Source organism: Variovorax paradoxus (genome assembly GCF_009498455.1).
Lineage (GTDB): Bacteria > Pseudomonadota > Gammaproteobacteria > Burkholderiales > Burkholderiaceae_C > Variovorax > Variovorax paradoxus_H.
Genome location: NZ_CP045644.1, coordinates 1,078,187 through 1,134,717 on the forward strand (window position 1 = coordinate 1,078,187; position 56,531 = coordinate 1,134,717).

The following is a 56,531-nucleotide window of genomic DNA, read 5'->3' on the forward strand; positions in this document are numbered from 1 at the left end:
ACAGCGCTTCAACTCCGCCAAGCTCCTCCTCGACCCTTACGCCCGAGAAATCCTCGGCCACTACAACGGCAGCGACCTCTTCCTCGGCCACGACGCAACACAGCCAACCCAACGCGACACCCGAGACAACGCCCCCATCGCACTCAAGGCCCGCGTAACAGCAACAAGCAACACACCCCCAACAACAGGCCGCCCCACATCCCCCACCGACCGCGTCCTGTACGAGCTGCACATCCGCAGCCTCACCCACCAACACCCGGGCGTGCCCGAACCCCTGCGCGGTACCTACGCAGGCCTCGCAGAACCCGCCGTCCTCGACCACCTGCAACGCCTGGGCGTCACCACCCTCAGCCTCATGCCCGTGCAGCACCGCGCCGACGAACCGCGCCTGCTCGCCCAAGGCCTGACCAACCACTGGGGCTACAACACCATCGGCTGGTTCGCCCCCGAGGCGCGCTTCTGGAGCGGCCGCCCCGGCACCACGCCCGCCAGCGAGTTCCGCGCGATGGCCGATGCGGTGCATGCGCGCGGCATGGAACTGGTGATCGACGTGGTCTACAACCACAGCGCCGAGAGCGACGAGCTCGGCCCGACGCTCTCGCTGCGCGGCATCGACAACGCCCTGTACTACCACCTGCGCGCCGACGACCGCGCGCTGTACGAGAACTGGGCCGGCACCGGCAACTGCCTCAACCTCGGCGAACCGCGCGTGCTGCAGCTCGTGATGGACAGCCTGCGCTTCTGGGCCTGCGAGATGGGCGTCGACGGCTTCCGCTTCGACCTCGCGCCCGTGCTGGGCCGCGACGCACAACGCGGCTTCGATGCGCGCGCGCCCTTCTTCGCGGCCATCGCGCAAGACCCGGTGCTGTCGCGCACGCTGCGCATCGCCGAGCCCTGGGACATCGGCCCCGGCGGCTACCGGCTCGGCGAGTTTCCGCCCGGCTGGCTCGAATGGAACGACCGCTTCCGCGACACGCAACGCGGATTCTGGCTGCGCCAGGAGCGCGAAGGTGCCACCGGGCTGGGCGACTTCGCGCACCGCTTCACGGCCTCCAGCGCGAGCTTTGCGCACGATGGCCGCGCACCGACCGCGAGCGTCAACTTCATCACCGCGCACGATGGCTTCACGCTGCGCGATCTCGTGAGCTACGAGGCGCGCCACAACCTCGCCAACGGCGAAGACAACCGCGACGGCCACGCGCACAACCTGAGCACCAACTGCGGCGTCGAAGGCCCGAGCGACGACCCAGCCGTGCGCGCGATGCGTGCCCGCCTGCAACGCACGCTGCTCGCCTCGCTGCTGCTGTCGCAGGGCACGCCGATGCTGCTGGCCGGCGACGAACTCGGCCACAGCCAGAACGGCAACAACAACGCCTACTGCCAGGACAACGAGACCACCTGGCTCGGCTGGATCGGCCTGTCGGACCCGGCCAGCGAACGCGCGCGCCTCACGGCTTTCGTCGCGCGGCTCACCGCCCTGCGGCGCGAGGCGCCGGTGCTGCGCAGCGCGCGCTGGTGGCCGGCCGAGCCACCGGCCGGCGCCCCACCGGGCCTGCGCTGGCTGCGTCCCGACGGCCAGCCGATGGCACCGGCCGACTGGCACGCGGGCACGGCCCTTGCGATCCTGTTCGGGCATGCCGAGGAGGCCTGGCTGGTGCTGGTGAATGCGGGCCCGAACCCCGTCACCTTCACGCTGCCGGACGGCGACTGGCGCTGCTGCCTTGCGACCGACGCCGAAGACGCCGACGATCTGCGCACCGCCCCCCGCCCGCTGGAACGCGTGGTGGAGGTTCCGGTTTCGAGCCTCTGGCTTGCAAGAACGTAGGAGCCAAGCTCACAGCACAGTGCCAGACTCGCTGCGGACACTCTGGCGACGAACGAACAACGAACGACTGAACGAACGGAGACACAGATGGACAAGCTCAACACCCAGGGCACCCCGGCCACGCAGCCGCCCCTGCAGGCCCATCAACTGGTCCGCCGCACCATCGCGCTGGTGCTGGCCGGCGGCCGGGGCTCCCGCCTCAAGCAGCTTACCGACCGCCGCGCCAAGCCGGCCGTGTACTTCGGCGGCAAGTTCCGCATCATCGACTTCGCACTGTCCAACTGCCTGAACTCCGGCATCCGGCGCATGGCGGTGGTCACGCAGTACAAGTCGCACTCGCTCATGCGCCACCTGCAGCGCGGCTGGAGTTTCTTGCGTGCCGAACTCAACGAGATGGTCGACGTGCTGCCCGCGCAGCAGCGCATGGGCGACGAGCACTGGTACCGCGGCACGGCCGATGCAGTGTTCCAGAACCTGGACATCATCAGCACCCGCTCCACGCCGCACGACTACGTGGTGGTGCTGGCCGGCGACCACATCTACAAGATGGACTACTCCGTCATGCTCAAGGACCACGCCGAGCGCGGCCTGGGCTGCACGGTCGGCTGCATCGAGGTGCCGCGCATGGAGGCCACGGCCTTCGGCGTGATGGCGGTGGACGACGGCCGGCAGATCACCAGCTTCCTCGAGAAGCCCGCCGACCCGCCCGCCATGCCCGGCCACCCCGACATGGCGCTGGCCAGCATGGGTATCTACATCTTCGACTCGGCCTACCTGTACCGGCTGCTCGAGGAAGACAACGCCAACCCCGACTCGAGCCACGACTTCGGCAAGGACATCATTCCTCGCGCCGTGGCCGAGGGCCGCGCGCTGGCGCATCCGTTCAGCATGTCGTGCGTCACGCGCGCCTCGCGCGGACCCGACGCCAAGGCCTACTGGCGCGACGTGGGCACGATTGATGCATTCTGGGCAGCCAACCTCGACCTGGCCTCGATCACCCCGGAGCTCGACATCTATGACACGGACTGGCCCATCTGGACCTACCAGCGGCAGCTGCCGCCGGCCAAGTTCGTGCTCGACCGCGAGGGCAAGCACGGCATGACGGTCAACACGATCGTCTCGGGCGGCTGCATCGTCTCGGGCTCGAAGATCAGCAGCGCGGTGCTGTTCTCGGGCGTGCGCATCCACTCCTTCTGCGAGATCAACGAAGCCGTGCTGCTGCCCGACGTGGAAGTGGGCCGTGGCTGCCGGCTCAACCGCGTGGTGATCGACCGCGGCTGCGTGATCCCCGACGAAACGGTGATCGGCGAAGACGCCGAAGCCGATGCCGCGCGCTTCGAGCGCACGGAAACAGGCGTGGTGCTGGTCACGCGCGAAATGCTGCACCGGCTGGCGCCCGACCCCGTGCCCGCCGCCGTTCAATAAGCGAAGCACGATGCGCATCCTGCAGGTCAGCGCCGAGCTGTTTCCCCTCCTCAAGACCGGCGGCCTGGCGGACATCGCCGGCGCCCTGCCCCTGGCACTCATGGCCGCGGGGCAGGACGCGCGCGCGCTGCTGCCGGGCTTTCCCGCCATCGTGGCTGGCGTGCGCGACCTGGCGCCTGTGGCCGAATTCACCGCGCCCTGGGGCGAACGCTTCGGCCTGCGCGCCGGTCATGTCGCCATTGCCGGCGCACCGCCGCTTCCCACCTACGTGATCGACGCGCCCGCGCTCTACGACCGGCCCGGCAATCCGTACGAAGACACCACGCGCCAGCCCTACAGCGACAACCACCGGCGCTTCGCGCTGCTGGGCTGGGCGGCGGCGCAACTCGCGCAGGGGCTCGACCCCGCCTGGCGGCCCGACGTCGTGCATGCGCACGACTGGCACGCAGCGCTCGCGCCCGCCTACCTGGCCTTCGCGCGGCGCGCGGGCGGCGCGCGCACGGGCACCGTGTTCACCGTGCACAACCTTGCCTACCAAGGCCTGTTCGCGCCGAAGCACTTCGCCGAACTCGGCCTGCCTCCGTCGGCCTTCCACATGAACGGGCTGGAGTACCACGGCCAGGTCTCCTTCATGAAGGGCGGCCTCTGCTTTGCTGACCAGCTCACCACCGTGAGCCCGACGTACGCGCTCGAGATCCAGACGCCCGAACAGGGCTGCGGCCTCGATGGCCTGCTGCGCCAGCGCAGCAACGTGCTCAGCGGCATCCTCAACGCGGTGGACGATCAGGTCTGGAACCCGTCCACCGACGCCGCGCTCGTGCAGGGCTACCAGACGCCCGAAGGCCGCCACATGGCGGGCAAGGCGCGTTGCAAGTCGCTGCTGCAGCGCCAGCTGGGACTGGCCGAACGCGCCGACGCGCCGCTGTTCATCGTGGTGAGCCGGCTCACCGAGCAGAAAGGCCTGCATCTCGTGCTCGGCGGCCTCGACAGGCTGCTCGCGCAAGGCGGCCAGCTCGCGCTGCTGGGCAGCGGGGAAGGCTGGCTCGAAGATGCCTTCCGCCAGCGCGCGGCGGCAGCGCCCGAATCGGTGAGCGTCACCATCGGCTACGACGAGGCGCTCGCGCACCAGCTTTTCGGCGCGGGCGACGTGACGCTCGTGCCTTCGCTGTTCGAGCCCTGCGGCCTCACGCAGATGTACGGCCTGAAGTACGGCAGCCTGCCGCTGGTGCGCCGCGTCGGCGGGCTGGCCGACACGGTGGTCGATTGCACGCTGGAAGACATGGCCAGCGGCGCGGCCACCGGCTTCGTGTTCGACCGCTTCGAAGACGCCGACTACGACCGCGCCCTGCGCCGCGCCTTCGCGCTCTACGGGCGCGCCGCCGACTGGCGCCGCGTGCGCGCCAACGCCATGCGACGTCCCGCCGACTGGGGCGCCGCAGCGGCGCAATACATCGATGTCTATCAACGGGCGTTGGCCTGAACGGTCGCGCCACACCCCACAACCCACCCGAGAACGCCCCCCATGACGATCAAGGACTTCGCCTACGACCACCCCGACCGCGACGTTGCCGCCTTCAAGCGCGCAGTGGCCAACAAGCTGATCTACGCCGTCGGCAAGGATCCCGTGGCCGCCAGCCCCGACGACTGGCTGCATGCCACCGCACTCGCGGTGCGCGACCAGCTCGTCGAACGCTGGATGACGACCACGCGCGCCAACTACGCGCAGGACCTCAAGCGCGTGTACTACCTGTCGATGGAGTTCCTCATCGGGCGCACCTTCACCAACGCGCTGCTCGCCGTCGACCTGTACGGCATCGTGCGCGAGGCGCTGGCCGACTTCGGCGTCGACATGGCCGCGCTGGCCGAGCGCGAGCCCGATGCGGCGCTCGGCAACGGCGGCCTGGGGCGGCTCGCGGCCTGCTTTCTCGATTCGATGGCCACGCTCGGCGTGCCCGGCATGGGCTACGGCATCCGCTACGAATACGGCATGTTCCGCCAGCAGATCGTCGACGGCCAGCAGGTCGAAACGCCCGACTACTGGCTCACGCGCGGCAACCCGTGGGAGTTCCAGCGGCCCGAAGTGAACTACCGCGTGCGCTTCGGCGGGCGCGTGCAAAAGCGCGAAGGCACGAACGCGCCCTACGGCGCGGCCGACTGGGTCGACACGCACGACGTGCGCGCCGTCGCCTACGACACGATCATTCCCGGCTACGGCACGCAGGCCACCAACACCTTGCGGCTGTGGTCGGCGCGCGCCACCGAAGAGATCGACCTGTCGGCCTTCAACCGCGGCAACTACATGCAGGCGGTGGAGAGCAAGAACCACTCCGAGAACGTGTCGCGCGTGCTCTACCCCGACGACTCCACGCCCTCGGGCCGCGAGCTGCGGTTGCACCAGGAATACTTTTTCTGCAGCGCCAGCGTGCAAGACTTGTTGCGCCGCTACCTGCGCAACCACACGAGCTTCGACCAGCTGTCGGACAAGGTCAGCATCCACCTGAATGACACGCACCCGGTGCTCGCCGTGCCCGAGCTCATGCGCCTGCTGCTCGACGAACACGGCCTCGCGTGGGACGTGGCCTGGGCCCACACGCAGAAGGTGTTCAGCTACACCAACCACACGCTGATGCACGAGGCATTGGAGACCTGGCCGGTCGAGATGCTGGGCCGCATCCTGCCGCGACATCTGCAGATCATCTACGACATCAACGCGAAGTTTCTCGCCACGGTGACGCAGAAGGTGGGCAACGACGTCGAGCTGATGCGCCGGCTGTCGCTGGTCGACGAAGCGGGCGAGCGGCGCGTGCGCATGGCGTATGTGGCCGTGCTGGCGAGCCACTCGATCAACGGCGTGTCGGGGCTGCACTCGGAGCTGATGAAGCAGTCGATCTTTTCCGACTTCGCCAGGATTTTTCCGGAGCGCTTCAACAACAAGACCAACGGCGTCACGCCGCGCCGCTGGCTCGCGCAGGCCAACCCGCCGCTGGCCGGCCTGCTCGACCAGCGCATCGGCAAGGGCTGGCGGCGCGACCTGTCGCAGCTCGAAGCGTTGCGGCCGATGGTCGCGCAGCCCGCCTTCGTGCGCGCCTTTCGCCATGCCAAGCGCGAGAACAAGCTGCGGCTGGCCAACTGGGTCGAGCAGCACCTGAAGCTCGACCTGGACACCGACGCGATGTTCGACGTGCAGGTCAAGCGCATCCACGAGTACAAGCGGCAGCTACTCAACGTGCTGCACGTGATCGCGCGGTATCACCGCATCCTCGATGCGCAGGCCAGCGGTGCGCCGGTCGACATCGTGCCGCGCGTGGTCGTGTTCGCGGGCAAGGCCGCCTCGGCCTATGCGATGGCCAAGCAGGTGATCCGCCTCATCAACGACGTGGCGGCCACGGTGAATGCCGACGCGCGCGTGGGCAAGCTGCTGAAGGTGGTGTTCCTGCCGAACTACAGCGTGAGCCTGGCCGAGATCATCATGCCGGCAGCCGACCTGTCGGAGCAGATTTCCACTGCGGGCACGGAAGCTTCAGGCACGGGCAACATGAAGTTCGCGCTCAACGGCGCGCTCACCATCGGCACGCTCGACGGCGCCAACGTCGAGATGCGCGAGAACGTCGGCCCCGAGAACATCTTCATCTTCGGCCACACCACGCCCGAGGTGGCCGACATCCGCGCCCGCGGCTACCAGCCGCGCGAGATCTACGAAGAAAACGCCGAACTCAAGCGCGTGCTCGACGCCATCCGCGACGGCGCGTTCTCACCGGGCGAGCCCGCGCGCTACCAGGGCATCTACGACGCGCTCGTGAACTGGGGCGACCACTACCTGCTGCTGGCCGACTACGCGAGCTACGTGGCCAAGCAGGCCGAGGTCGATGCGCTGTACCGTGACGCGGAGGCGTGGACGCGCATGGCGATCCTCAATGTGGCGGGGATGGGGGCGTTCTCATCGGACCGGACGATTGCGCAGTACGCGCATGAGATCTGGCATACGAAGCCGGTTGTGCTGAGCTGAACTGACTCGAGCCTTCGGTATTTCTCCCTCCCCCGCTGGGGGAGGGTTGGGGTGGGGGCACGACGGCAGTCAATGAAGCACTGCGCCGAATCGGATGCCGCTGTGCCCCCATCCCAACCTTCCCCCAAAGGGGGAAGGAGCAAAACCGGACTCAGCGCGGTTTTGCTGGCTCAGCCTCGGTCACGAACCCGATCCGGCTCAACCCCGCCTTGTTCGCAATCCCCATCAGCGCCACCACCTTGCCATATGGCACGGTCTGGTCGGCGCGCAATTGCACTTCGGTGTCCTTGCTGTCGGCGGCAGCTTTTTCGAGTTGGGCCGTCAGCTCTTCGTCGGTCACGGGCTTGTCGTTGAAGAAAGTCTTGCCCGACGCATCGACCGACAGGCTCACGAACTTGGGCGTGTCGTTGGGCTGGCCCGCGTCGGTCTGCGGCAGGTCGAGCTTGATCGAGCTGGCCATCAGCGGCGCGGTGATGATGAAGATCACCAGCAGCACCAGCATCACGTCGACCAGCGGCGTGACGTTGATGTCGGACAGCGGCCGCTGCCCGCCCGCGCCCACGGCCCGCCCGCCGCCTGCGGCGCTGCTGCCTAGCGATGTGCGTCCGAAGGCCATGGTGTGTGTGCAGCTCTCTAAACCGGCATCGGCCGCGCAGGCGGCGGTGCGGCGGGCTTCGGCGCTTCGCCGAAGCTGCCGAGCAGGTCGTGCGCAAAGCCTTCGAGCTCGGCCTCGACGCGGCCCACGACGCGGCCGAACACGTTGTAGGCCAGCACGGCCGGAATGGCGACGGCGAGGCCGAAGGCCGTCATCACGAGCGCCTCGCCGACCGGGCCGGCCACCTTGTCGATGGTGAAGCCGCCGGTCTGGCCCGCGATGCCCGCGAGCGCGCCGTAGATGCCCCAGACGGTGCCGAGCAGGCCGACGAAGGGCGCGGTGGCGCCCACGGTGGCCAGCAGGATCTGCCCGGCCTGCAGGCGCCGCAGCGCGCCGTGCAGCGCGCCACGCAGCACGCGCGTGAGGCGCTGGTTGCGATCGACCGTGGCGCCCAGCGTGCCGCCGGGGGCTTCGGCGGCGGCCTGGCGCAGCGCGGCCACGGCGGGCCGCACGAGTTCGGCGCGGTCGAAGGCCTGGAGCTTCTGCTCGGCCTCGGCCAGGGTGGCCGATTGCCAGAACGCCGCGATGCTGCGCAGCACGTCGCGCGTGCCGCCGCGCAGCAACCAGGCTTTCCAGAGGATCACAACCCAGCTGGCGATCGACATCGCGAGCAGCAGCGCGGCCACCGAACGGCTGACGCCGTCACCGTGGGTCAGCAGTTCGAGCACGCTCATTCGCGTCGTCCTTTGTGGTTCGCGACGTTTAGCGCAGGCCGAGTACGTCGAACATGTCGAACAGGCCGTTGCGCTGGCCGCCCAGGAAGCGCACCGCACGCAGCGCGCCCTGCGCGTAGGTCACGCGGCTGGACGACTTGTGGGAAATTTCGATGCGCTCGCCGATGCCGGCGAACAGCACGGTGTGGTCGCCCACGATGTCGCCGCCGCGGATGGTGGCAAAGCCGATGGTCGACGGGTCGCGTTCGCCCGTGATGCCTTCGCGGCCGTACACGGCGCAGTCCTTGAGGTCGCGGCCCAGCGCGTCGGCGATCACTTCGCCCATCTTGAGCGCGGTGCCCGAGGGGGCGTCGACCTTGAAGCGGTGGTGGGCCTCGACGATCTCGATGTCGTAGCCGGTGGCCATCGCGCGGGCGGCCATGTCGAGCAGCTTGAGCGTGACGTTGACGCCCACGCTCATGTTGGGCGCCAACATGATGGCGATGTCTTTCGCGATCTCGGCGATCTCGGCCTTCTGCGCGTCGCTGAAGCCGGTGGTGCCGATCACGGCCTGCACGCCCAGCTCGCGGCACACGGCCAGGTGCGCCATGGTGCCTTCGGGGCGGGTGAAGTCGATGAGCACCTGCGCATCTTGCAGCCCGGTGCGCAGGTCGGCCACGATGGGCACGCCGCTGGTGAAGCCCAGGAAGGCCGCGGCATCGGCGCCGAGGGCGGCGCTGCCTGCGATGTCGAGCGCGCCGGCCAGGCGGCAGTCGGGCGCGTTGCGCACGGCTTCGATCAGCATGTGGCCCATGCGGCCCGAGGCGCCGGCAATCGCGACCCGGCGCAGCGCGGGAGCGGAGGAAGAAGAAACGGAAGTGGGGGTGGTGGTCGGTTCAGTCACGGCGATTCAGTCTTTGAAAAGTCCCTACGGGAGCCATGGACACCGACGCAAGCCAACCACCGGTCCGGCGGGCACCGCCCGCAGGAGGGGTGGCCGCCGCCGGAGCCCTGCCGCGCACGCTCAGCGCGCGGCTTCGAGCGGGGGGTAGGCGGCCGGCAGCGCAGGCACGGGGGCCGCCGGGGTGCCGGTGGTGTCGGCTTTCTTTTCGCCCTTGGGCGCGTATTTCTTGAGCTCGTCTTCGGTGGCCTCGAGCTGCGGCACCTTGCCGGTCTTGCGGCGGGTGTCGAGCGTGGCAACGAACTCTTCTTCGCTGGGCATCTCGTCGCCCTGGAAGCGGTCCATGAGTTCACCGTTGAAGAACACGGTCAGGCGGCGCTCCTGCGGATCGACGCCCTGGCGGCGGATCGTGAAGACGTAGTCCCAGCGGTTGGCGTGGAAGACGTCGTTCAGCAGCGAGGTGCCGAGGATCTCGCGCACCTGTTGGCGCGACATGCCGGGCTTGAGCGCCGCGACCTGTTCCTTCGACACGAAATTGCCCTGCACCACTTCGACTTTGTAGGGAGTGACGGCAGACAGCGCGCCACGCGTGCGTTCGCTGAAACCGCTGCAGGCACCGAGGGCGAGCGTCGCCGCAATGGCAGCAACCAGCAACCAGGGCCGGCGTTGGAGGATGGCAGGCATGGGAGAAGAGGGGGTAGCGATATGATCGAACATTGTAGCGGCCGAGCCTGAAGGCCCGGCCTCAGCCCAGGGCGCAGGAACCATCATGGCCAACATCGACGAACTCAAGAACACCGGCCTCAAGGCCACCTTGCCGCGGTTGAAGATCCTCGAGATCTTCCAGACGGGCAGCCAGCGGCACATGACAGCGGAAGACGTCTTTCGCGTGCTGCTCAACGAACACTCCGACATCGGACTGGCCACCGTGTACCGCGTCCTCACGCAGTTCGAGCAGGCCGGCATCCTGGAGCGCAGCCACTTCGAAAGCGGCAAGGCGGTCTACGAGCTGAACGAAGGCACCCACCACGACCACCTGATCTGCACCTCGTGCGGCAAGGTCGAGGAGTTCTATGACGCCGAGATCGAGCGCCGCCAGCAGATGATCGCCAAGGACAAGGGCTGGATCCTGCAGGACCACGCCATGTCGCTGTACGGCCTGTGCGGCGATTGCGTCAAGAAGCGCTGACGCTGAAGACCTGCTGAAGCAGACAGCGGCCCTTCCAGCCCTTCAGCTGGAAGGGCTTTTTTCTTTGCTCAGTCCGGATCGCGCCCGCTCTCCATCGCCTTGTGGTGGCGCGCCACGAAATCGGCATACGTGTCGATGCCGCGCAGCTGCAGGATCGAATTGCGCACCGCGGCTTCCACCAGCACGGCGATGTTGCGCCCCGCCACCACCTGGATGATGACCTTGCGCACCGGAATGCCCAGCACGTCCTGCGTGAGCGGCGCCGAGGGCATGCGCTCGTAGTCGCGCTCGAAGCTGTCGCGCCGCACGAGGTGCACGATGAGCTTCAGGCGCATCTTCCGGCGCACGGCCGTCTCGCCGAAGATCGCGCGGATGTCCAGCAGGCCGATGCCGCGCACCTCCAGCAGGTTCAGCAGCAGGTCGGGGCAGCGGCCCTCGATGGTGTTCTGGTTGATGCGGTACAGGTCGACCGCGTCGTCGGCCACGAGGCCGTTGCCGCGCGAGATCAGCTCCAGGCCGAGCTCGCTTTTGCCCAGGCCCGACTCGCCCGTGATCATCACGCCCATGCCCAGGATGTCCATGAACACGCCGTGCATCGAGGTGCGCTCGGCGAAGTGCTTGGACAGGTACGCGCGCAGCAGGTCGATCACGAAGGCCGACGATTCGCGCGTGGCAAAGAGCGGCAGCTGCGCGCGCTCGCAGATCGACAGCAGCTCGTCGGGCGCGGCCTGGCCGTCGGCCAGCACCAGCATCGGCGGCTCCAGCGTGACGATGCGCCCGATGCGGCGCACGCAGTCTTCCTTGCTGCCGCGCGTGAGGTAGGCCACCTCGCGCGCGCCCAGAATCTGCACGCGGTACGGGTGGATGTAGTTCAGGTAGCCGACCAGGTCGGCGGCCGACTGCGCGCGGCTGATGACGTCGGGGTCGAACTGGCGCTCCGAGGCGCCGAGCCCCGCGAGCCATTCCCAGCGGAGCGATCCGCGGAACTCCTCGAACATGGCATCGGCGCTGATGACGGTCGGCTTCATGCGTGCGGCGGCCGGCGCGGGACGCCGGCATTCTGGTCAGGATGGAGGGAGAGAAAGCGTCGCCGCAGCTTATCAGCAGCGGCCCGCCCGGCGCGTGCGCTCAGGCGACCTGGGTCGATTGCCAGCCGGCAATGAGGCCGTGCAGCGCGGCAGCGTCGGTGCTGGACTTGATCTGCTCGCGCAGGCCGGCGTCGCTCAGCAGCTCGGCAATTTCAGACAGGATTTCGAGGTGCTTCTGCGTGGCCGCTTCGGGCACCAGCAGGAAGATCAGCAGCGCGACGGGCTGCTCGTCGGGGGCGTCGAAGCCGATGGGGTTCGCCAGCTGGAACACCGCGGCCATCGGCGCCTTGAGGCCCTTGATGCGGCCATGCGGAATGGCAACGCCATGGCCCAGACCGGTGGAGCCGAGACGCTCGCGCGCAAACAGGCTGTCGGTGATCAGGGCGCGTCCCAGGCCATGAAGGCTTTCGAACAGAAGGCCAGCTTCTTCGAAAGCACGTTTCTTGCTGGTGGCGTCAACGCTCACGAGCACTTGAGCGGGCGGCAGGATGGACGCGAGGCGATTCATGGTGGGGTCAGAGCGGGGGCGATTATGCACCTCCTTGGTAAAAACCCCCAGTCCCCCTAATTACTTTCGTCTACATGTGTTGCCGTGAGGCGTCGCTTCCCCTGTAAGCCTTTGCAAAGCCCCACCAATATGCTCGGACAAACAAAAGGCCGCCCGAAGGCGGCCTGCGATGCGGGGCGCGGGGCCCGGACTTACATCACGCGCTTGGGCGCCACGTGATGGTGGTCTTGCAGGCGATCCTTGTGGCGGACCACCTGGCGGTCGAGCTTGTCGACCAGTTCATCGACCGCGGCGTACAGATCAGCGTGGCTCGATTCCGCGAACATGTCATTGCCCTTGACGTGAATGTTGCACTCCGCCCTTTGGCGGCGTTCCTTTTCCTTCTGCTTTTCCACCGTGAGGATCACCTTGACATCGACCACCTGGTCGAAATGTCGCGTGATCCGGTCCAGCTTGCTCGTGACGTAGGTGCGCAAGGCAGGTGTGACGTCGAGGTGATGACCGCTGATCGTCAAATTCATGAATGACCTCCTGAGAATTGACGGTTGGGGAAATGACCGCGCTCCAGGATGAAGCGTGGCCGGCGAAACAGGTGAGGTTGGGAGAGAGGGAGAAGAAGAGAGAGAGGAAGAGAGAGATCGAGAAAGGGGGCGGTCGGATTCACTATGCCCAAGCTGTCACGGTATTGCAATACCGGGGCTTGCCCGAGTGACGCGCCGGTGTATTGCATGCGCTGATCCGCTATTGATTCCATAGCTACCCACGCGCAGGGGCATGCAGTTGCGGCACATTGGAAGCAAGTGTTTCCACGCACCACATGCAGTGACCCTCCCGGCCAAAGGGCCGGCCCGTTCAGCGCCAGGCGGCGCGCATGCGGTTGCGCAGGTCGATCACCGCGGCCGGCGGCGGCACGGCGGGCGGCAGCACCGGCGGCGGCGGCCAGGTCTGCAGATCGAAGCCCGCGAGGTCGGACTCGCTGATGAAGCGGGTGCGGTTGGCGTACAGGTGCCGGTCGCCACGCGCCGCCTGCTGCGTGATGTGGAAACGCTGCGGCATCACCAGGTGCAGGTGGTCGCGGGCCCGCGTCATCGCCACGTAGAGCAGGCGCCGCTCTTCTTCCAGTTCGTGCGCGCCCTGCGCCACGTCGGCCGGCATGCAGCCGTCGACCACGTTGATCACATGCACCGAGTTCCACTCCTGGCCCTTGGCCGAATGGATGGTCGACAGGATCAGGTAGTCCTCGTCGAGCAGCGGCGGGCCGGGCCGGTCGCTCGTGGCTTCGGGCGGATCGAGCGTGAGTTCGGTGAGGAAGCGTTCGCGCGAGCCATAGCCGCCCGCCAGCCGCGCCAGCTGCTCGACGTCGGCGCGCCGCACGCCCGAGGTGTCTTCGTACAACCGCTCCAGGTGCGGCTGGTACCACTGCATCGCGACTTCCACGTCGGCCGGCCACTTCAGCGACGGTTCGCGCAAGGCGGCATAGGCCTGGGCGAAGTCGGCCCACTGTTCACGCGCCGCCGACGGTGGCACGAAGTCGCGCACGGCCGCGGCCGGGTCGGCCGCCTGGTCCATCGCGTCGAGCAGGCGCGTGCCGGTGGCCGGGCCCACGCCGGGAATGAGCTGCGTGACGCGAAAGCCCGCCATGCGCCCCCGCGGGTTCTGCGCAAAACGCAGCACCGCGAGCAGGTCCTTCACGTGCGAGGCCTCGAGAAACTTGAGCCCGCCGAACTTCACGAACGGGATGTTGCGCCGCGCCAGCTCCAGTTCGAGGGCCGCGCTGTGCGACGAGGTGCGAAACAGCACCGCCTGCGACTTCAGCGCCAGCCCGCCCTCGCGGTGCGCCAGGATCTTGTCGGCCACCCAGCGTGCCTGCCCGGCCTCGTCGGGCACGAGCACCAGCACCGGCTTGCCGGCCGAGGGCTTGTCGGTCCACAGCGTCTTGGCGTGCCGCTCGGCGGCCTGCGCGATGACGCGGTTCGACGCGTCGAGGATCGGCTGCGTCGAGCGGTAGTTGCGCTCCAGCGTGACGATGCGCGCCTGCTGCGAGAACTGCGACGGAAAGTCGAGGATGTTGCGCACCGTGGCGCCGCGGAACGAGTAGATCGACTGCGCGTCGTCGCCCACCACTGTCACGCCGCGCCCGTCGGGCTTCATGGCCCGCAGGATCGCGGCCTGCAGCAGGTTGGTGTCCTGGTACTCGTCGACCAGCACATGGTCGAAGCGCGCGCCGACATGCGAGGCCAGCGCGGGCTCGGCGACCATCTCCGCCCAGTAGAGCAGCAGGTCGTCGTAGTCGAGCACGTTCTGCTGCTGCTTGGCTTCGACGTAGGCGCCGAACAGCGTCTTGAGCTGGGCCTCCCACTCGGCGCACCAGGGGAAGCTCTCTTTCAGCACCTCGGCCAGCGGTGCGCGCGTGTTCACGCAGCGCGAGTAGATCGACAGGCAGGTGCCCTTGCGCGGGAAGCGGTTGACCGTGGACGACAGCCCCAGCTCGTGCCGCACCAGCCCCATGAGGTCTTCGGCGTCGCCGCGGTCGTGGATGGTGAAGTTCTCGTCGAGCCCGATCTGCGCGGCGTATTCGCGCAGAAGCCGCGCGCCGATGCCGTGGAAGGTGCCGGCCCAGGGCAGCGCGGGCGGGCGTTCCGACTTCAGGCCCAGCACACGCGCCAGCACCTGGCCCGCGCGGCGCTCCATTTCCTGCGCGGCGCGGCGCGAGAAGGTGAGCAGCAGCAGCCGCTGCGGATCGACCCCGCCCGCGATCAGGTGCGCCACCCGGTGCGCCAGCGTGCTGGTCTTGCCCGAGCCCGCGCCAGCGATCACGAGCAGCGGCCGGTGGTCTTCGCCGACAGCAGCACCCACGCCGTGCTCGACCGCCGCGCGCTGGTCGTCGTTGAGCGCGGCGAGCGCCGCGGCCAAGCGCTCGGCTTGCGTCTTGGGTGCGGTGGAAATAACGGGGGGCGCAGCGGTCTGCATGGGCACGACTTTACTGTATGTCCGTCCAGTCCGAGTGCCTTGCCGCCCAATGGCCAGTGACATAATCGCGCCTCGCTGCAACCGGAGACTCCCCATGGAAACCGCCCCGTCTCGGCAGCTTTCAACTCCCTTGCGACGCCGCGCATGATGTACTGACGCCGGGTCCGCGGGAATTGAAAGCGCCCCTCCCTCGCCCATCGTTCAGTCATTCCCGGGAGTGAGCCCATGCTCAATATCTTTACGCTCGCCAACGGCCGCCTCGTCCAGGAAGAGATCGAGTCGCTCGAAGAGCTCTCCAAGTTCCAGCCGATCTGGGTCGACCTCGAGTCGCCCACGCTCGAAGAAAAGCGCTGGATCAAGCAGTACTACGGCCTCTCGATTCCCGAAGACGCGATGGACGAGGACATCGAGGAGTCGGCCCGCTTCTACGAAGAAGACAACGGCGAGCTGCACATCCGCTCCGACTTCCTGATCGACGACGACGAAGACCCGCGCACCGTGCGCGTCGCCTTCATCCTCAACCAGCACAACACCGACCTGCGCAGCCGCGGCGTGCTGTTCTCGATTCACGACGAAGACGTGCCCGTGTTCCGCCTGCTGCGCATGCGCGCACGTCGCGCGCCGGGGCTGATCGAAGACGCGAAGGAAGTCATGCTCAAGCTCTTCGACGCCGACGCCGAATACTCGGCCGACACGCTGGAGAACATCTACGACGAGCTCGAAGTGGCCGGCAAGAAGGTGCTGTCGGGCAACGTCAGCGACGAGCTGGCCGGCGAGGTGCTCGGCGCCATCGCGCGCCAGGAAGACCTGAACGGCCGCATCCGCCGCAACGTGATGGACACGCGCCGCGCCGTGAGCTTCATGATGCGCAGCAAGATGCTCAACGCCGAGCAGTTCGAAGAGGCGCGCCAGATCCTGCGCGACATCGAATCGCTGGACAACCACACGGCCTTCCTCTTCGACAAGATCAACTTCCTGATGGATGCGACCGTCGGTTTCATCAACATCAACCAGAACAAGACCATCAAGATCTTCTCGGTGGCCAGTGTCGCGCTGCTGCCGCCCACGCTGATCGCGAGCATCTACGGCATGAACTTCAAGTACATGCCCGAGCTCGACTGGCAGGTCGGCTACCCGTATGCGCTGGCGCTGATGGCGGCAAGCGCGCTGGTGCCGATGTGGTACTTCCGCCGGCGCGGCTGGCTCAAGTAACGCCGCGCATCGGGTGCTAGAGTGACTGCCGACAGGCAGTTGACCTGGAGGGCCCCGTGCGCAGACTTCGTTTCCTCACCAACCGGCACCGCGCGCCGTCGACCAACACCGCGCTCGGCCTGCTGCTGGCCTTCAATGCCGGCGCCGTCAATGCGGGCGGCTTCCTCGTGCTGCACATGTACACCTCGCACATGACCGGCTTCGCCTCGCAGCTGGCGGACGGCATGGTGCTGGGCAACCTCACGCTGCTGCTGAACGCGTTGGGTGCGATCCTGGCATTCGTGAGTGGCGCCGCGGTTTGCGCGGTGCTGGTGAACTGGGCGCGCCAGCACCGGCTGCATGGGGTGTATGCGCTGCCGCTGCTGCTGGAGGCCGCGCTGATGTTCCCGTTCGGGCTCGCCGGCGCCATCACGCTGACCTGGGCCACGCCGTTCGCCGTGCCGCTCACGGTGCTGCTGCTGTCGTTCATCATGGGGCTGCAGAACGCCGTGGCGTCGAAGACCTCGGGCGGCAGCACGCGCACCACCCACATGACCGGCAACATCACCGACGTGGGGATCGAGCTGGGCAAGATGCTCTACTGGAACCGCCGCGCGCCGTCCACGCCGCTGCCGGTGCGCCACGACCGCAGCCGGCTGCGCCGCTGCGGCGGGCTGGTCGGCATGTTCGTGCTCGGGGGCGCGGTGGGTGCGCTGGGCTTCAAGCACGTGGGCTTCATCTGCGTCGTGCCGCTGGCCGCGCTGCTGCTCGCGCTGTCGATCCCGCCGCTGCTGCGCGACCTGCCATCGCTGCGTCGGCTCGCACCGTAGGTGTTTTTTTTCAGGCCGCGTCGCGCGGCAAGGAGGCGAGCCAGGCGTCGACGAGCGCGAGGCTGTAGCGGCTCGCCACCTCGGCCACGAAACGCGTGAAGTCGCCGTGCGCGGCATCGTCGGCGCGGTCCGAAATGGTCCGCAGCGCCGCAAAGGGCACGCCGTAGTCGTGGCAGGCCTGCGCCATCGCCGCGCCTTCCATCTCGACCGCGAGCGCGTCGGGCAACGAGCGCTGCAGGGCCCCGCTCTCCGCGGTGGTCGACACGAAGCGGTCACCGCTGATCAGCAGGCCGCGATGCACCGTCGGCGACTGCAGATGGAATTCATCGACAGCCTTCTGCCCCACCAGGCGCACCGGATCACGCAGCGCACCTTCAGCCACCGCCGCCAGTGCATCGCCGATGGCCGCATCGGCCGCGAAGCGTGAGCGCCCCATCAGCGGCACCTCGTATTTCGGAAAGATCGGCGAGGCGTCCATGTCGTGCTGCAACAGCTCGGTCGCCACGACCACGTCGCCGACGTTCACGCCCGGCGCGAGTCCGCCCGCCACGCCCGTGAACACGATCGCCCGCACGCCGAAGCGCTCGAGCAGCACCGTGGCCGTGACCGCCGCCGCGACCTTGCCGATGCGCGACAGCACCGCGACCACGGGCTGGCCCTGCAGGTGGCCGACCCAGAAGTCACGACCGGCGACGCGCACGCGCTGCTCGTCGGGCATGCGCGCGAGGAGCGCGCTCAGCTCCTCGTGCATGGCCGCCACGATGGCGATGGGCGCAACCACGACGGCTTACTTGATATCCACGCCGTAGAAGGTGTGGCGGCCAAACGGGCTCAATTTGAAGTCAACCACTTCCTTGCGCACCGGCTTCAGCTGCACCGCGTGGGCGATGGTGAACCACGGCGCCTGCTCCTTGAAGATGACCTGGGCCTTCTTGTAGAGCGCGTCGCGGTCGGCCTGCTTGACCGTGCTCTTGGCCTTCACCACGAGGTCTTCGTACGGCTGGTGGCAGAACTTCGAGATGTTGCTGCCGCTGGCCGACTTGGCCGAGGCGCAGCCCAGCAGCGTGTACAGGAAGTTGTCCGGGTCGCCGTTGTCGCCGGTCCAGCCCAGCATGCCCATCTGGTGCTCGCCGGCCTGCAGGCGCTTGCGGTACTCGCCCCACTCGAAGCTCTTGATCTCGGCCTTGACGTTGATCTTGGCGAGGTCGGCCTGCATCAGCTCGGCGATGCGCTTGGCGTTCGGGTTGTACGGGCGCTGCACCGGCATCGCCCAGAGGTCGGTGCTGAAGCCATCGGGGAAGCCGGCCGTCGCCAGCAGTTTCTTCGCCGCTTCGGGGTCGTACGGATCGTCCTTGGTCGCGTCGTTGTAGGACCACATGGTCGGCGGAATCGGGTTCTTCGCGGCCACGCCGGTCGTGAGGTACACGCCGTCGATGATGGCCTTCTTGTTGATCGCCATGTTGATGGCCTTGCGCACACGCACGTCGTCGAAGGGCTTCTTCGTCGTGTTGTACGAAAGGTAGCCGACATTCAGGCCGGGCTGCTCCAGCACCTGCACATTCGGGTCCTTGCGGATCGCGTCGAGGTCGGCGGGGTTCGGGTACGGCATGACATGGCACTCGCCCTTCTGCAGCTTGGCCCAGCGCACCGACGCATCGGGCGTGATCGCGAACACGAGGTCGTCGATCTTCGCCTTGCCGCCCCAGTACTGCGGGAAGGCCTTGAAGCGGATGACCGCATCCTTCTGGTACTGCACCAGGTAGAACGGGCCGGTGCCGATCGGGTCTTGGTCGACCTTCTCGGGCGTGCCGGCCTTGAGCATCGCGATGGCGTATTCCTTGGACTGGATGCCCGCGTACTGCATCGCCAGGTTGGCGAGGAACGGCGCCTCGGCCTGGTTGAGCGTGATCTTCACCGTGTGGTCGTCGATGCGGTCCACCGACTTCAGCAGCTTGGGCATGCCCATGTCGTTGAAGTACGAGTGGTTCTGGCTCGTGACCTTGAAGAAGGGGTCGCTCTCCTTCCACTGGCGCTCGAGCATGAAGATGAAGTCGTCGGCGTTGAAGTCGCGCGTGGGCTTGAAGCTCTTGCTCGTGGTGTGCCACTTCACGCCCTTGCGCAGGTGGAAGGTGTACACGGTGCCGTCGGCCGAGATGTCCCATTTTTCAGCGAGGCCCGGCATGACCTTCGTGCCACCGCGCTCGAATTCGACGATGGTGTTGTAGACCTGCGTGGTCACGTCGAACGATGTGCCGGTGGTGTTCATGCCCGGGTAGAAATTTTCCGGGCTTCCTTCGGAGCAGTACACCAACGTCTTGGCTGACACGGCGCCGCAGGCCAGGGTAAGGGCCGTGAGCGCTGCCGGTGCCAGGAGCGCCAGCTTTGGTGAGCGGCGCGAAACGGAGGACTGGGTCGTCATGGGGACTCCTCGAGACAGGGTTGAAAAAATCGCCACGTCACTCTTCAGGAAGCGGCGAGCACGGGACCATCGGCGCGCACAGCAGGCGCACCTTCGAGAAACTGTTCGGCGTAGTGGCAAGCCACCAGCCGTTCGTCGAGCGTGCGCAGCGCGGGGCGCTCCTCGCGGCAGCGCGGCTGCACGTGCGGGCAGCGCGTGCTGAAGACGCAGCCCGTGGGCGGGTTCAGCGGCGACGGCAGCTCGCCCTTGAGCACGATGCGCTGGCTGCTCAGGCCCGGCGTCGAGGCCAGCAGCGCCTGCGTGTACGGATGCAGCGGCCGCGCAAAGATGCGCGACTTGGGCCCGTGCTCCACCGCATAACCCAGGTACATCACGAGCACGTCGTGCGCAATGTGGCGCACCACACCCAGGTCGTGCGAAATGAAAAGGTACGCCAGCCCCAGCTCGGCCTGCAGGTCGGCCAGCAGGTTCAGCACCTGCGCCTGGATCGACACGTCGAGCGCCGACACCGGCTCGTCGGCCACCAGCAGGCGCGGCGACAGCATGAGCGCGCGCGCAATCGCAATGCGCTGGCGCTGGCCGCCCGAGAACATGTGCGGGTAGCGGTTGGCGTACTCGGGGCGCAGGCCGACGCGGGCGAGCATCTCTCGCGCCTTGTCGGCGCGCTCGGGCTTGCTCAGCGTGGTGTTGATGGCCAGCGGGTCTTCGAGCACCGCCGAAATTTTCTTGCGCGGGTTGAGCGAGCCGTACGGGTTCTGGAACACCAGCTGCACGGCCTGGCGCAGCTCGCGCTTGCGTTCATGCGGCGGGCTCACTGCATCGGCGCCGATGAGCGTCAGCTGCCCGGCTGTGGGCTTCTCGATCAGCGCGACCATGCGCGCGAGCGTCGACTTGCCGCAGCCCGATTCGCCCACCACCGCGAGCGTGCGCCCGCGTTCGAGGCGGAACGAGATGTCGCCCACAGCGCGCAGCTGCGCCGGCGCACGGAACAGCCCGCGCCTGACGTCGTAGGTGCGCTGCAGGTTGCGCGCCTCGACCACGATCTCCGGCGGAGCGTCGCTCATGGCAGCACCTCCGCGATGGCAGCGCGCGGCGGGTCTTGCGCGATGGCGTCAGCGCGCCCCGGCTCGCCGAGCGGAAAGTGGCAGCGCACCTCGGCACCTTGCCATTCACGCAGCGCCGGGCGCACCTGACAGGCGCGCTCGGTGACGTAGCCGCAGCGCGGCGCGAACAGGCAGCCCGCGGGCCGGTCGTGCACGCCGGGCACCACACCGCTGATGGTCGCGAGCCGCCCCTCGGGTGCGGCACGTTCCGGCAGCGCCGCGAGCAAGGCCTCGGTGTAGGGATGCTGTGGCGACGCGAACAACCGATCGACGCGCTGGTGCTCCATCACCTGCCCCGCGTACATCACGGCGATGCGCTGCGCCATCTCGCTGACCACGCCCATGTTGTGCGTGATGAGCACGAGCGCCATGCCGCGCTCCTTCTGCAGGTCGCGCAGCAGGTCGAGGATCTGCGCCTGGATGGTCACGTCGAGCGCGGTGGTCGGCTCGTCGGCGATCAGGAGGCGCGGGTTGCAGGCGATGGCCATCGCGATCATCACGCGCTGGTTCATGCCGCCCGAGAGCTGGTGCGGAAAGCTGCCCAGGCGCGACGATGCGGCCGGAATGCCCACCTGCTCGAGCAGTTCGGTGGCGCGCTTTTTTGCTTCGCGTTTGTCGAGCTTCAGGTGCAGCCGCAGCGTTTCCATGAGCTGGAAGCCGATGGTGAAGCAGGGGTTGAGGCTGGTGGTTGGCTCCTGGAAGATCATCGCGACCTCCTTGCCGACCAGCGTGCGGCGCACCTTGTCGGAGATGCCGAGCAGCTCCTTGCCCGCGAAGCGCATGTGCTCGGCGCGCACGCGGCCCGGGTAGCCGACGAGGCCCATGAGCGCCATCATCGTGACGCTCTTGCCCGAGCCGGATTCGCCGACGATGCCGAGCACCTCGCCCTCTTCGAGCGTGAGGCTCACGCCGTCGACGGCGTGCATCACGCCACCTTGCGTGGGGAACTCGACGTGCAGGTCCTTGATGTCCAGCAAAGGCATCGTTGCTTTCCTTTGCTTTCAGCGCTTGAGCTTGGGGTCGAGCGCATCGCGCAAGCCGTCGCCCAGCAGATTGAACGCCAGCACCGCCGCAAGAATCGCAAGGCCCGGGAAGGTGACGACCCACCACGCGCGCAATACGAACTCGCGCGCGTCGGCCAGCATCGTTCCCCACTCGGGCGACGGCGGCTGCGCACCGAGTCCGATGAAACCGAGCGCTGCCGCGTCGAGGATGGCGGTCGAGACGCCGAGCGAGGCCTGCACGATCAGCGGCGCCGAGCAGTTGGGCAGCACCTCGCGGAACATCAGGCGCAGCGTGCCGGCACCGCTCACGCGCGCCGCGGTCACGTAGTCGCGCGAGACCTCGGCGATGACGGTGGCGCGCGTGATGCGCACGTAGTGCGGCGGCACGACGATGGCCACGGCGAGCATCGCGTTGACGAGCCCCGGCCCGAGGATCGCCACGATCACGATGGCCATCAGCAGGCTGGGCATCGTGAGAATGATGTCCATCATCCGCATGATCGTGATCTCGAGCACGCCGCGGAAGAAGCCGGCGACGAGCCCGAGCACCACGCCCACCACCACCGACAGCGCCACCACCGCGACACCGATCGACAGCGACAGCCGCGCGCCATGCATCAGCCGCGACAGGATGTCGCGCCCGATGGCGTCGGTGCCGAGCAGGTAACTCCATGACCCGCCCTCCTGCCAGGCCGGCGGCTTGAGAAAGGCGGCGGCGTTGGTTTCGTTCGGCGCATGCGGCGCGATCCATGGAGCGAACAGCGCGACGAGCAGCAGCACCACGATGGTGACGAGGCCGATGACCGCGCCGCGGTTCGCCGAGAAGGCGGTCCAGAACTCGCGCCACGGGCCGGGAGGCACCGCGGCCTGCGGGCCGGGGGTGACGGCGTGGGTGTTGCTCGTCATCGATTCAGTGCCTGATCCGCGGGTTGATGACGCCGTACGCGATGTCCACCAGCAGGTTGAGCAGCATCACGATGCCGCCCAGCAGCAGCATGCCGCCTTGCAGCACGGGGTAGTCGCGCCGGCCGATGGCCTCGATGAGCCACTTGCCGACACCGGGCCAGGAGAAGATGGTCTCGGTGAGGATCGCGCCGGTGAAGAGCACGCCGATCTGCAGGCCGATCACGGTCACGACGGGGATCAGCGCGTTGCGCAGCGCATGCAGCCCCACCACGCGAAAGCGCGACAGGCCCTTGGCGCGCGCGGTGCGGATGTAGTCCTCGCCCAGCACCTCGAGCATGGCCGAGCGCGTCATGCGCGCAATCACGGCCAGCGGCACGGTGCCCAGCACGATGGCCGGAAGAATGAGGTGGTGCAGCGCCGACCAGAAGGCCTCGGTCTCGCCGGCGCGCAGCGCGTCGATCAGCAGGAAGCCGGTCTGCGGCTCGACGAAATACTGCACCGAGATGCGGCCCGACACCGGCGTCCAGCCGAGTTGCACCGAGAAGAACAGGATGAGCAGCAGGCCCCACCAGAAGATCGGCATCGAGTAGCCGGTGAGCGACGTGGCCATCACACCGTGGTCGAAGATGGAGTTGCGCCGCACCGCCGCAACGATGCCGGCCGGCAGCCCGAGCAGCAGCGCGAACAGAATCGCGCAGACGCCGAGTTCGACCGTGGCCGGAAAGAGCGCGAGAAACTCGCTCATCACGGTGTCCTGCGTGATGAGCGACTTGCCCAGGTCGCCCTGCAGCACGCGGCCGATGTAGATGCCGTATTGCACGAGCAAGGGCTTGTCCAGGCCCATGGCGGTGCGCAGCTCGGCGTGGCGCGCGGGGTCGATCCCGCGCTCGCCGGCCATGGTCTCGATGGGGTCACCCGGCACCAGCCGGATGAGAAAGAAGGCCAGCAGCGTCATGCCGATGAAGGTCGGCACGAGCAAGCCTAGGCGGACATAGATGAATCTGAGCATCGACCCGCGAATATGCAAGATCGATGCCCCGGCCCCACCCGGGCGGAACCCTTACTACTTCTTGCTATCCCGCAGCTCGCGCCGCAGGATCTTGCCCACTGGCGTCTTGGGCATGTCGGTGCGGAATTCGATCACGCGCGGCTGCTTGTAGCCCGTGAGGTTGGCGCGGCAGTACTCGCGCACCTGCGCTTCGGTGAGTGCCGGGTCCTTCTTGACGATGACGAGCTTCACGGCCTCGCCGGTCTTGTCGTCGGGCACGCCGACCGCCGCACATTCGAGCACGCCGGGCAGCATCGCCACGACGTCTTCGATCTCGTTCGGGTACACGTTGAAGCCCGACACCAGGATCATGTCCTTCTTGCGATCGACCACCTTGAAGTAGCCGCGCTCGTCGACCACGCCGATGTCGCCGCTCTTGAAGTAGCCGTCGGGCGTCATGACCTTGGCGGTCTCGTCGGGGCGCTGCCAGTAGCCGGCCATGACCTGCGGACCCTTGATGGCGATTTCGCCGCGCTCGCCGGTCGGCACTTCATTGCCGTCGTCGTCGAGCAGCTTGAGCCAGGTGCTCGGCAGCGGCAGGCCGATGGTGCCGGTGTAGGCGGTGCTGTTGGTCGGGTTGCAGGTGGTCGAGGGCGAGGTTTCCGAGAGGCCGTAGCCTTCGCAGATCGGGCAGCCGGTTTTCTCGAGCCAGAGCTTGGCCACCGCGGCCTGCACGGCCATGCCGCCGCCGACCGAAACCTTCAGGTTCTTCCAGTTGACGGTGTTGAAGTCGGGATGGTTCGCCAGGCCGTTGAACAGCGTGTTGACGGCCGGGAAGCTGTGGATGGTGTGCTTCGACAGTTCCTTCAGCACGCCGGGAATGTCGCGCGGGTTCGGGATGAGGATCAGCTTGCCGCCCGTGCGCATGTTCAGCATCATGCCGACCGTGAACGCGAAGATGTGATACAGCGGCAGCGCGCACACGCTGGTGGGCTGCTCGTTGGCCGGCACCTTGGCCATGACGGGCTCGTTCCAGGCTTCGGACTGCAACACGTTGGCGATCACGTTGCGATGCAGCAGCACCGCACCCTTGGACACGCCGGTGGTGCCGCCGGTGTACTGCAGCACGGCCACGTCGTCGGGGCCGATGGCCACGGGCTTGAGCTTGCCGCTCGCGCCCTTGTCGAGCGCGTCGTTGAAGCGCACCGCGCCCGGCAGGCTGAAGTGCGGCACCAGCTTCTTGACGTTGCGCACCACGTAGTTGACGAGCGCGCCCTTCAGGAAGCCGAGCCGGTCGCCCATGGAGGCCAGCACGATGTGCTTGATCGGCGTGGCCGCGATGCATTGCTGCAGCGTGGTGCCGAAGTTCTCCATGATGACGATCGCCTTGGCGCCCGAGTCCTTCAACTGGTGCTCGAGTTCGCGCGGCGTGTACAGCGGGTTCACGTTCACCAGGATCAGGCCCGCGCGCAGGATGCCGGCCACCGCAATCGGGTACTGCGGGCAGTTGGGCATCATCGCAGCGACGCGGTCGCCCTTCACGAGGCCCAGGCCCTGCAGGTACGCGGCAAAGGACTTGCTCTGCTTGTCGGTCTCCGCGTAGCTGACGTCCTTGCCCATGAAGCTGTAGGCCGTGCGGTCGGCGTACTTGGTGAAGCTCTCCTCCATGAGCGCCACCAGCGACGGGTACTGCGAAGCGTCGATGTCGGCGGGTACGCCTTGCGGGTAGCTGCTGAGCCAGGGGCGTTCGGTCATGGATGTGTCTCCTCGGAGTCGGATGAGTTTTTTAAAACGAAAACGGCGCACGTGAGGCGCCGCGACGATCTGGCCCGTATCGCGGGCGCGGACCTTCGGCCTATTCGATGGCCTTGCCCATATCTTCCACTACTTTTTTCGCATCGCCAAAGACCATCATGGTCTTGTCCATGTAGAAGAGTTCGTTGTCCAGGCCGGCATAACCCGCCGCCATGGAGCGCTTGTTCACGATGACGGTCTTGGCCTTGTAGGCCTCCAGAATGGGCATGCCGTAGATCGGGCTGCCCTTGGTGTGCGCCGCGGGGTTCACCACGTCGTTGGCACCCAGGATGATCGCCACGTCGGCCTGGCCGAACTCGCCGTTGATGTCTTCCATCTCGAACACCTGGTCGTAGGGCACCTCGGCCTCGGCCAGCAGCACGTTCATGTGGCCGGGCATGCGCCCTGCCACCGGGTGGATCGCGTACTTGACGGTGATGCCCTTCTCGGTGAGCTTGGCCGCCAGTTCCTTCACGGCGTGCTGGGCGCGCGCCACGGCCAGGCCGTAGCCCGGCACGATGACCACGGTCTCGGCGTTGCCGAGCACGAAGGCCGCGTCGTCGGCGCTGCCGGTCTTCACGGGGCGCTGCTCCTTCGCGCCGCCGGTGGCCGCGGCCGCCTCGCCGCCGAAGCCGCCCAGGATCACGTTGAAGAACGAGCGGTTCATGGCCTTGCACATGATGTAGCTCAGGATCGCGCCCGACGAGCCCACCAGCGAACCGGCCACGATCAGCATCGCGTTGTTCAGGCTGAAGCCGATGCCGGCTGCCGCCCAGCCCGAGTAGCTGTTGAGCATCGACACCACCACCGGCATGTCGGCGCCGCCGATCGGGATGATGATGAGCACGCCCATCACGAAGGCCAGCGCCAGCATCGCAAAGAACGCCGGCCAGCTTTCGGTGGCCACGAACACCAGGCCCAGTGCGACGGTCGCCAGGCCCAGCACCAGGTTCAGCATGTGCTGGCCCTTGAACTGCACCGGCGCGCCCTGGAACAGGCGGAACTTGTACTTGCCCGACAGCTTGCCGAAGGCGATGACCGAGCCGCTGAAGGTGATGGCGCCGATGGCCGCCCCCAGGAACAGCTCGAGCCGGTTGCCGTAAGGAATGCCGTGGCGCACGAAGCCCTCGAAGAGGACCGCGCCGTCGGGCGTGCGCGAACCGATGACGGCCGCCACGGGCGCGGCGGTGATGCCGAAGGCCCAGGGCTCGGCCACCGCGGCCACGCCGATGAACACCGCGGCCAGGCCGATCATGCTGTGCATGAAGGCGACCAGCTCGGGCATCTTGGTCATCTCGACCTTGTTCGCCATGAAGGCGCCCAGGCCGCCACCGACCACGACGGCGGCCAGCACCCAGGCGATGCCGGTGGTGAAGTCGACGTTGAGCGCGCGTGCCTGTGCATGCACCAGCGCGATGGTGGTCAGCACGGCGATCGCCATGCCGGTCATGCCGAAGACGTTGCCGCGGATCGAGGTGGTGGGATGCGACAGGCCCTTCAGGGCCTGGATGAAGCAGACGCTGGCAACGAGGTACAGCAGCGTGACGAGGTTCATGCTCACTTGGAAGCTCCCTCTGCAGCCTTCGGTGCGACGGCCTTTTTCTCTTTCTTCTTGAACATCTCGAGCATCCGGCGCGTGACCAGGAAGCCGCCGAAGACGTTCACCGCGGCCAGCGCCACGGCGAGCACGCCCATGGTCTTGCCCAGCGGCGTGGTGGTGAGCGCGGCGGCCAGCATGGCGCCCACGATCACGATGGCCGAGATGGCGTTGGTCACGGCCATGAGCGGCGTGTGCAGCGCGGGCGTGACGGTCCAGACCACGTGGTAGCCGACATAGATGGCCAGCACGAAGATGGTCAGGTTGATGACGGTGTGCGAAACGATTTCCATGGTGTTTTCTTCTCCTCGTTCGGTCTCTGTCTCTGGGTCCAGGGCTCTGTCAGAGCTTCTTGACTTCGTTGATGCGGTTGGCATCGCCAAGCAGCACCACCTTGGGCTTGTAGTCCGCGGCTTCGGCCTCGGTCATGGGGGCGTAGGTGCAGATGATGAGCAGGTCGCCCACATGCGCCTTGCGCGCCGCCGCGCCGTTGAGCGAGATGGCGCCCGATCCGCGCGCGGCCTTGATGATGTAGGTCGAGAAGCGCTCGCCGTTGTTGACGTTGTACAGCTCGATCTTTTCGTACTCGCGCATGTCGGCCGCGTCGAGCAGGTCTTCGTCGATGCCGCACGAGCCTTCGTAGTGCAGGTCGGCTTCGGTGACGGTGGCGCGATGCAGCTTCGCGCGGAGCATGGTGCGATTCATGAAAGGCAGCCTGCTCTTCTTACTTGCGCGTGACCTGGCCGTCTTGCGTGACGCGGCAGGCGGCGACGATGTCGTCCTCGAGGTCGATCTGGAGCGCGCCTTCCTTCGTGACGACGAGCTTCAAAAAGTCGAGCACGTTGCGCGCATAGAGCGCCGACGCGTCGGCCGCCACCAGCGCCGCCAGGTTGGTTTCGCCGACGATGGTCACGCCATGCTTGACCACGGTCTTGTCGGCCTCCGACAGCGGGCAGTTGCCGCCAACGCCGTCCGCGCCCTTGCCGGCCGCGATGTCGACGATGACCGAGCCCGGCTTCATCGACTTGACCATCTCTTCGGTGATGAGGGTGGGTGCGGCACGGCCGGGAATGAGCGCGGTGCTGATGACCACGTCGGCCAGCGCGACGCGCTTGGCGACCTCGATCTGCTGGCGCGCGAGCCAGCTCGGGGGCATCGGCTTGGCGTAGCCGCCGACACCGACCGCGGCCTCTTTCTCTTCGTCGGTGTCGTAGGACACCTCGATGAACTTGCCGCCCAGCGACTCGATCTGTTCCTTGACGCTCGGACGCACGTCCGACGCCTCGATCACGGCGCCCAGGCGCTTGGCCGTGGCGATCGCCTGCAGGCCGGCCACGCCGACGCCCAGGATGACGACGCGCGCGGCCTTCACGGTGCCGGCGGCGGTCATGAGCATGGGGAAGAAGCGCTGGTACTTGTCGGCCGCGATCATCACGGCCTTGTAGCCCGCGATGTTGGCCTGTGAGCTGAGCACGTCCATGCTCTGGGCGCGCGTGGTGCGCGGCGCGGCTTCGAGGGCGAAGGCCGTGACGCCCGCGGCAGCTAGGCGTTGCAGGCCGGCCGCGTCGAAGGGATTGAGCATGCCGATGACGACCGCGCCGGCCTTCAGCTGCGCCGCTTCGGCGTCGCTGGGCGTGCGCACCTTGAGCACCATGTCGGCGGAGAACGCGCCCGCCTGATCTGTGATTTCCGCGCCGGCGGTCTGGTAAGCCGCATCGGTGACGCTGGCTGCAACGCCGGCTCCCGACTGAACACGAACGATGTGCCCGGAAGCGACCAGTTTCTTCACCGTTTCGGGTGTCACGGCCACTCGGGTTTCGCCAGCCGCTGTCTCGGCAGGCACGCCTATCAACATAGAGTTCTCCTCAGGGGAAGGGGGCAGCACGGAATGCGGGCAGAGCTTACAGCAAGATTACAAGCGTTCACTGTCGCCAAGATACCGCATGCATATCGCCGTCCAACGCCCATGTGTATTGATTTTTCAGCTACTTAATTGATAGCAAATTGAGCGCCGATGCGATGTCCGGAAACAGGCGGCCCGCCATGGGTTGAAACCCGTATGCCGCTGAATCCATTCGCGCCACTGGATTGAAATCAATTGAGCCCAATTGCCATCAATTAGCGATTGAATCACATACATAAAATCAATTTGAGTGAATTAATGGCGATTCGCATTCCAAATCCCTGAAGCAGATAGATACACTTCGATTCATATTGCGGACACATAGAGGCCCGCACAGGGCGGAACAAGGGAATGGAATGCGAATCGCAGTACTCGACACCGAGCCGGAGCAACTCCGGCTGATCAACCAATCCATGGCGAGCCTCGGTCACGAGTGCCACACCTACGCTGCCGGCAAGGCCTTGCTTCACGCCATGCGCCGCGAAACCTTCGACCTGCTGGTTCTCGACTGGCGCCTCCCCGACATGAACGGCCCCGACGTCGTCAAGACGATCCGGCAGGACTACAAGAGCCGCATGCCGATCCTGTTCGTGACCGAGCACCATGGCGACACCGACATGGTCGAAGGCCTCAACGTCGGTGCCGACGACTTCATGGCCAAGCCGCTGCGCCCGATCGAGTTCGAGGCCCGCGTCAACGCCCTGCTGCGCCGCTCCTATCCTTCGCGCAACGAGCCCGAACTGGTGTTCGGCCCATACCACTTCTTTCCGCCCTCACGCGCCATCAAGGTCCATGGCGTCACAGTCGAGCTGAAAAACCGCGAATACGAACTCGCGCTCTTCCTGTTCCAGAACCTGGGGCGCCTGCTCTCGCGCGAGCACCTGCACGAGGCCGTCTGGGGACTCGGCATCGAAGCCCTGTCGCGCTCGCTCGACACCCATGTGTCGCGGTTGCGCACCAAGCTCGAACTGCGCCCCTCGAACGGTTTTCTATTGCTGGCCGTCTACGGCCTCGGCTACCGGCTGGAAACCATCGAGGTGGACACGCGGACCGCCGCCAGCCGGCGCTGAAGCGCTCCCGACCGCGGCGCCTGGGGTGCAGCGATCGGCCGATAGCCGATAGACTCGCGCCCACGATGCCCACACGCTGGAAACCCAATGTCACCGTGGCCGCGGTGATCGAGCAAGACGGCCGCTTCCTGCTCGTCGAAGAGCAGACCGACGACGGCCTGAAGCTCAACAACCCCGCCGGCCACCTCGACCCCGGCGAGTCGCCCGAGGACGGCTGCATCCGCGAGACGCTCGAGGAAACGGCCCACGCCTTCACGCCGACCGCGCTGCTGGGCGTCTACATGGCGCGCTCGGCCGAGCAGCCCGACGTGACCTACATGCGCTTTGCCTTCACCGGCGAACTCGGTGCACGCGAAGAGGGCCGCGCGCTCGACGAAGGCATCGTGCGCACGCTCTGGATGACCGTGGACGAGATCCGCGCCAGCGTGGCGCGCCATCGCAGCCCGCTGCTGCTGCGCTGCATCGAGGACTACCTCGCCGGCAAGCGCCACCCGCTGTCGCTGATCCACACCGACGACGGCGTGCGCCAGCCGCGCTGAGCGGCCAGCCAGCCGCCCGGTTCAGACGATGACGCCGCCCCCGAGGCAGCGCTCGCCGTCGTACAGCACGGCCGACTGCCCCGGCGTGACCGCCCATTGCGGCGCACCGAAGCGCAGGCTGAAGGCGCCGTTGGCGCCCTCGGCCATCTCGCAGGCCGCATCGGCCTGCCGGTAGCGCGCCTTCGAACCGTAAGTGCCGGCCACGGGCGCTTCGCCCGCCACCCAGCTCGCATCGTCTGCCTTCAGTTCGGTCGACAGCAGCCACGGATGGTCGTGCCCCTGCACCACCCACAGCGTGTTCTTCTCGACGTCCTTGCGCGCGACGAACCAGGGCGAATGGTCGCCCGCGCCGCGCTGTGCACCCTTCTCCTTCACGCCGCCGATGCCCAGGCCCTGCCGCTGGCCCAGCGTGTAGAAGCTCAGGCCCTGGTGCTCGCCGAGCTTGCGGCCGCGGTCGTCCTTGATCGGGCCCGGCTCTTTCGAGATGTAGCGGTTCAGGAAGTCGCGGAACGGCCGCTCACCGATGAAGCAGATGCCGGTCGAGTCTTTCTTCTTCGCATTGGGCAAGCCGATTTCTTCCGCGATGCGGCGCACCTCGGTCTTGTGCAGCTCGCCGACCGGGAACAGCGTCTTCGACAGCTGCGCCTGGTTCAGGCGGTGCAAAAAGTAGCTCTGGTCCTTCGAGTTGTCGAGCCCCTTGAGCAGCTCGTGCCGGCCCGTGGCCTCGTTCAGGCGCACGCGGGCGTAGTGGCCGGTGGCGATCTTCTCGGCGCCCAGCCGCATGGCGTGGTCGAGAAAGGCCTTGAACTTGATCTCGGCGTTGCACAGCACGTCGGGGTTGGGCGTGCGGCCGGCCTTGTACTCGCGCAGGAACTCGGCGAACACGCGGTCCTTGTAGTCGGCGGCAAAGTTGACGTGCTCGATCTCGATGCCCAGCACGTCGGCCACGCTGGCGGCGTCGATGAAGTCGATGTTCGACGAGCAGTACTCGCTGTCGTCGTCGTCTTCCCAGTTCTTCATGAAGATGCCGACCACCTCGTGCCCCTGCTGCTTGAGCAGGTGCGCGGTGACCGCGGAGTCCACCCCGCCGCTCAGCCCGACCACGATCCGTTGTTTTGCCATAAGCCCGCCATTGTCCCAGCCCGGCAACAGGGGCATCCGGCGTGTGGGAAATCGGGAAAACCCGTGTCGCCGGCTTGTCAGCCGCCACACCACGATGCGAAAGGCCGGCGCTACAGTGACCCGAAACACAGCGGAGACACACGCATGGCGACCCCTTCCCCTCTGACAACCCCACCCCTGGACGCGCAACTACCCGCCCGGCATGCGCTGGGACGCCGAGCTGCCCGTCAAGCCGGTGCAGCAGATGCTCGACGAGGCGGTCGCGCGCTGGCCCGACCATTCGGCCGTCGAGTTCATGGGCCAGTCGCTCAGCTACCGCCAGCTTGGCGAGGCGGTCGACCGCGCCGCCAAGGGCCTGCAGGACTTGGGCGTGAAGCCGGGCGTGCACGTCGGCCTCTACCTGCCGAACACGCCGCACTACCCGATCGCCTTCTTCGCCGTGCTCAAGGCCGGCGGCACGGTGGTGAACTACTCGCCGCTCGACGCCGAGCGCGTGCTGGCCCACAAGATCGAGGACAGCCGCACCGACATCCTCGTCACGCTCGACCTCGTGAACCTCTACCCGCTGATGGCGCGCCTGCTCGACAGCTCGCGCCTGAAGACGCTGGTGGTCGGCAGCCTCGGCGACTACGGCGCGGCGGGCGACAAGGTGCAGGCGCAGTTGCAGGCCGCGGGTCAGATCGCCCCCGTGCCGGTGGACGCGCGCCATGTGCGCTTCACCGACCTGCTCCAGAGCGAAGGCACGCACCAGACCTACCCGCTCGGCGACCTCGCCGAAGAGATCGTCGTGCTGCAGTACACCGGCGGCACCACCGGCCTGCCCAAAGGCGCGATGCTCACGCACGCCAACCTCACGTCGGCCTCGGCGCAGTACTACGAATCGACGCGCGGCGAACCACCGATCCTGGCCGAAGGCGGCGAGCGCTTCCTGGTCGTGCTGCCGCTGTTCCACATCTTCGCGCTCAGCGCCGCGATGCTGCTGGGCGTGCGCCTGGGCGCGGCGCTGGTGCTGCACACGCGCTTCGATGTCGACGCGGTGATGAACGAACTCGCGGCCAGCAAGATCAGCGTGTTCCCCGGCGTGCCGACCATGTACACCGCCATCCTTTCGCACCCCAAGGCCAAAGAGATGGACCTGCGCTCGCTGAAGTTCTGCGGCTCGGGCGGCGCGCCGCTGCCGGTGGAGGTGGAGCAGCGCTTCTTCGAACTCACCGGCTGCCACCTCAACGAAGGCTGGGGCATGACCGAGACCTCGCCCGTGGGCACCTTCACGCCGGCACGCGGCGTGCGCAAGGCCGGCTCGTGCGGCATGCCGCTGCCGCGCGTGCGCATCAAGCTCGTGAGCCTGGACGATCCGACCAAAGACGTGACCGCCTTCGGTGAACCCGGCGAGCTGTGCGTGCAGGGCCCGAACGTCATGAAGGGCTACTGGAACAACCCGAAGGCCACCGCCGAGTCGATGACGGCCGACGGCTACTTCCGCAGCGGCGACGTCGCGAAGATGGACGCCGACGGCTACCTGTACATCGTCGACCGCACCAAGGACATGCTGCTGTGCGGCGGCTACAACGTGTACCCGCGCGTGCTCGAGGAGGCGGTGTACGAACACCCGTCGGTGGCCGAGGTCTGCGTGATCGGCGTGCCCGACGACTACCGCGGGCAGTCGCCGAAAGCCTTCGTGAAACTGAAAGACGACGCGGAAGAACTCACGCTCGACACGCTCAAGTCTTTCCTCAAGAACCGCCTGGGCAAGCACGAGATGATCGGCGCGCTCGAGATCCGTGCCGAGCTGCCCAAGACCGCGGTGGGCAAGCTCTCGAAGAAAGACCTCGTGGACGAGGAAGCTCGCAAGCGGGCCTAGGACGAGGCCTTGCTTACTTCTTCTGGCCGAACGCACCGGCCAGCAGCTCGTAGGAGCGCAGCCGGGCGGCGTGGTCGAACACCTGCGAGGTGATCATGAGTTCGTCGGCGCCGGTGCGCGCCACGAAGGCTTCCACGCCCTGCTTCACGGTCTCGACCGAGCCCACCGCCGAGCACGACAGCACCGAGTCGAGCAGCGCGTTCTCGGCCGGGCCGACCTTCTGGCGATAGTTTTCGACCGGCGGCGGCAGCCGGCCGGGTCGCCCGCTGCGCAGGTTCACGAAGGCCTGCTGCCACGAGGTGGCGCGGAACTCGGCTTCTTCGTCGGTGTCGGCCGCGAACACGTTGAAGCCCAGCATCACGTAGGGCTTGCTCAGCTGCGCCGAGGGCTTGAAGGTCTCGCGATAGATCTGGATGGCCTGCATGATCTGCTGCGGCGCGAAGTGCGAAGCAAAGGCGTACGGCAGGCCCAGGTGCGCAGCCAGCTGCGCACCGAAAGTGCTCGAGCCGAGGATCCACACCGGCACCTCGAGCCCCGCGCCGGGCACGGCGCGCACGGCCTGCTGCGGGTTCTTCGACATGAAGTCCATGAGCTCCATCACGTCCTGCGGGAACTGGTCGGCGTCCGACTCCAGGTTGCGCCGCAGCGCGCGCGCGGTGCGCTGGTCGGAGCCGGGCGCGCGGCCCAGGCCGAGGTCGACGCGCCCCGGGTACAGCGACTCCAGCGTGCCGAACTGCTCGGCGATCACCAGCGGCGAGTGGTTGGGCAGCATCACGCCGCCGGCACCGATGCGGATGGTGGAGGTGCCCGCGCCCACGTACGACAGCAACACGGCCGTGGCCGCGCTCGCGATGCCCGGCATGCCGTGGTGCTCGGCCAGCCAGTAGCGCGTGTAGCCCAGCGCCTCGCCGTGCTGCGCCAGCGACAGCGAGTTGCGGAACGACTGCGCGGCATCGCTGCCTTCGGTGATCGGGGAAAGGTCGAGGATCGAAAGCGGAATCATGGCGCGATCATGGCGCGAACCGCCCCATGCCGTCACGCACGGGGCTATTCGGTTTGGTATAGCGTCGCGACGCTCGCGAAATCGCGGCCGTGCTGCGTCACATGGACCTGGAACGGCACGCTCTCCCCCGGTGCAATGGCCGGCAGGTTCTCGACCACCTTGAAGCCGGTCAGCTGGTCGTTGCGGTCGCGCAGGCTGACCCACAGGCGCACCTTGGCCGCAATGGCCGTGCCGGGGTTCTTCACCGTGCCCGTGACCTCGACGCTCTTGTAAGTGAAGCGCTGGCTGAAATTGAGCAGCACGCTGCCGGTGCCGGCCTTGGTGCCCGTCACCTGCACCTCCAGCGGCTTGCGCGGGCCGGGCAATGCGGCGCGGCGCATCGGCTTCCACTCGACGCGGGTCTGCGTGATGCGGTCCACGGCCCTCGGCTCGAACAGGATCGGAAAGCGCTCGCCCGGGTACAGAGTGGCCAGCTCGTCGAGGCGCGTGGTGCCGTCGGCGGTGCTGCCGCCGAAGCGTGAGATCACCGCGCCGGGCGTGATGGCGATGGCATCGGTGCTGCGGTTCACCAGCTCGGTCATGAAGAGCGGCCGCTGGATCGTGCTGCGCCCCGCCACCAGCGGCAGCAGTTCGAGTTGCCGCGGGTCGAAGCGCTCGCTGTCCTCGGCCAGCAGGTCTTCGGTGCTCAGCCGCAGGTCGGGGTGGAAGACCTCCGGCGCGCCGCTCGTGCGGATCACGCGGTCGGCGCTCAGCACCGTCGTGCGCGACCCCGAAGGCGTGACCGTGTGATAGCCGATGCGGTAGTCCCACGCCGCGATGGCGGCGCCGCGGCCGAAGCGGCTGAGGTCGACATCGATCGCCGCGCGCCCGCCCGGCTCCAGCGTGGAGCCCGGCGCGTGGCCGCGGCCCGTGCCGATCACCTGGCCCGCGTCGTCGTACAGCGTGACCAGCGCCTCGATGCTGCCGAACGCCGGCGCACCCGGCGCACCCGCATGCACGAGGCGGCCGGCCAGGCGCACGCGCTCGCCCTGCTGCACCAGCCGCAGGCGCGAGAACGCCAGGCGCGGCCCGTCGGCGGCGCTGCGCGGTTCGGACAGCTTCTCGACCGTCACGTCCTGCCGCGTGACGTTCCTGCCAGACGGCAGGTCGACCAGCACGGGTGCGGACTCGCCGGGCATCAGCACGTCGATCGGCAGCGATTCACTGCGCTCGCTCAGCCGCGTGTCGCCGTCATGGAACACGAGCTTCAGGCTGGGCCGTTCGAGCGGTCGACCGGTTTCGTTGCGCGCCAGCACCAGCAGCTTCGGCCGCTCGCCGACGAGCACCTGGCGCGGCTCGGAGAGCTTCAGGCCATCGGTGGCGATGGTGCGGTCGACGATCGCGCGCGCCACCGAAGGCGCCTCGCTGCGCTTGCCCGAACCGAACAGCAGCATCGCGACCTGGACGGCCAGCGCCACGCCGACAAAGCCGATCACGACGAAGCCGATCGTGCGCAGCATCTGCTTCTGGCGCAGCGCCTGTTCGGCCGCGATCTGCTGGCCGGCGTGGTGCTTGACCTGCTGCAGCACGCGCTCGAGGCGGTCGGACACGTCGTCTTCCACCAGCGACATCGAGCCGCAGTGCGAGCAGGTGTATTCGTTCAGGCCGGTGCGGCGCAGCGTGCTGCCGCCGCACTCGCCGCATTTGAGGGTCTGCAGGTCGATGCTCATGGATGTCTTTTCTTTTATCCCTTACCAGCCGAACACGTCGACGATGTTCTCGGCCGCCGCGGCGCTGCCCAGCAGCGGTACGAGCCGCTCGACCAGGCGCGCGCGGTGCACGGGGTCGACCTCGCAGTCATCCTCGTCGGTGAAGATGGCGTCGCCCGCTTCGTCCCACACCTGGCCGATGGTGCCCAGGCAGGCGGCCATCTCGAAGATGTCGGCGAAGAGCGGTTCGTCTTCCTGCCAAGTGCCCGTGCCGTGCATCGCGAACTGGATCGCACCGGTGCGCAGGTCGAAGATGAACGGATCGGCGCCCTGGTCGGCCACCACCAGCCAATGGTCGGGCCAGTCGGCAATGCGCTCGCCGGTGATGCCGTGCCAGCGGTAGCCCGCCTGCAGCTGCCACAGACGCGAGAGCGCAGGAATGCTGAACGGGTTGCCCGTGGTCGGCACCGTGAGGCCGGCATAGCCCACGCGGTCGTTGACCCAGTCGCCGAGCGGGCCGACCTGTTCGTAGAAGGTAGCGATGGCGGCGGGCAATGCCAGCTCGCCGTGCCAGTGCTCGGCGGCAGATTGCGGCGCGAGCGCGCCATGGGAAGCCAGGGCCGCGCGGGCCTGTTCGATCGATGCCACGTGTGTTGTTCTCCGTTCAGGCCAGGCAGGCGGTCTGCAATGCGGTGCGCAGTGCGTCGATGTCGCCGGGTGCGATCTCGTGCACGCCCGGCACACCGGCCAGGCCGCAGGCCGTCGATGCCACCACCGGCACGCCCGCCGCCACGGCGCGCAGCAGCGCGCGCGGCGCGTGTTCGATGTGCGCGGGCAGCACGACGACAGCGGCACCGGCCAGCCCGTCGCCTTGCCAGTTCATGTGTTGAATAGATTCGATGCCCTGCCAGAGCCGCGCGTCGTCCGACGGCGACCCCAGCACGCGCAGGCGGCACGGCCAGCCTTGCAGTGCGGCAGCGAGTTCGCGCGCGCCCTTGCGTGCCAGCGCGCTCGCAGCGAACACGACGACGGGCGGTTCTCGGCGCGCGCCATGCGTGGCCTTCACCTGCGGCAGTGCCCAATCGAGCCGCTGCAGCGTGGCCTGCGGCGCGTACATCGCCATGGCCTGCGCCACCGCGGCATGCGGCGTGAGGATGACCGCCGCGCGTGCGAGCGCCAGTGCTTCGTCGCGCACCAGCGATGCATCGGCGCGGAAGTCGCGCAAGGTCGCATCGCCGGGCCAGCGCTGCGAGGCGGCATCGAGCCGCTGTTCGATGTCGGCCATCGGCAAGGCGCTGGCCAGCACAGTGATGCGGCGCCCGTCGAGCGCGCCGAGGCGCTGCAGATGCGGGAGCAGCGACTGCTCGACCACCAGATGCGTGTGCGCCGGCACCAGCCGCGCGGCAAAGGCCTGCGCGAGCCAGCGCTGGCCGTCGATCAGGCTGGCTTGGCGCCGGCCCGCCTGCCGCGCCCAGAGCCGTTGCCATACGGCGCGGCGCAGGCTCGCGGCCCAAGCGGTGGTCACTTGTTCTTTCGTCGCAGGCTCGCGATGCCACCCCGCAGCAGGCACGCGCCAGAACGCGAGCCGCAGCGGCACGGGCTGCATGCGCTGCGCTTGCGGATGCGCCTCGCGCAGGTGGCGTGCGAACTCCGGCGTCCAGCCATCGACGAGCACCGCCGTGCGGCCCTCGGGACCGACGTCGATCGGCGGACGATGGCGGAAGCACGCGGTCTGGTCGCAGCTCAGGCAGCCGCGCGCCAACGGCAACGCGGTGGCCGTGTCGTCGTTCGTTCGCCGCAGCGTGACAGGCTCAGTGGGCACCGCCAGCGGCGTGCGCGCACGAATGCGCACCACGAGCTCGGTGTCGGTCAGCGCCACTTCGAGCCGCCACGCCTGCCTGGCGCGCAACTTGAGGTCGACGTAGTTCCAGAACACCGTTGCATCGATGGCGTCGCCGTCTGGCGCGTCCGCCTGCTCGATGCGCGCCGTGTGGCCGTGGCGCTCGACCAGCTCGAAGCCCGCGCGCACAGCCACGGTGGCGAGTGCGTTCGACAGCTGGCACAGCCCGCCGGCCAGCGTCGGCACCACGCAGCCGCCGCGCACCTCGCGCCCGACCACGAAGCCGCGCCCTGCCGCCGGCCGCCCCAGCTGGCGCCAGAAGCTCAGCACTTCGCCGGCCGGCACCTCGATGGCGTCGAAAGCAGATCGCGCCACGCGCAGGTTCTGCACCTTGCCGGCGACCAAGGGGAATTCGTCGGCACGGCCGTCGGACCACAGCGGGGTTCGGTACTGCGCAAGCACCGGCGCATCGGCCAGTGCGTGTTGGCCGCAGGGCCAGCGGCGGGCCGAGGGCCGCAGGGTTTCGCGCAGGGCGTGGGCCGTGGCGAGCAGCCGCGAGCGCAGCCAGAAGTCGATCGCATCGATGCGGCGCGGCGGCTGCCAGGCCTGCACGCTCACGCGGTGGGGCCTCGCTTGCGCCATTGGCCGAGGTCGGCTTCGATGCGCTCGTTGATGTTGCCGCTCCATTGCGCGCCGAAGCCGGCGTCGCGCAGCAGCTCGACGATGCGATGGCCGACCACGACGGTGTTGGCTTCGCGCTGCGCGATCTCGGGGATCATGCCGCCGCTGAAGGCAAGGTAGAGGCGGCCGTTGTGCACGGCGCCATCGAGATCCTGTGCGTGATAGAAGCAGCAGCCGCGAATGCCCGACTCGAGCCTTCCGGCCGCGCGCCACTGCTCGCGCACGTCGTCGTGACCGTCGGACAGCGTGTTGCCGGCGCGGTGCAGGGCGATGATGTTCTCGCTGCGCAATTGGGCGAACACGGCGTCGAGCCGGTCGTACTCGGTCTGCGCGGGCCACTGCGCCTCGGCGGCGCGCTTGGCGGCGCAGGCGCGCGTGGTCTCGGCCTTGATCCAGGCGCGGTCCTCGGGCGTGAGCTCATCGGGATCGAGGTACTCGTCGGTGATCATCCAGCCGATGTCGGCATCGGCGTGGAAGCCGCTCCACACCAGGTCGTGGATGCGTCCGCGCGTGTCTTCGGGGTCGAGAGTGAGGGCCATGCGTAGTGGGTCGTCGCTTGGTTGGCGACGGGTCATGCTTTCATTTTTCGCGGTCGGAACGACGCTCGATTCTCGCGTGTCCGCACCGCGGCGCTGCGTTAATGCGAAAGCATGCGCTCTGGCGGCCGTCCCTCCCGCGCCCAAATCATGAGGGATGCGCAAGGCCAAGGCAATGTGACTTTCGGCCAAGATTTCACGGTCATGGCCCATGAAAAAAGCCGACCCTGCGTTGGCAGGGCCGGCTTTCATGAAGACCTGAAGCGTTCGCCGAGTGCATCGGCGAGCCGTTCGGACCGCTTACAGCGGCAGTGCGTCGCCGTGGGCAGCAGCGCGGGCGGCGGCGCGAACCGCAGCGCGGTCGATGGTGCTGGCAACGATCGGGGCCACGCCCGACGAAGCACCTTCGGCGTACGGGTCGGCGCTGTGTGCAGCGGCGACGGCATCGGCACGGACGGCAGCGCGGCTGGTCGACGAGACGATCACTTGCGCGGGGCCTGCATTGGCGCCGGTGGCGTACGGGTTGGCGCTGTGTGCGGCCACGACGGCTTGGGCAGCGACGTCGGCGCGGCTGGCGGCCGAGGTCAGTTGATGCACGCCTTCATAGCTTTCGGCATGGGCGGCGCCGGCAACGGCCATCAGGGCAACAGCAACGGCGGAGAGGATCTTCGAGGCGGTCATTTGGATTTCTTCCTTCTTCAATTCAGTTCAAGTTCTTGCTTTGGATGTCGAACCGGTCTTGGGTGGGTCACCGCCCCTCTGTTCTTTTTCGGAGGGCGGCCACCTCGCTCGGGGCCCTGTTCACCCAGATCAGCTTTGAGGGCTGGTCCGTGAGATGAATTGTGCGCCGTCATCTAGGTAAAAACCCGTAGCGAAACGAACCACGGTGTTCACAGATTCGAAACAATTGAAGCGGAATGGGGCGCAAAGCCGTTTGTGGAGGGGGAAAACAAAAGCGCGTCGGGTTCGGGAACGCGCAATTGCCCACACGCTGCCTGCCGTAAAGCAAGCCAACCTCCTCGCCAACTTTCAGACACATGGGTGGCTGTCTGACACAAGCGTTTGCTTTGGCGGTGTAGTTTGTTTCTGTTCTTCACTCCACAGACACAAACAGAATCGCCGGCCCTGCCCGTCAGTGCGGCGCGTCCGTTTCCCGACATGAGCGCGACCACCCAATTCTCGTTTGACGCCGCAGCTGGCTCTCCCAGCAGCGCCAATGCGCCCTCCTTCGACGTCCCGGCGCCGTCCATCGAAACAGCCCCGGCCGACGGTCGACCCTTGCGCATCCTCGTCGTGGAGGACGATGCAGACGCCCTGGCCACGACGATCGCCGCGGTGCAGGCGCTGGGCCATTGGGCCACCGGCGTGACGAGTGCCGAATCGGCGATGACGCGCTACTTGCCGGGCGCCTTCGATCTGCTGCTGCTCGACGTCGGTCTTCCGGGCCTGTCGGGTCGCGACCTGACGGAGAGCATTTTGGCCATCGAACGCATTCCCGTCGTGTTCGCATCGGGCAATGCGTCGCCCACGACGGCCCTGCCCGGGTGTGCATGGTTGCGCAAGCCTTTCACGCTCGACGAGCTCAACGACGTGTTGTCCGTGGTGCCTCTGCAGCCCATCCGCGACGCCGCCTGAGGGCAATCCGAAGGCCTCGCGAGTTTCGACAAATGAAAAAAAGGCCCGCCCTCGAAAGAGCGAGCCTTTGTTGACCCACGCGAAAAGTCTGCTTCAGAACGGAATGTCGTCGTCCATGTCGTCGAAGCCCGACGACGACTTGGCCGGAGCCTGGCGCGGTGCCGGTGCCGGCGCGCGCGGTGCGGCTGCTGCGGGGGCACGCGGGGCGTAACCGCCACCGCCACCGCCGCCACCCTGCGAATAACCGCCGCCACCACCGCCTTGCGAGTAGCCGCCGTCGTCCTCCGGACCGCCCGACGGGCCGCCCTGGCCCTGGCGGCTGCCCAGCATCTGCATCTGGTCGGCGCGGATTTCGGTGGTGTACTTTTCGATGCCGTCCTTGTCGGTCCACTTGCGCGTGCGCAGCGAGCCTTCGACGTACACCTGCGAGCCCTTGCGCAGGTACTGGCCGGCGATTTCGGCCAGGCGGCCGTTGAACACGATGCGGTGCCATTCGGTGGCTTCGCGCATCTCACCGCTTTGCTTGTCTTTCCAGCGATCGGTGGTGGCCACGGTGACGTTTGCGACCTGATCGCCGCTCGGGAAGGTCCGCATTTCGGGGTCGCGCCCCAGGTTGCCGACGACGATGACTTTATTGACCGATGCCATATGCACTGCCCCTGATAAGTAGATGAAGGAGGAGGTTGAGAGGAACCCTCCATTCTGCCTGAACGGACGCCGGCGCCCGCCCGGGCGTCCGGTGTCCCCGGCCTACAGCCTGGCGCCCCGGCCGATGCCAGAATGAACACCCTCCCCCGCCCGCCCGATGAACCACGAGCCCGACTTCCTCGAACACCTGCGCGCCGAGCTGTCCAGCGGGCGCATCTGGCTCGACCGGGCCATCGTGCTGGGTTACGCCATTGCGGCCGGGCTGTTCGTGGTGGGCTTCACGCTCGCCAGCGACTGGGTCTTCGGCGCCTTCCACCGCTTCTACGCCGCCTGGCCCTGGGCGGTGCTACTGACCACGCCGGCAATCACCGCCGGTATCGTCTGGTGCACGCTGCGCTTCTTCCCCGGCGCGGGCGGCTCGGGCATTCCGCAGATCAAGGCGGCGCTGCATCCGGCGCTGCCCGAGGAGCGCCGCTTCCTGTTTGCCTCGCTGCGTCTCACCGTCGCCAAGATCGGCCTGGGCGTGGCGGGCTTTGCCGCCGGGCTGTCGATCGGGCGCGAGGGCCCGTCGGTGCAGGTGGCGGCCGGGGTCATGCAGCACGCCCGGCGCTGGCTGTCGCCCCAGACGCCGATCGACGGGCGGGCACTGCTGGTGGCCGGCGGCGCGGCCGGCATCGCGGCGGCCTTCAACGCACCGCTGGCGGGCGTGGTGTTCGCCATCGAGGAGCTGTCGGGCCGGCTCGAGGCGCGCTCCAGCGGCCTGATCATCACGGCCATCGTGCTGGCGGGGCTGGTGGCGGTCTCGGTGTTCGGCAATGCCAGCTACTTCGGCGTGATCCGCGTGCCCCGGCTGGGCTGGGACGCGCTCGGCCCCGGCCTGCTGGTGGCGCTGCTCAGCGGCGCCGCGGGCGGGCTGTTCGCGCGACTGCTGAGCGCCTCGCTGACCGGCGCGCCCGGGCGGCTCAACCGCTGGCGCGCGCGCTTCCCGGTGCGCTTCGCGGCGGCCGGCGGGCTGGCCATCGCGGTCATCGGGCTGGTCACGGGCGGCGCGACCTTCGGCGCAGGCTCCGAGGCGGTCAAGCAGATGCTGCAGGGCCACGACGAGCTCACGCCGCTGTACACCGTGCTGAAGTTCGTCGCCACCTGGCTCACGGCCTGGTGCGGCGTGCCGGGCGGCATCTTCGCGCCCTCGCTGTCGATCGGCGCGGGCATCGGCGACGCCGTGGCCCGGCTGGCCAGCAGCGACCTCGGTCCGGCGCTGATCGCCATGGGCATGGCCGGCTTCCTGGCCGCTGTGACGCAGGCGCCGCTCACGGCCTTCATCATCGTGATGGAGATGGTCGACGGCCACGCCATGGTGCTGAGCCTGATGGCCGCCGCGCTGCTGGCCAGCCTGGTCTCGCGCATGATCAGCCGGCCGTTGTACGAAACCCTGGCCGAATTCATGGTGGGACGCGCCATCGCCGCCTCCAAGCCGGTGCGGCCGCCCGCACCGGACGCCCCTGCTGCTTCTGCGCCGTCCAGCCCTTCGCCATGACAGACGGGGCCAGCCCCTCTATCATGTCCGGTTGCCCTCGGACGACCGCACCCCTTGAATTCACCCACCCCTGAAGACACCCCGGAACGCGACGCCTACCTTGGCGCGCTGCTCGCACAGCAGCGCATCAGCATCCGCGGCGCGCGCACCCACAACCTGAAGAACGTCGACCTCGACATTCCGCGCAACAAGCTGGTGGTCATCACCGGCCTGTCGGGCTCGGGCAAGTCGAGCCTGGCGTTCGACACGCTGTATGCCGAAGGGCAGCGGCGCTACGTGGAAAGCCTCTCGGCCTATGCGCGGCAGTTCCTGCAGCTCATGGACAAGCCCGATGTCGACGTGATCGAGGGGCTGTCGCCCGCCATCAGCATCGAGCAGAAGGCCACCAGCCACAACCCGCGCTCCACCGTGGGCACGGTGACCGAGATCCACGACTACCTGCGCCTGCTGTACGCCCGCGCCGGCACGCCCTTCTGCCCCGACCACCACCTGCCGCTGCAGGCACAAACGGTCTCGCAGATGGTCGACGCCACGCTGGCGCTGCCCGACGAGCCCCGCCTGATGATCCTGGCGCCCGTGGCGCGCGAGAAAAAGGGTGAGTTCCTCGAGCTCTTCACCGAGATGCAGGCGGCCGGCTACGTGCGCTTTCGCGTCGACGGGCAAACCTACGAATACAACGACCTGCCCAAGCTCAAGAAGACCGAGAAGCACGACATCGACGTGGTCATCGACCGCCTGCGCGCGCGCCCCGACATGCAGCAGCGCCTGGCCGAGAGCTTCGAGGCCGCGCTGCGCCTGGCCGAAGGCCGCGCCATTGCGCTGGAGCTGGGCGCCGAGGGTGCGGCCGACAAGGAGCACCTGTTCAACGCCAAGTTCGCCTGCCCGATCTGCCACTACTCGCTGTCCGAGCTCGAACCGCGCCTGTTCTCGTTCAATTCGCCCGTGGGCGCCTGCCCCAGCTGCGACGGCCTGGGCCACCGCGAGGTGTTCGACCCGGTGCGCGTGGTGGCGTTTCCGTCGCTGTCGATCGCCAGCGGCGCCATCAAGGGCTGGGACCGCCGCAACGGCTACTACTTCAGCATGGTCGAGAGCGTCGCCAAGCACTACAAGTTCGACGTCGACGCGCCCTTCGAATCGCTGCCGGCCTCGGTGCAGCAGGTGCTGCTGCATGGCTCGGCCGCTGAAGAGATCAAGTTCAACTACACCATGGAATCGGGCAACTTCGCGGGCAAGAAGCTCACGAAGAAGCACCCCTTCGAGGGGATCATCCCGAACATGACGCGGCGCTACCGCGAGACCGATTCGGTGATGGTGCGCGAAGACCTCGCACGCTTTCGCAACCAGCAGCCCTGCCCCGACTGCGGCGGCTCGCGGCTGCGGCGCGAGGCGCGCAATGTGTTCCTGGTGGACGACACCGGCCACGTGGCCGCGAACGGCGGCGAGCCCCCGCGCATGGCGATCTTCGAACTGAGCCACCTCACGCTGCGCGATGCCTACGCCTGGTTCAGCACGCTCAAGCTGCGCGGCGCCAAGGCCGACATCGCCGACAAGGTGGTGCGCGAGATCGGCCTGCGCCTGAAATTCCTCAACGACGTGGGCCTCAACTACCTGAGCCTGGACCGCAGCGCCGAAACGCTCTCGGGCGGCGAGGCGCAGCGCATTCGCCTCGCGTCGCAGATCGGCTCGGGCCTCACGGGCGTGATGTACGTGCTCGACGAGCCCAGCATCGGCCTGCACCAGCGCGACAACGACCGCCTCATCGGCACGCTCAAACACCTGCGCGACATCGGCAACAGCGTGATCGTGGTCGAGCACGACGAGGACATGATCCACGCCGCCGACCACGTGATCGACATGGGCCCCGGCGCCGGCGTGCACGGCGGGCGCGTGATGGCGCAGGGCACGTACGCCGAGGTGTCGGCCAACCCCGATTCGCTCACCGGCCAGTACCTCTCGGGCACGAAGAAGATCGAGGTGCCCAAGCACCGCACCGCGTGGCTGCCGGCCGTGAAAAAGCCGGCCTTCAACGAAGGCAAGAAGCCCTCGCGCTTTCCGCAGAGTCCCGCGGCCGAACGGCGCGCCGCGCGCGAAGCGGCGCACCTCGCGTCGCAGACCGACCTGCAGGAGATCCGCGTCGTCAGCGCCACCGGCAACAACCTGAAGAACGTGAGCGTGGCCTTCCCCGTCGGCCTCCTGACCTGCGTGACGGGCGTCTCGGGCTCGGGCAAGTCGACACTGGTGAACGACACGCTCTACGCCGCCGTGGCACGCACGCTGTACCGCGCCCACGAAGAGCCCGCCGAGCACGAGTCGGTCGAGGGCATCGAGTATTTCGACAAGGTCATCAACGTCGACCAGTCGCCCATCGGCCGCACGCCGCGCAGCAACCCGGCCACCTACACGGGCCTGTTCACGCCCATCCGCGAACTGATGGCCGAGACCAACACCGCGCGCGAGCGCGGCTACGGCCCGGGCCGCTTCAGCTTCAACGTGGCCGGTGGCCGCTGCGAGGCCTGCCAGGGCGACGGCGTGGTGAAGGTCGAGATGCACTTTTTGCCCGACGTGTACGTGCCCTGCGAGGTCTGCCACGGCCAGCGCTACAACCGCGAGACGCTCGAGGTCCAGTACAAGGGCAAGAACATCGCGCAGATCCTCGAGATGACGGTCGAGGTGGCGCACGAGTTTTTGAAGGCCGTGCCGACCATCGAGCGCAAGCTGCGCACGCTGCTCGACGTGGGCCTGAGCTACATCAAGCTCGGCCAGTCGGCCACCACGCTCTCGGGCGGCGAGGCGCAGCGCGTGAAGCTCGCGCTGGAGCTGAGCAAGCGCGACACGGGCCGCACGCTGTACATCCTCGACGAACCGACGACCGGCCTGCACTTTGCCGACATCGAGTTGCTGCTGAAGGTGCTGCACCAGCTGCGCGACGCGGGCAACACCATCGTCGTCATCGAACACAACCTGGACGTCATCAAGACCGCTGACTGGCTCATCGACATGGGTCCCGAAGGCGGCGCCGGCGGCGGCACGGTGGTGGGCGAAGGCACGCCGGAAGCCATCGCGGCGAACGAGGCGAGCCACACGGGGCGGTACCTCAAGCGGTTATTGCCGAACTGAGAGCCGATTGAGCGGCAACGCTCAATCGGACGAGTCGCTCAACAAACCGCGCTGTCCGTTCTCGAACCAGGCGGTGTCGAAGCCATCCGCCAGCAAGATGGGCTTCACGCTGCTGGTGCCTGCCTTGTTCAACCGGTCCACATACTTCACCAACGTCTGCGCGTCCTCGGTGAGGATGTGCGTCAGTGATTCGCAGATGGCCTGAGCGATCAGCTTGATATCGTCTTTGACTGCGCTTCGATCGTCTCCGACGTCCCGCTTGAGATCCCGCATCAACAGACCCGCCGTCATGGCATAGTCAATGTTGAACGGCAGCACTTCGAAATTGCGCAAAGGCAAATCGGTCACCGCTTGTTTGACCTGAAATTCCGAAGCAGCGATCGCCGAGAGATAAAGAGGAACACCACGCTTCAAAGCTTCGCGAAGATAGCTGACCGCAGTTTGATGATGTGCGCGTGCCGGGTCGGCCAGCGAAATCAGATAGCTCGTATCGAGCAGGATCGCACTCACTCCTTGCTTCCCCGAAGCTCGTCAACCCACGCTCCAGCGTCAGGTACGTCACGCCACGCCTTGGCGCCGCGTTGAATCAGACGGTCAAGGTCTTTCTGTTGGAGCTGGCTTTCGTGCTCGACAAATTCCAACAGCCTGGCGCCTCGGTATTCGCGCGTCACGACGTTGTATTCCGCAACGATCCTGATCATCGCCGGCTTGTAAAGGCGATTGACCTTTTCGTCTCGCAGCATTTCGCGAGCAGCATCGACCAACAACGCCTTGCCGTCTGGCAGACGAATGTGGGCATTCGGCCTTGCATGCCCCCCATGTCTTCAATCTCACCGCGCACATAGCGTTCGACACGCACCCACTGGTCGGCATCGTCAGCTCTGAAATCGGACTCGGCGCTGATCACGATGGCCGTGGGGAGAAAGTCTGCCGCAATGCTCACGCGCCAACGGCGGCTGCCACGCGCACTCTTCTGCCACCGCTCCATCACTGCGCGCCGCTTCGGTCCGACACCATCCATCTCCTGGGTGCTGGCGAGCTTTCGCAAGTCATTCATCAAAACGGGGTTGGCAGTTGGCGCCGTGCGAAAGGCCAACGATCCCTTTTCAACAGAGACATCAAGCGTCGAGGTATCGACGTCATTGCTGTCCCCGCGAAGAAATTCATCCACGTCCTTGGCAAAGCTGCGCAACACGGACAGCGGCACTCTGTCGGGCGAGATTCCATATCCAGCCGACTCATCGTGCAAAGCTATCAACAACTCTTGCGCTTCCATCGGGTCATTTTAGGGGTCCAAGCAGCTTACGTGTAGAGGCGTTCCAAGCGCGGCCATGCTGCCGCCAGCACGAATGCGCGGGCCGCGCCACAATCGCGGCCCATGCCTTCCTTCACCCCGCGCCAGTTCGTTCTTCTTGTCCTCCTCACCCTCGCGTGGGGCTTCAACTGGCCGGTGATGAAACTCGGCGTGGCCGACTACCCGCCGCTGGCCTTTCGCGCGATTTCGATCTGGCTGGGCGTGCCCGTGCTGGCGATGGCGCTGGTGGTGATGAAGGTGCCGTTCCGCGTGCCGCGCAGCGCGTGGCCCGAGCTGGTGTGGCTGGGCGCGACCAACATGTTCGTCTGGCACGCCTGCATCATCCTCGCGGTGAAGGCGCTCTCGGGCGGGCGCGCCGCGATCCTGGGCTACACGATGCCGGTGTTCTCCGCGGTCATCGGCGCGCTGCTGTTCTCGGCCGTGCTCACGCGCCGCGCATGGACCGGCGTGGGCGCCTGCGCCATCGGCGTCGGGCTGCTGCTGTGGCACGAACTCACCGACTTCGCAGGCCGTCCCGGCTACGTGGCGCTGGCACTGGTGGCCGCCGCCACCTGGGCGCTGGGCACGCAGCTTCTGCGCCACACGCGCATCGGCCTGCCGACGCTCACGCTCTCGTTCTGGATGACGGCCATGACGGCCGTGGTGATGACGGTGCTGTCGCTCCTGTTCGAGCGCGATCAATGGCGCTCGCCGGGCGCCGTGACCTGGGGATCGATCGCCTACAACGCGGTGCTGATCTTCGGCTTCGCGCACGCGGCCTGGTTCTACCTGGCGCGTGGCCTGCCGCCGGTGGCCTCGACCTTGAGCGTGATGTTCATCCCCGTGCTCGGCGTGTTCAGCGGCGCGGTGTGGCTCGGCGAGGTCGTGCACTGGCAGGACTGGGTGGCGGTGGCGCTGATGATGGTCGCCATCGCCTCGGTGCTGCTGCCTGCGCGCGCTGCCAAGAGCTGAGCGCGAAGCGCGCGCCGCCAGGCGCAAAAAGGCTGCGCCATCGGCACGTCAAAAGCATTACAGGCGCCCCCTGAAAATTGACCCTTTGCTGGGCAAAAGTCTCGTTTCGAGCGTCTTCGATTCCTAGAATTCGGCTGCTTTTTATTGCAACTGAATCTCATTAAGGATCGAAATGGCATTTGGAATTTCCTGGAAAACGACGTGCGGCATGGCCGCTGCTGCCAGCTTCTTCGCGCCGCTGGCCTATGGCCACGGCGCGCCGGAGTACCCCATCTCGCGCCAGTACAGCTGCTACCAGAACCGGGCCCAACCGGCCTGCCAGGCGGCCATCGCTTACGGCGGTGAACAGGCGATCTACGACTGGAACGGCGTGAACCAGGGAGCGGCCGGCGGCAACCATCAGGCGGTGGTGCCGAGTGGCCAGATGTGCGCCGGCGGCCAGAGCAAGTTCAAGGGCTTCGACCTGGCGCGCCCCGATTGGCAGGCCACCACCTGGTCGCCATCCACCGACGGCAGCTACGAGTTCCGCTACCACGCGACCGCGCCGCATCGCACGCTCGACTGGAAGTTCTATCTCACGCGCGAAGGCTGGAAGCCCGGCACCCAACCGCTGCAATGGTCGGATGTCGAGTTGGTCAGCACGATCGGCGGGGACCAGGTGGCGACCCCCACACCGAACCGCTACCTGATGAAGCTGCGCCTGCCCCATCGCACCGGGCCGCACGTGCTCTACGCGGCCTGGCAGCGCTCGGACAGCCAGGAGGCTTTCTACAGCTGCTCCGACGTGAACTTCGGCGGCGGCGGCATCACACCGCCCGTGGCACCGACGCCGCTGCACCACATCGGCCAGGTGAATGCCACCCAGAACCTGCCGGCCAACGCGAGCGCGAAGCTGCGCGTGTTCGGTCGGGACGGCGCGGACCTCGAAGGTCATACCCTCGCGATCACCGGCGCCAACGGCGCGCGTGACACCTGGCTCGGCCAGCTCGCCACGCTGGTCAACGGCCGCTCGGCGTATGTGCGCGTGGGCAACCTGCAAGGCGGCAGCGTGACGGTGCCGTCCCAGGCGACCGTGCTGCAGGTCTATGCGCTCACCGAGACGTCGGGCGTGAGCCACGTCGTCGACATTGCGCTGCCGCCCACGCCACCGGTCACGCCGCCCGGCGGCCCCGAATGGACCGAAGGTGCGCACTACAAGACCGGCCAGGTGGTCTCGCACAAGGGCGGCAACTACGTGTGCCTGCAAGGCCACCAGGCCCTGGTCGGCGCGGGCTGGTACCCGGACGCGCCCTCGGTGATCAACGTGCTGTGGAAGCGCCAGTGATCACTGGCTTGTGATGACCGCGCTGTCGCGCGCTCAGGTCGTCGTCTGCACGTGCAGGCGGCTGGTCTTGCAGCGGTGCAGCGCGCGGTAGTGCTCCAGCGGCCGGCCGTTGGCACCGTAGGCGATCGATTCGATGCGCAGCAGCGGCTCGGGCTGCGGCAGGTCGAGCAGGCGACAGGTCTCGGCGTCGGGCAGCACGGCGTCGATCCAGCGTTCGGCGCGCACCAGCCGCACGCCGTACTGGCGGCGCAGCACGTCGTACAGCGAACGGTCGTCCAGCCGCATGCGGTGCAGGCCCGGCGCGAAGTCGGCCGGCACCGCTGTCTCGACCAGCAACCGCAGCTCGCCGTCGACACTGCGCAGGCGCTTGAGGCCGACCACTTGCGCGTCTTCGGTGAGGCCCAACGCGGCGGCCTCTTGTGCGGTGGCGGCGCGCAGTTCCTGCACGAGGATCTGCGTGCGCACCGAGCGGCCCTTGCGCTCCATCTCGTCGGAAAAGCCCAGCACGGTGGAGACAAAATCTTCGTCGCGTTCGCGCGCCGACACGAAGGCGCCGCGGCCCTTGATCTTGTAGATGAGGTTGTTGCGCACCAGGTCGGCCAGCGCCTCGCGCACCACGATGCGCGAGATGCCGAACTGCTCGCCCAGCTCGGCCTCGGACGGCAGCTTGGCGCCGATGGGCAGCACGCCCTGCAGGATCTGCAGCCGGATGGCGTCGCGGAACTGCGCCCACAGCGGCGATTCGGAGTTGCGGTCGAGCGAGGTGGTCGACACGGTGTTGTCGGAGGCGGTGGTGAGGGTCACGTTAGGTCGGGCCGAGGACGGGGCTGGCCATCAATGATGCATCGAAAGCGGAAGGCGCCGGCTCGTTGGCCGCCACCGGTTGCAGGCGCACGCCGTGGCGCTCGCGCAGTGCGGCGGCGCAGGTGCGCAGCTCTTCGTGCGCGCGGGCCGGGTCCCAGCCGAGGGCTTCGGCGGCCACGCCGGCGATTTCGGCGAGCGCGTCGTCGGTGATCAGCCCGCGGATGGCCAGCAGCGTGCGGCGGATCACGAGGTCGTCCAGGTGCACGACGCCGGTCTCCATGCACAGATACGAGAGTTCGGCCGCCGAGTACCCGGGCGCATGGCGCAACGGCGTGTCGCCCGAGGCCGCGAGGCGCTGCGCCAGCGGCAGCGCCTTCGAGCCGTAGCGGCGCAGCAGGCCCAGCGCGCGCGCGCGGCCCAGGCCCGAGCCTGCGGTCATCTTGTCGATGAAGCGCTCGGTGGCGGCCGCGTCGGCCGGCAGCTCGGCGCCGCCGCCGATGGGCAGCGACTCGGTCGAGGCGGTGCGCGAACGGCCCAGGTGGCGCAGCACGTGGTCGGTGGCTTCTTCGGCGAGCGCGCGGAAGGTGGTCCATTTGCCGCCCACGAGGCCGACGATGGGCACGTCGCGCGTGGCGCTCGGCGGGTCGACCACCACCGAGTGGTCACGCGAGATCTGGCCCGGCTTGTCGGCGTCGGAGCGCGCCAGCGGGCGCACGCCGACGTAGGTGTAGATCACATGGTTGCGGTCGAAGGCCATGTTCGGGAACACCTCGCGCAGCACGTCGATCAGGTAGTCGATCTCGGCCGGCTCGGTGACGATCTGGTCGGGGTCTTCCACCGGGATGTCGGTGGAGCCCACCAGCACGCGGTCGAGGAAGGGATAGACGATGCACACGCGCCCGTCCACCGCCTCGAAGTAGGCCATGCGGCCGTCGAGCGCATCGCGCAGCGCCGGGTGGTCGAGCACGAGGTGCGAGCCCTTGGTGCCCATCACGCGCGGGCCGGCGCCGCCGAGCACGGCCGCGCTGCGGTCGAGCCAGGCGCCGGTGGCGTTCACCACGGTGTCGGCCGTGACGCGCACCAGTGCACCGGTGATCTCGTCGCGCAGCGTGAGGATGTTGCCCGCGCAGCCCGTCACGCGGCAGTAGTTGGACGCCACCGAGCGCGGCTGGTCGCGGCAGGCGTCGCCGATGAGTTCGAGGATCAGCCACTCGGGATGGCTGATCCAGGCGTCGAAGAAGGTGGCGGTCCAGCGGATCGCGGCGCGGAACAGGCGGCGGTCGTTGGTCGGCACGCGGCTGATGCGGTGGCCCGGCATCACGCGCTGGCGGCGGCCCAGCAGGTCGTACAGGCGCAGGCCCGCGGCCACGGCCAGCAGGCCGCGCGTGCGCTGCGGCGGCGTGCGCCCGAAGAACTTGAGCGCGCTGCTCAGCAGCCCGCCGAAGAAGCTCGACAGCGGCACCACGGTCTTCAGCGGCTGCACCAGGTGCGGCGCGTTGCGCAGCAGCAGGTTGCGCTCGCGCGTGGCCTCGGCCACCAGCGAGAAGCTGCCGTTTTCCAGGTAGCGCAGGCCGCCGTGGATCATGCGCGAGGGCGCGCTGCTGGCGCCGGCGCCGAAGTCGCCCTTGTCGACGATGAGGCAATCGACGCGCTGCAGCGACAGGTCGCGGAACACGCCCACGCCGTTGATGCCCGCACCGACGATCACGGTGGAAAAATGGCGGCCCTCAAGAGAGGCCGGACGGACGAAAGGCAGTTGCCAGGCGCTCATGACGCACCGCCCGAGAGGTGAGAAAAGACAGGAGACATGCGATCGATCAGTTCGTTGAATTCGGCGTTGAAATCGGCATGGGCCCGCGCGTCGCGCGCGTCGGGTTCGATGAGTTCGCAGGGCGCGCGCAGCGGGCTGGCGGGCCCCGCGTCGTCAAGGTCCTGCGACATCGCTGCATAGAGGGCGGCGCCGCGCGCGCCGGTTTCGTCGTCGGCGCAGCGCTCGACCGGGTGGCCCAGCAGCGCCGCGAGCAGGCGCACCAGGCGTGCATCGCTGGCACCGCCGCCCAGCACGCTGGAGGCCGACACCGGCAGGCCCTGCGACGCGAGGCGCGCGGTGTGGCGCGCATGCAGCGCGGCCACGGCATCGACCACGGCGCGTGCCATGTCGGCCGGCGTGTGGTGGCTCTTGAGCCCGACAAAGCCGGCCGTGATGCCGCCTCCGCCATTGATGAAAGGCAGAAAGCGCAGCCCGTTTGCACCGAGCGGCACGCCCATGGCCAGGTCGACCACGGCGCGCGCATCGGGCAGCCCGAGCGCGCCGGCCAGCCACGCGATGTTGGCCATCGACGAGGGGCTGTTCTCCATGTACAGGCGCTCGCGCGTGCGGCCGAAGTTGACGAGCGCCGCGACCTGGGGCTGCGGCTCGGTCACCGGGCCGATGACGGCGTTGACGCACCACGTGCCCAGCACCGACACGGCGCGGCCGCGGTCTTCGGCGCCGATGGCGGTCATCGAGGCGAGCAGGTCGATGGCGCCCATCGCCACCGGAATGCCCGCGGGCAGGCCGCACAGCGCCGCTTCGGCCGCGCGCAGCCGGCCCATGGTCTGGCCGCTGGGCACCAGCGGGCCGAAGGCGCGCGGCCCGAGGCCGTCGATGCCCGCGACCTCGAAGGCGAGGGGCGACCAGTCGCCGGTGGCCAGCGAGAGCAGGCCGGCGGTGCTGGCGTCGCTCGCGTCGGTGGCGATCTCACCGGTCAGCAGGAAGCCGAGGTAGTCCTTGGCGAACAGCAGGCGCTGCAGTTCGCCGCGCTGCACGGCGTCGGCGCCGAGCAGTTCGGCCGCGATCACGGTGGGCTGCCCGGGCCAGGGGCGGCAGCCCACGTCCGCGAACAGCCGGTCGCCGTGGCGTGCCGAGAGGGCGAGTGCGCGCGCATCGGCGCGCTGGTCGGTGGAGGCGACGGCGCGGCCGCCGACGAGTTCGTGTTGGGCATCGAGGGCGTACAGGCCTGCGCCGTGGCCGGTGCAGCCGATGGCGCACACGTCCGCGGCGCGCGGGCCGAGCTGGCGGGCCACGTCGCCGAGCACGTGGGTCAGCCCCGCGCGAATCGCCGCCTCGCCCACCTCGCAGCCGCCGCCGGGCAGCCGCGCATGCCGCAGCGGCAGGCGCGACACGGCCAGGCTGCGCCCGCTCCCCGCGTCCAGGGCCAGCGCCTTCAGGCTGCTCGAGCCCATGTCGATGCCGATCAGTATTTTGGTCTTCATGTCATAACAGCTTCGGCGGAAAAAAAGACTGTCACCAGTAGCGTTTCCCCTAGTTATCGGGAGAAACGGCCCGCCATTACATTCTAGCCTGTCATAACAACTGTCGTGACACCACGGTCCACAGGCTCGCCACCCAACGGCGGGCCGAAAGCTCTGCCAGTCAACGTGAGGAGACAAAGAATGAGGCGTAATTTCCTGAAGTCCGCGGCCGCTGCCGGTATCGGCCTGGCCGGTGCGAGCGCGTTCGCGCAACAGCAAGCCGCAGCCCCTGCGGCAGGTACCGGCCTGCGCGGCAATGCCAGCGACGTCTACGTGATGAACGTGATGGTCTCGGGCGTCGAGTACTGGTTCCCGGTCTACGAAATGATGAAGCAGCTCGGCCGCACGCTGGGCGTTCGCACCCGCTACACCGGCACGCCGGAGTACGACGTGAACAAGCAGCTCGCATCGTTCGAACAGGAACTGGCGCGCAAGCCCGCCGGCATCCTGCTGCACCCGATGAACCCCGATCCGTTCATCGAACCCATCAACCGCGCCGCCGCGATGGGCATCCCGGTCGTGACCTTCGCGGCCGACTCGCCGAACTCCAAGCGCACCTCGTTCATCACCTCCGACAACGACCGCGAAGGCAACCAGGCTGCCGACGCCATCGCCGCTTCGCTCAACGGCAAGGGCGAGTACGCCGTGCTCGAGAACCCGGGCCAGGACAACCACGACCGCCGCATTTCTGCGTTCGTGAACCGCATGAAGGCCAAGCACCCGGGCATGAAGCTGGTCGGCCGCGCCGCCAGCAACCAGGACCCGAACAAGGCCTATCAGGCCGTGCTGAGCCTGGCGCAGGCCAACCCGAACCTGGGCGCGCTGTTCATGCCCGAAGCCAACTCGGCACTCGGCGCGGCGCAGGCCAAGGTCGAGACCAAGAAGAACATCAAGGTGATGTGCTGCGACGTCAACGCCAAGATCCTGGACATGATCAAGTCGGGCGACGTGTTCGGTGCCATCAACCCGAACCAGGGCATGCAGGGCTACATGGGCATGATGATGCTGTTCCTGGCCAAGAACCCGGGCCTCATCGATCCGATGAACGACGCCAAGCGCAACGGCACCAACCCGATGGCCGTGCCCTTCCTGGACAACGGTCTGGCCGTGGTCAGCAAGGCCAACGCCGACGACTTCTACTGGGACAAGTACCTCGCCCGCCGTGGCACCAAGGGAATCGGCGAGTGAGCACCCCTGCCGCATTGCTTGAACTGCGCGGCATCGCGAAGCGCTTCGGCGCTTCGCGCGCCCTCTCGGGCGTGGACTTCTCGCTGCAGGCCGGCGAGATCCACGCCCTGTGCGGCGAGAACGGCGCGGGGAAGTCGACGCTGATGAACATCATCGACGGCATCCACCAGCCCGACGAAGGCACCATCGCGCTGCACGGGAACACCGTGGTCATCGACGGCCCCGCGCACGCGATGCGCCTGGGCATCGGCCTGGTGCACCAGGAAATCGCCCTGTGCGCCGACGCCACCGTGGCCGAGAACATCTTCATGCCGGAAATCAACGCCGGCCACCAGGCGTGGATGAACTTCTCCGCCTTGAACACGCGCGCCGCCAAGGTGCTGGCGCGCCTGGGCCAGGACATCGACCCGGCCGCGCTCGTGCGCGACCTGAGCATTTCGAACCAGCAGCTGGTGGAGATCGCCAAGGCGCTCACGCTGGACTGCAAGGTGCTCATCCTCGACGAGCCCACCGCCGCCCTCACCGACAACGAATCGGCCGCGCTCTTCCGCGTGCTGCACGACCTCAAGGCGCAGGGCATCGGCATCATCTACATCAGCCATCGCATGGCCGAGATCTTCACGCACTGCGACCGCGCCACCGTGCTGCGCGACGGACGCAACGTGCACAGCGGCCCGCTCGAAGGCATGACGCCCGACGAGCTGGTGCGTCGCATGGTCGGGCGCGACCTGGGCAACTACTACCCGCCCAAGCAATCCGCCGCGGCTGACGACGCGAACGCCGGCCCTGTGCTCGAAGTCGACAACATCGCCGACGACGACCGCGTGCACGGCATCTCCTTCACGCTGAAGCGTGGCGAGATCCTCGGCATTGCCGGGTTGATGGGCGCCGGGCGCAGCGAGCTGGCCGAAACCGTGTGCGGCCTGCGCCCCGCGCGGCGCGGTGCGGTGCGGCTCAACGGCAAGACGCTGTCGATCCGCAAGTACAGCGACGCGCTGCGCGAAGGCATCGCCTACCTCAGCGAAGACCGCAAGGAGGCGGGCGTGTTCCTCGACCTGCCGATTGCGCAGAACATCTCGTCGATGGCGCTGCGCCGCGTCAGCTCGGCCTGGGGCCTGTTGCAGCGCGCGACCGAGCACCGGCTCGCGGTGCAGCTGGGCGCCAAGCTCAACCTGAAGTCGGACGGCGTGGCGATCGAGGTGTCGAGCCTGTCGGGCGGCAACCAGCAGAAGGTGGCGATCGCCAAGCTGCTGGCCACGCAACCCGCGGTGCTGCTGATGGACGAGCCCACGCGCGGCGTGGACGTGGGCGCGAAATCCGAGATTCACCACATCCTGCGCGACCTGGCCGACCAGGGCGTGGGCGTGGTGGTGATCTCTTCCGAACTGCCCGAGATCATCGGCCTGTGCGACCGCGCACTGGT

General features: G+C 67.7%; 50 protein-coding genes (2 of these 50 running past the window's edge). 17 read left to right on the forward strand and 33 right to left on the reverse strand.

What is annotated here, in order from left to right; all coding sequences use genetic code 11:
• The 4 genes from glgX to GFK26_RS04855 form a co-directional block, all read left to right on the forward strand.
• On the forward strand, positions 1–1,825 hold the 3' portion of the coding sequence (gene glgX, locus GFK26_RS04840; protein WP_153281015.1) for a glycogen debranching protein GlgX. It extends 248 nt beyond the left edge of the window; the window shows 1,825 of its 2,073 coding nt (coding positions 249–2,073); the start codon falls outside the window, past its left edge; the stop codon is at positions 1,823–1,825.
• An 87-nt stretch (positions 1,826–1,912) separates the two neighbouring features.
• Positions 1,913–3,250 carry a glucose-1-phosphate adenylyltransferase gene (gene glgC, locus GFK26_RS04845; RefSeq protein WP_153281016.1) on the forward strand — a complete coding sequence of 446 codons (1,338 nt, stop codon included), beginning with the start codon at positions 1,913–1,915 and terminating at the stop codon, positions 3,248–3,250.
• A 10-nt stretch (positions 3,251–3,260) separates the two neighbouring features.
• Complete coding sequence (gene glgA, locus GFK26_RS04850) at positions 3,261–4,730, forward strand: glycogen synthase GlgA (protein WP_153281017.1); 1,470 nt, start codon at positions 3,261–3,263, stop codon at positions 4,728–4,730.
• 42 nt (positions 4,731–4,772) lie between these two features.
• Positions 4,773–7,256 carry a glycogen/starch/alpha-glucan phosphorylase gene (locus GFK26_RS04855; RefSeq protein WP_153281018.1) on the forward strand — a complete coding sequence of 828 codons (2,484 nt, stop codon included), beginning with the start codon at positions 4,773–4,775 and terminating at the stop codon, positions 7,254–7,256.
• A 151-nt stretch (positions 7,257–7,407) separates the two neighbouring features.
• Here GFK26_RS04855 and GFK26_RS04860 read toward each other — a convergent pair whose 3' ends face one another.
• From GFK26_RS04860 to GFK26_RS04875, 4 genes are all read right to left on the reverse strand, one after another.
• Entirely contained in the window at positions 7,408–7,872 is a 465-nt protein-coding gene (locus tag GFK26_RS04860) for an ExbD/TolR family protein (RefSeq protein ID WP_153281019.1), read from the reverse strand.
• Positions 7,873–7,889: 17 nt separating this feature from the next.
• Positions 7,890–8,585: a MotA/TolQ/ExbB proton channel family protein gene (locus GFK26_RS04865; protein WP_153281020.1), complete on the reverse strand. Its 696-nt coding sequence runs from the start codon at positions 8,583–8,585 to the stop codon at positions 7,890–7,892.
• A gap of 28 nt (positions 8,586–8,613) precedes the next feature.
• Complete coding sequence (dapB, locus tag GFK26_RS04870) at positions 8,614–9,378, reverse strand: 4-hydroxy-tetrahydrodipicolinate reductase (RefSeq protein ID WP_319361068.1); 765 nt, start codon at positions 9,376–9,378, stop codon at positions 8,614–8,616.
• Between the two features lie 210 nt (positions 9,379–9,588).
• On the reverse strand, positions 9,589–10,149 hold the full coding sequence (locus GFK26_RS04875) for an outer membrane protein assembly factor BamE (protein WP_153281021.1): 561 nt from the start codon (positions 10,147–10,149) through the stop codon (positions 9,589–9,591).
• A gap of 85 nt (positions 10,150–10,234) precedes the next feature.
• On the opposite strand from GFK26_RS04875, the gene fur reads away from it, so the two are divergent.
• A complete protein-coding gene (gene fur, locus GFK26_RS04880; RefSeq protein ID WP_056584276.1) occupies positions 10,235–10,654 on the forward strand; it encodes a ferric iron uptake transcriptional regulator in 420 nt (139 codons plus the stop codon).
• A gap of 68 nt (positions 10,655–10,722) precedes the next feature.
• On the opposite strand, the gene hprK is transcribed toward fur, so the two are convergent.
• From hprK to GFK26_RS04900, 4 genes are all read right to left on the reverse strand, one after another.
• The gene (hprK, locus tag GFK26_RS04885) at positions 10,723–11,682 is read right to left on the reverse strand and encodes an HPr(Ser) kinase/phosphatase (RefSeq protein ID WP_062481041.1); all 960 of its coding nucleotides are present in this window, start codon (positions 11,680–11,682) and stop codon (positions 10,723–10,725) included.
• A 100-nt stretch (positions 11,683–11,782) separates the two neighbouring features.
• A complete protein-coding gene (locus tag GFK26_RS04890) occupies positions 11,783–12,250 on the reverse strand; it encodes a PTS sugar transporter subunit IIA (protein WP_042581318.1) in 468 nt (155 codons plus the stop codon).
• 191 nt (positions 12,251–12,441) lie between these two features.
• Positions 12,442–12,771, reverse strand: a complete 330-nt coding sequence (gene hpf / locus GFK26_RS04895; protein ID WP_013538898.1) for a ribosome hibernation-promoting factor, HPF/YfiA family — start codon at positions 12,769–12,771, stop codon at positions 12,442–12,444.
• A 331-nt stretch (positions 12,772–13,102) separates the two neighbouring features.
• Positions 13,103–15,220: an ATP-dependent helicase gene (locus GFK26_RS04900; protein WP_153281022.1), complete on the reverse strand. Its 2,118-nt coding sequence runs from the start codon at positions 15,218–15,220 to the stop codon at positions 13,103–13,105.
• Between the two features lie 225 nt (positions 15,221–15,445).
• Between GFK26_RS04900 and corA the strand changes: the two genes are divergently transcribed.
• Together corA and GFK26_RS04910 are read left to right on the forward strand one after the other, a co-directional pair.
• Entirely contained in the window at positions 15,446–16,432 is a 987-nt protein-coding gene (gene corA, locus GFK26_RS04905) for a magnesium/cobalt transporter CorA (RefSeq protein WP_153281023.1), read from the forward strand.
• 56 nt (positions 16,433–16,488) lie between these two features.
• On the forward strand, positions 16,489–17,241 hold the full coding sequence (locus tag GFK26_RS04910; RefSeq protein ID WP_153281024.1) for a YoaK family protein: 753 nt from the start codon (positions 16,489–16,491) through the stop codon (positions 17,239–17,241).
• 10 nt (positions 17,242–17,251) lie between these two features.
• On the opposite strand, the gene GFK26_RS04915 is transcribed toward GFK26_RS04910, so the two are convergent.
• The 11 genes from GFK26_RS04915 to GFK26_RS04965 all read right to left on the reverse strand — a co-directional run bounded on the left by GFK26_RS04915 (position 17,252) and on the right by GFK26_RS04965 (position 28,907).
• Entirely contained in the window at positions 17,252–18,022 is a 771-nt protein-coding gene (locus GFK26_RS04915; RefSeq protein WP_153281025.1) for a 5'-methylthioadenosine/adenosylhomocysteine nucleosidase, read from the reverse strand.
• A 6-nt stretch (positions 18,023–18,028) separates the two neighbouring features.
• Entirely contained in the window at positions 18,029–19,660 is a 1,632-nt protein-coding gene (locus tag GFK26_RS04920; protein WP_153281026.1) for an ABC transporter substrate-binding protein, read from the reverse strand.
• Between the two features lie 44 nt (positions 19,661–19,704).
• The gene (locus tag GFK26_RS04925) at positions 19,705–20,724 is read right to left on the reverse strand and encodes a peptide ABC transporter ATP-binding protein (protein ID WP_153281027.1); all 1,020 of its coding nucleotides are present in this window, start codon (positions 20,722–20,724) and stop codon (positions 19,705–19,707) included.
• Complete coding sequence (locus GFK26_RS04930; RefSeq protein ID WP_153281028.1) at positions 20,721–21,746, reverse strand: ABC transporter ATP-binding protein; 1,026 nt, start codon at positions 21,744–21,746, stop codon at positions 20,721–20,723. The genes GFK26_RS04925 and GFK26_RS04930 overlap by 4 nt, the downstream gene beginning before the upstream one ends.
• Before the next feature lie 18 nt (positions 21,747–21,764).
• The gene (locus GFK26_RS04935) at positions 21,765–22,673 is read right to left on the reverse strand and encodes an ABC transporter permease subunit (protein WP_153281029.1); all 909 of its coding nucleotides are present in this window, start codon (positions 22,671–22,673) and stop codon (positions 21,765–21,767) included.
• 4 nt (positions 22,674–22,677) lie between these two features.
• Positions 22,678–23,682 carry an ABC transporter permease subunit gene (locus GFK26_RS04940; protein ID WP_070063398.1) on the reverse strand — a complete coding sequence of 335 codons (1,005 nt, stop codon included), beginning with the start codon at positions 23,680–23,682 and terminating at the stop codon, positions 22,678–22,680.
• A gap of 54 nt (positions 23,683–23,736) precedes the next feature.
• Entirely contained in the window at positions 23,737–25,416 is a 1,680-nt protein-coding gene (locus GFK26_RS04945) for a long-chain-fatty-acid--CoA ligase (RefSeq protein WP_153281030.1), read from the reverse strand.
• 100 nt (positions 25,417–25,516) lie between these two features.
• Positions 25,517–27,016: an NAD(P)(+) transhydrogenase (Re/Si-specific) subunit beta gene (locus GFK26_RS04950; RefSeq protein ID WP_153281031.1), complete on the reverse strand. Its 1,500-nt coding sequence runs from the start codon at positions 27,014–27,016 to the stop codon at positions 25,517–25,519.
• Positions 27,013–27,345: an NAD(P) transhydrogenase subunit alpha gene (locus GFK26_RS04955; RefSeq protein WP_153281032.1), complete on the reverse strand. Its 333-nt coding sequence runs from the start codon at positions 27,343–27,345 to the stop codon at positions 27,013–27,015. The genes GFK26_RS04950 and GFK26_RS04955 overlap by 4 nt, the downstream gene beginning before the upstream one ends.
• A 49-nt stretch (positions 27,346–27,394) precedes the next feature.
• Complete coding sequence (gene panD / locus GFK26_RS04960; protein WP_062481508.1) at positions 27,395–27,757, reverse strand: aspartate 1-decarboxylase; 363 nt, start codon at positions 27,755–27,757, stop codon at positions 27,395–27,397.
• Between the two features lie 19 nt (positions 27,758–27,776).
• Positions 27,777–28,907 (reverse strand): Re/Si-specific NAD(P)(+) transhydrogenase subunit alpha, encoded by a 1,131-nt coding sequence (locus tag GFK26_RS04965; protein ID WP_153281033.1) that lies wholly within the window; start codon positions 28,905–28,907, stop codon positions 27,777–27,779.
• A 404-nt stretch (positions 28,908–29,311) separates the two neighbouring features.
• Here GFK26_RS04965 and GFK26_RS04970 point away from each other — a divergent pair, with 404 nt between their 5' ends.
• Together GFK26_RS04970 and GFK26_RS04975 are read left to right on the forward strand one after the other, a co-directional pair.
• Positions 29,312–30,025, forward strand: coding sequence for a response regulator transcription factor (locus tag GFK26_RS04970; RefSeq protein WP_153281034.1), 714 nt, complete (start codon positions 29,312–29,314; stop codon positions 30,023–30,025).
• Between the two features lie 65 nt (positions 30,026–30,090).
• On the forward strand, positions 30,091–30,564 hold the full coding sequence (locus GFK26_RS04975; protein ID WP_153281035.1) for an NUDIX hydrolase: 474 nt from the start codon (positions 30,091–30,093) through the stop codon (positions 30,562–30,564).
• A 21-nt stretch (positions 30,565–30,585) separates the two neighbouring features.
• On the opposite strand, the gene mnmA is transcribed toward GFK26_RS04975, so the two are convergent.
• Positions 30,586–31,686: a tRNA 2-thiouridine(34) synthase MnmA gene (gene mnmA, locus GFK26_RS04980; RefSeq protein ID WP_153281036.1), complete on the reverse strand. Its 1,101-nt coding sequence runs from the start codon at positions 31,684–31,686 to the stop codon at positions 30,586–30,588.
• Positions 31,687–31,888: 202 nt separating this feature from the next.
• On the opposite strand from mnmA, the gene GFK26_RS04985 reads away from it, so the two are divergent.
• Positions 31,889–33,547 (forward strand): long-chain-fatty-acid--CoA ligase, encoded by a 1,659-nt coding sequence (locus GFK26_RS04985; protein ID WP_153281037.1) that lies wholly within the window; start codon positions 31,889–31,891, stop codon positions 33,545–33,547.
• A 13-nt stretch (positions 33,548–33,560) separates the two neighbouring features.
• Here GFK26_RS04985 and GFK26_RS04990 read toward each other — a convergent pair whose 3' ends face one another.
• The 6 genes from GFK26_RS04990 to GFK26_RS05015 all read right to left on the reverse strand — a co-directional run bounded on the left by GFK26_RS04990 (position 33,561) and on the right by GFK26_RS05015 (position 39,976).
• The gene (locus tag GFK26_RS04990) at positions 33,561–34,550 is read right to left on the reverse strand and encodes an LLM class flavin-dependent oxidoreductase (protein WP_153281038.1); all 990 of its coding nucleotides are present in this window, start codon (positions 34,548–34,550) and stop codon (positions 33,561–33,563) included.
• Positions 34,551–34,594: 44 nt separating this feature from the next.
• Complete coding sequence (locus tag GFK26_RS04995) at positions 34,595–36,259, reverse strand: FxLYD domain-containing protein (protein WP_153281039.1); 1,665 nt, start codon at positions 36,257–36,259, stop codon at positions 34,595–34,597.
• Positions 36,260–36,280: 21 nt separating this feature from the next.
• On the reverse strand, positions 36,281–36,886 hold the full coding sequence (locus GFK26_RS05000) for a hypothetical protein (protein ID WP_153281040.1): 606 nt from the start codon (positions 36,884–36,886) through the stop codon (positions 36,281–36,283).
• A 16-nt stretch (positions 36,887–36,902) separates the two neighbouring features.
• A complete protein-coding gene (locus GFK26_RS05005; RefSeq protein ID WP_228121917.1) occupies positions 36,903–38,696 on the reverse strand; it encodes a VanW family protein in 1,794 nt (597 codons plus the stop codon).
• The gene (locus tag GFK26_RS05010) at positions 38,693–39,298 is read right to left on the reverse strand and encodes a DUF6891 domain-containing protein (protein WP_153281042.1); all 606 of its coding nucleotides are present in this window, start codon (positions 39,296–39,298) and stop codon (positions 38,693–38,695) included. The genes GFK26_RS05005 and GFK26_RS05010 overlap by 4 nt, the downstream gene beginning before the upstream one ends.
• Before the next feature lie 297 nt (positions 39,299–39,595).
• Positions 39,596–39,976 carry a helicase SNF2 gene (locus GFK26_RS05015; protein ID WP_153281043.1) on the reverse strand — a complete coding sequence of 127 codons (381 nt, stop codon included), beginning with the start codon at positions 39,974–39,976 and terminating at the stop codon, positions 39,596–39,598.
• Positions 39,977–40,453: 477 nt separating this feature from the next.
• Between GFK26_RS05015 and GFK26_RS05020 the strand changes: the two genes are divergently transcribed.
• Entirely contained in the window at positions 40,454–40,930 is a 477-nt protein-coding gene (locus GFK26_RS05020) for a response regulator (RefSeq protein ID WP_153281044.1), read from the forward strand.
• A 93-nt stretch (positions 40,931–41,023) separates the two neighbouring features.
• On the opposite strand, the gene ssb is transcribed toward GFK26_RS05020, so the two are convergent.
• A complete protein-coding gene (gene ssb, locus GFK26_RS05025) occupies positions 41,024–41,578 on the reverse strand; it encodes a single-stranded DNA-binding protein (RefSeq protein ID WP_153281045.1) in 555 nt (184 codons plus the stop codon).
• 157 nt (positions 41,579–41,735) lie between these two features.
• Here ssb and GFK26_RS05030 point away from each other — a divergent pair, with 157 nt between their 5' ends.
• Together GFK26_RS05030 and uvrA are read left to right on the forward strand one after the other, a co-directional pair.
• Complete coding sequence (locus GFK26_RS05030) at positions 41,736–43,115, forward strand: chloride channel protein (RefSeq protein WP_153281046.1); 1,380 nt, start codon at positions 41,736–41,738, stop codon at positions 43,113–43,115.
• Positions 43,116–43,169: 54 nt separating this feature from the next.
• The gene (gene uvrA / locus GFK26_RS05035) at positions 43,170–46,232 is read left to right on the forward strand and encodes an excinuclease ABC subunit UvrA (RefSeq protein ID WP_416222541.1); all 3,063 of its coding nucleotides are present in this window, start codon (positions 43,170–43,172) and stop codon (positions 46,230–46,232) included.
• 21 nt (positions 46,233–46,253) lie between these two features.
• Here uvrA and GFK26_RS05040 read toward each other — a convergent pair whose 3' ends face one another.
• The 3 genes from GFK26_RS05040 to GFK26_RS05050 are packed head-to-tail and all read right to left on the reverse strand — an operon-like array spanning position 46,254 to position 47,508.
• The gene (locus GFK26_RS05040; RefSeq protein ID WP_153281047.1) at positions 46,254–46,742 is read right to left on the reverse strand and encodes a type II toxin-antitoxin system VapC family toxin; all 489 of its coding nucleotides are present in this window, start codon (positions 46,740–46,742) and stop codon (positions 46,254–46,256) included.
• A complete protein-coding gene (locus GFK26_RS05045) occupies positions 46,739–46,933 on the reverse strand; it encodes a hypothetical protein (protein WP_194274028.1) in 195 nt (64 codons plus the stop codon). The genes GFK26_RS05040 and GFK26_RS05045 overlap by 4 nt, the downstream gene beginning before the upstream one ends.
• Complete coding sequence (locus tag GFK26_RS05050; protein ID WP_153281049.1) at positions 46,930–47,508, reverse strand: hypothetical protein; 579 nt, start codon at positions 47,506–47,508, stop codon at positions 46,930–46,932. Before GFK26_RS05050 ends, GFK26_RS05045 begins: the two co-directional genes overlap by 4 nt.
• A gap of 102 nt (positions 47,509–47,610) precedes the next feature.
• Between GFK26_RS05050 and GFK26_RS05055 the strand changes: the two genes are divergently transcribed.
• Both GFK26_RS05055 and GFK26_RS05060 read left to right on the forward strand, forming a co-directional pair.
• The gene (locus GFK26_RS05055) at positions 47,611–48,498 is read left to right on the forward strand and encodes a DMT family transporter (RefSeq protein WP_101493376.1); all 888 of its coding nucleotides are present in this window, start codon (positions 47,611–47,613) and stop codon (positions 48,496–48,498) included.
• A gap of 208 nt (positions 48,499–48,706) precedes the next feature.
• On the forward strand, positions 48,707–49,822 hold the full coding sequence (locus tag GFK26_RS05060; RefSeq protein WP_194274029.1) for a lytic polysaccharide monooxygenase: 1,116 nt from the start codon (positions 48,707–48,709) through the stop codon (positions 49,820–49,822).
• A 33-nt stretch (positions 49,823–49,855) separates the two neighbouring features.
• Here GFK26_RS05060 and GFK26_RS05065 read toward each other — a convergent pair whose 3' ends face one another.
• Genes GFK26_RS05065 through GFK26_RS05075 form a run of 3 tightly spaced genes read right to left on the reverse strand, consistent with a single transcriptional unit; the run spans position 49,856 to position 53,881 of the window.
• Positions 49,856–50,626 carry a GntR family transcriptional regulator gene (locus GFK26_RS05065; protein ID WP_194274030.1) on the reverse strand — a complete coding sequence of 257 codons (771 nt, stop codon included), beginning with the start codon at positions 50,624–50,626 and terminating at the stop codon, positions 49,856–49,858.
• A gap of 1 nt (position 50,627) precedes the next feature.
• The gene (locus GFK26_RS05070; protein ID WP_153281051.1) at positions 50,628–52,397 is read right to left on the reverse strand and encodes a glycerol-3-phosphate dehydrogenase/oxidase; all 1,770 of its coding nucleotides are present in this window, start codon (positions 52,395–52,397) and stop codon (positions 50,628–50,630) included.
• Complete coding sequence (locus GFK26_RS05075; RefSeq protein ID WP_153281052.1) at positions 52,394–53,881, reverse strand: FGGY family carbohydrate kinase; 1,488 nt, start codon at positions 53,879–53,881, stop codon at positions 52,394–52,396. Before GFK26_RS05075 ends, GFK26_RS05070 begins: the two co-directional genes overlap by 4 nt.
• A gap of 180 nt (positions 53,882–54,061) precedes the next feature.
• Between GFK26_RS05075 and GFK26_RS05080 the strand changes: the two genes are divergently transcribed.
• Both GFK26_RS05080 and GFK26_RS05085 read left to right on the forward strand, forming a co-directional pair.
• A complete protein-coding gene (locus tag GFK26_RS05080; RefSeq protein ID WP_153281053.1) occupies positions 54,062–55,108 on the forward strand; it encodes a substrate-binding domain-containing protein in 1,047 nt (348 codons plus the stop codon).
• Positions 55,105–56,531, forward strand: partial view of a sugar ABC transporter ATP-binding protein gene (locus tag GFK26_RS05085; protein ID WP_153281054.1) — the 5' portion only. The gene runs 109 nt beyond the window's last position; only the first 1,427 of its 1,536 coding nucleotides appear in the window; its start codon is at positions 55,105–55,107; the stop codon falls past the right edge of the window. The genes GFK26_RS05080 and GFK26_RS05085 overlap by 4 nt, the downstream gene beginning before the upstream one ends.

What these genes read in the sequence shown, in the direction of transcription:
- glgC (WP_153281016.1), top strand. Translation starts at nt 1,913, where the DNA reads ATGGACAAGCTCAACACCCAGGGCACCCCGGCCACGCAGCCGCCCCTG.
- glgA (WP_153281017.1), top strand. Translation starts at nt 3,261, where the DNA reads ATGCGCATCCTGCAGGTCAGCGCCGAGCTGTTTCCCCTCCTCAAGACC.
- GFK26_RS04855 (WP_153281018.1), top strand. Translation starts at nt 4,773, where the DNA reads ATGACGATCAAGGACTTCGCCTACGACCACCCCGACCGCGACGTTGCC.
- GFK26_RS04860 (WP_153281019.1), bottom strand. Translation starts at nt 7,872, where the DNA reads ATGGCCTTCGGACGCACATCGCTAGGCAGCAGCGCCGCAGGCGGCGGG.
- GFK26_RS04865 (WP_153281020.1), bottom strand. Translation starts at nt 8,585, where the DNA reads ATGAGCGTGCTCGAACTGCTGACCCACGGTGACGGCGTCAGCCGTTCG.
- dapB (WP_319361068.1), bottom strand. Translation starts at nt 9,378, where the DNA reads ATGGGCCACATGCTGATCGAAGCCGTGCGCAACGCGCCCGACTGCCGC.
- GFK26_RS04875 (WP_153281021.1), bottom strand. Translation starts at nt 10,149, where the DNA reads ATGCCTGCCATCCTCCAACGCCGGCCCTGGTTGCTGGTTGCTGCCATT.
- fur (WP_056584276.1), top strand. Translation starts at nt 10,235, where the DNA reads ATGGCCAACATCGACGAACTCAAGAACACCGGCCTCAAGGCCACCTTG.
- hprK (WP_062481041.1), bottom strand. Translation starts at nt 11,682, where the DNA reads ATGAAGCCGACCGTCATCAGCGCCGATGCCATGTTCGAGGAGTTCCGC.
- GFK26_RS04890 (WP_042581318.1), bottom strand. Translation starts at nt 12,250, where the DNA reads ATGAATCGCCTCGCGTCCATCCTGCCGCCCGCTCAAGTGCTCGTGAGC.
- hpf (WP_013538898.1), bottom strand. Translation starts at nt 12,771, where the DNA reads ATGAATTTGACGATCAGCGGTCATCACCTCGACGTCACACCTGCCTTG.
- GFK26_RS04900 (WP_153281022.1), bottom strand. Translation starts at nt 15,220, where the DNA reads ATGCAGACCGCTGCGCCCCCCGTTATTTCCACCGCACCCAAGACGCAA.
- corA (WP_153281023.1), top strand. Translation starts at nt 15,446, where the DNA reads ATGCTCAATATCTTTACGCTCGCCAACGGCCGCCTCGTCCAGGAAGAG.
- GFK26_RS04920 (WP_153281026.1), bottom strand. Translation starts at nt 19,660, where the DNA reads ATGACGACCCAGTCCTCCGTTTCGCGCCGCTCACCAAAGCTGGCGCTC.
- GFK26_RS04925 (WP_153281027.1), bottom strand. Translation starts at nt 20,724, where the DNA reads ATGAGCGACGCTCCGCCGGAGATCGTGGTCGAGGCGCGCAACCTGCAG.
- GFK26_RS04930 (WP_153281028.1), bottom strand. Translation starts at nt 21,746, where the DNA reads ATGCCTTTGCTGGACATCAAGGACCTGCACGTCGAGTTCCCCACGCAA.
- GFK26_RS04935 (WP_153281029.1), bottom strand. Translation starts at nt 22,673, where the DNA reads ATGACGAGCAACACCCACGCCGTCACCCCCGGCCCGCAGGCCGCGGTG.
- GFK26_RS04940 (WP_070063398.1), bottom strand. Translation starts at nt 23,682, where the DNA reads ATGCTCAGATTCATCTATGTCCGCCTAGGCTTGCTCGTGCCGACCTTC.
- GFK26_RS04945 (WP_153281030.1), bottom strand. Translation starts at nt 25,416, where the DNA reads ATGACCGAACGCCCCTGGCTCAGCAGCTACCCGCAAGGCGTACCCGCC.
- GFK26_RS04955 (WP_153281032.1), bottom strand. Translation starts at nt 27,345, where the DNA reads ATGGAAATCGTTTCGCACACCGTCATCAACCTGACCATCTTCGTGCTG.
- panD (WP_062481508.1), bottom strand. Translation starts at nt 27,757, where the DNA reads ATGAATCGCACCATGCTCCGCGCGAAGCTGCATCGCGCCACCGTCACC.
- GFK26_RS04965 (WP_153281033.1), bottom strand. Translation starts at nt 28,907, where the DNA reads ATGTTGATAGGCGTGCCTGCCGAGACAGCGGCTGGCGAAACCCGAGTG.
- GFK26_RS04970 (WP_153281034.1), top strand. Translation starts at nt 29,312, where the DNA reads ATGCGAATCGCAGTACTCGACACCGAGCCGGAGCAACTCCGGCTGATC.
- GFK26_RS04975 (WP_153281035.1), top strand. Translation starts at nt 30,091, where the DNA reads ATGCCCACACGCTGGAAACCCAATGTCACCGTGGCCGCGGTGATCGAG.
- mnmA (WP_153281036.1), bottom strand. Translation starts at nt 31,686, where the DNA reads ATGGCAAAACAACGGATCGTGGTCGGGCTGAGCGGCGGGGTGGACTCC.
- GFK26_RS04985 (WP_153281037.1), top strand. Translation starts at nt 31,889, where the DNA reads ATGCGCTGGGACGCCGAGCTGCCCGTCAAGCCGGTGCAGCAGATGCTC.
- GFK26_RS04990 (WP_153281038.1), bottom strand. Translation starts at nt 34,550, where the DNA reads ATGATTCCGCTTTCGATCCTCGACCTTTCCCCGATCACCGAAGGCAGC.
- GFK26_RS04995 (WP_153281039.1), bottom strand. Translation starts at nt 36,259, where the DNA reads ATGAGCATCGACCTGCAGACCCTCAAATGCGGCGAGTGCGGCGGCAGC.
- GFK26_RS05010 (WP_153281042.1), bottom strand. Translation starts at nt 39,298, where the DNA reads ATGGCCCTCACTCTCGACCCCGAAGACACGCGCGGACGCATCCACGAC.
- GFK26_RS05015 (WP_153281043.1), bottom strand. Translation starts at nt 39,976, where the DNA reads ATGACCGCCTCGAAGATCCTCTCCGCCGTTGCTGTTGCCCTGATGGCC.
- GFK26_RS05020 (WP_153281044.1), top strand. Translation starts at nt 40,454, where the DNA reads ATGAGCGCGACCACCCAATTCTCGTTTGACGCCGCAGCTGGCTCTCCC.
- ssb (WP_153281045.1), bottom strand. Translation starts at nt 41,578, where the DNA reads ATGGCATCGGTCAATAAAGTCATCGTCGTCGGCAACCTGGGGCGCGAC.
- GFK26_RS05030 (WP_153281046.1), top strand. Translation starts at nt 41,736, where the DNA reads ATGAACCACGAGCCCGACTTCCTCGAACACCTGCGCGCCGAGCTGTCC.
- GFK26_RS05045 (WP_194274028.1), bottom strand. Translation starts at nt 46,933, where the DNA reads ATGATCAGGATCGTTGCGGAATACAACGTCGTGACGCGCGAATACCGA.
- GFK26_RS05050 (WP_153281049.1), bottom strand. Translation starts at nt 47,508, where the DNA reads ATGGAAGCGCAAGAGTTGTTGATAGCTTTGCACGATGAGTCGGCTGGA.
- GFK26_RS05055 (WP_101493376.1), top strand. Translation starts at nt 47,611, where the DNA reads ATGCCTTCCTTCACCCCGCGCCAGTTCGTTCTTCTTGTCCTCCTCACC.
- GFK26_RS05060 (WP_194274029.1), top strand. Translation starts at nt 48,707, where the DNA reads ATGGCCGCTGCTGCCAGCTTCTTCGCGCCGCTGGCCTATGGCCACGGC.
- GFK26_RS05070 (WP_153281051.1), bottom strand. Translation starts at nt 52,397, where the DNA reads ATGAGCGCCTGGCAACTGCCTTTCGTCCGTCCGGCCTCTCTTGAGGGC.
- GFK26_RS05075 (WP_153281052.1), bottom strand. Translation starts at nt 53,881, where the DNA reads ATGAAGACCAAAATACTGATCGGCATCGACATGGGCTCGAGCAGCCTG.
- GFK26_RS05080 (WP_153281053.1), top strand. Translation starts at nt 54,062, where the DNA reads ATGAGGCGTAATTTCCTGAAGTCCGCGGCCGCTGCCGGTATCGGCCTG.